Source organism: Paenibacillus sp. FSL E2-0151, assembly GCF_037993015.1.
Taxonomy (GTDB): Bacteria; Bacillota; Bacilli; order Paenibacillales; family Paenibacillaceae; genus Paenibacillus; species Paenibacillus amylolyticus.
Genome location: NZ_CP150308.1, coordinates 7,030,924 through 7,079,420 on the forward strand (window position 1 = coordinate 7,030,924; position 48,497 = coordinate 7,079,420).

Sequence of the window (48,497 nt, forward strand, 5' to 3'; positions counted from 1 at the left end):
TACCCGCCATCCATCAGCGTATATGGCGTCCAGTTCGTACCGAAGTCAACATGCTGCTGCACGTCTTGTACTGTAAGGTCCGCCTGCGTTGCTTCGTATACCACGTCTCCCTTGGCGCTGAAGAACAGCGCATGGGCCTTCGTTTCATTTTTGGACGTATAGATCGAGATTCGGTTAATGGTCTCCCCTTGGAACAAGGAATCCGTCCCAAGCCTCATCACCCGCTGTAACAATGCTACGGGAATACCTTCTTTGAACGATAGCTCAAACCCAGGGTTCTCCTTGCGAATCTGATCCCAGTTCACCGATTGCACACTGCGGCGCTGAAAATCATCGAACGCCCGCCCCTGTAACCGCGAATAGATTAACTGATAGAATGTATTGCCAGGGTAAAACACCGTATGTTTATCCTCACCCAGATGAATAATCATCTGATCAGGGAAGATCAATTCTTCAATATTTCGTTCCTGACCCATATTTTCCGTCTTCACATAGTTCGTTTCTGACGTCACAATGGAATCCCCGCCTCCGGGCAAACGGTAGATCAGAAAATAACTCTGAACCAGACTGGCTACAACAAGGGCAGCAAGCACCAAGGATTTAATCCGTTCCTTCACGGTGCTCACCCCCTTTCTCACGCATCGGCAGTGTGAACGTTACTGTCGTTCCCACATCTACTTCAGACTCCAAAGAGATGCTTCCATCATGTGCCTTCACAATTTCCCGGGCAATGGACAGTCCTAGCCCTGTGCCTCCCATACTGCGGGAACGAGCCTTGTCCACCCGATAAAACCGCTCAAAAATGCGATCCAGATCGCGCTGTGGGATACCCATTCCGGTATCCGATACCGAGATGGCAAGTGCGTGTTCATCACTGCGTCTAGCCGCAATCGTAATGGTGCCGCCTTCCAATGTATATTTCAGCGCATTGGATACGACATTATCCAGCACCTGATCAATCTGGTCACGATCCAACGGAACAGCCGGAATATCATTCTCTACAGACAGCACAGGCTGAATATCCTTCTGATGCATCTGAAACGAGAATCGATCCGTCACTTCCTCCAGCATTTCCAGGATATCGGTTGGCTGTTTACGTAGCAAAGCCTCTTTGGAATCCAGCCGAGATAGATGCAGCAGATCCGTAACCAGTCGTATCATTCGCTCCGTCTCGTTCTGAATAACACCAACGAAACGACCGGCAAGCTGCGGATCTTCCAGTGCACCGTCATCCAGTGCTTCCGCGTAACTCTTGATCGTGGTCAGTGGTGTACGCAGTTCATGGGATACATTGGCTACGAATTCACGCCGGGATGCCTCAAGCTCTTCCTGCTCCGTAACATCCTGAAGTACGGCAATCGTTCCCGTGATCCCCCGTTCACGTCGATGAACTGGTGTAAACGTCATCCGAATGACCACAGGTTCTTCTTGTCCTGCGGGTGCAATCTGCAACAACGTTGAACCTGTGAAACCACTCGCCAGAGCTTCCGCATCCTCCGGATCAATACCGAGTAATATAGCGAAGTGTCTTCCTTCAATATCCGCAGGATGCATACCCAGAATGCTGCTGGCACGACGGTTTACGAGAATGACTTTACCGTACTCATCCGTAGCCACCACACCATCACTCATATTCGTCAGAATGGAAGTCAACTTCTCCTTCTCCTCTTCATTCAGTGAAAGTGCGTCCCGAAGCCTACTGGTCATATAGTTAAAAGCCCGACTGAGCTGACCAATCTCATCCGTGCCAAATACAGGTGTCTGCTGATCGAAGTTACCTTCTGCGACCGCTGTCGCTCTCCGAGTCACTTCCTTAATCGGCTGCGTTATCGTATGAGACAAGATCACGCCAAGTACCGCCGTTAGCACCAAGGCAATCAAAATGCCGGAGATAAAGATTTTGTTGATTCCCTCCATCGTGGAATACAGCTCGTTCATGGATGCCGCGATGTAGACCGCACCAATGATCTTGCCGCCGGACAGCACCGGCTTGGCGACGACCTTTTTGCGAACATTATCCTCGTCCACGATATATTCCTCATTATCCCGAATGCCTTGCAGCGCACGGCTGACGACGGTCTGGGTGTTTTTGCGACCCACATAGTCCGAATGTGAACTTAGCGAGGTCGTGAGTACCTTGCCGCTGGCATCCAGCACCTGAATCTCGGCACCGTTAATGTTGAACAGGTTGTTCACCAGCACACGCAGATTTTCCGTTTTGTCCTCGCCAGCCTCTGCTTCTCCACCAGCCATCGTCTCCCCCACGAGAACCGACAGCATCTCCGCACGCGCCTGCAAGTCTTCCGTAAAGTTGCTCGTTAGTGAGTTCTTCATCGCGCTCACAAAATAAACCCCGATCAATTGCATCGCAATCAGAATCAGCAGTACATAGATAATTATCAATTTCGCCTGAATCGTTCGGAAGAACGAAAATCGCGCGAATCGGCCCATTATATCCCCACGCTTTTGGCACTGCGCACGAGATAACCGAGCCCGCGGCGAGTCAGAATCGTTTCCGGTTTGCTCGGATTCTCCTCAATCTTCTCACGCAAACGACGGATCGTGACATCCACGGTACGTACATCACCGAAATATTCATATCCCCATACCGCTTGCAGCAGATGTTCCCGTGTCATAACCTTGCCGGAATGCTTCGCCATATAATAGAGAAGTTCGTATTCACGGTGGGTTAGATCAAGCGGTTCTCCGCCTTTATAAGCCGTATACATGTCCATATCAAAAGCCAGATCAAATAGCCGCATGACCTGCTTCTCTTCGTCTTCATGCGCTTCTGCCGTAATCGCAAGCTTTTGCCGTCTGCGCATCTGTGCCTTCACCCGTGCAAGCAGCTCACGCGTACTGAATGGCTTCGTCACGTAATCATCCGCACCCAGCTCCAGACCAAGCACCTTGTCGATCTCGCCATCCTTGGCGGTAAGCATAATGATTGGCATCTCCAGATGAGCGCGCACCTCACGACAGACATCCATACCGTCCTTGCCCGGGAGCATCAGATCCAGCAGCATCAGATCCGGTTTCTCGGATAACGCCAACTCAACCGCACGAATGCCATCGAATGCACAGATGACCTCGTACCCCTCTTTTTCCAAATTAAACTTCAGAATGTCCGCGATGGGCTGTTCATCGTCCACCACCAAAATCTTCCCCTGCATCGGCTAAGTTCACCCCTATATCCAGCTTAATCCGCGTTAGCGTTTATATCTCTCTTCTATGTTTAGCTTGTACCAAGCCTGCTTGAATTGTTTCTCTAGTTTGTTGTTTATACTTTCTAGTTTAACATACCTGAAGCACCGTCACATCCCGATCAGGGGCTTGGAAGGTCTTTCATCTGAAAATTTTTTACAGCAGCAAAAAACAAGGCCAGCATTATAGCCAACCTTGCTCTACTTAAGCTCTATATTAGTTCAGATACGTTAACGGATTTTCTACCGTTCCATTCTTAATAATCTCAAAATGCAGATGTGTTCCAGTCGAACGACCCGTGTTGCCCATAACGCCGATACTCTCGCCTTTTTCAACCACTTGTCCAACCTTAACGCCAATGCTGTTCAAATGTCCATACAGTGTTTCGTATCCGTTACGGTGGTTAATAATGATGACATTACCATAACCGCTCTTCTGACCTGCAAAAGTAATTACACCCTCATCAGACGCTTTCACATCGCGGTTACCTACCAGATCGACACCTTTGTGCTGGCGACCCCAACGTTGTCCAAAGCTGCTACTCATCGTTGCATTTGATACCGGCCAAGCAAATTCACCTGTGCCCTCACCAACAACTTTTGTTCCGCTAAGGACTACTTCAGTTACAGCTGCTTTAATCACTTCCTGACCAAGCCACTCTTCCTGAACCACTTCACCATTTTCTTTGGTTATACGGTACTGCATGCTTTTCAAGCCGCTTTGTCCTGGGCGCACGACTTTTGTAGTACCTGCTTTCAACTCGTCACTTTTGCGCACTTCCACTTGCGGTTTGATCTCAATCTGTTCAACAACCTGCTCAACCGACTTAACGGTTACTGCTGGTTTAGGCACGGTCAGGGTCAGTTCGTCTCCAATTTGAAGCGACGTTTCCTTGATGCCCGGATTATGCTTACGAATCTCGCTTTGTGTAATTTCATACTTGGCAGCGATCGAAGAGATCGTATCTCCTTCACGAACCACATAAGTTACAGGCGCGTCTTTACCAACGGTTAAAGCTTTAACCGCCTCGGACACATCCCATATTTTATTTGGATCAGCCTTCACCACATCTGTCGCTACATCTTCCTTGATGCCTACCGACTTCAGGGTTGTGCTTGGTCCCTCGTCTTTCTTCGAGGAGTTAGCCGATACCGACTTCGTCTTAAGCGAACTTCGCACAGCCGATGCCGATATGTATTTGCTCTGCACTTGTTCCAGGATTGCATCCGCTGTTGCCTGATCCTTCACAATGCCGATGACTTCACCATCTACCTTGAGCTCCACACCTTTGGCGTAGGCTGTCAGCATGTCACCCAGTTTGTCTAGCGTCTCGTCACTGTTCACTTCAGGTTTGTACGCTCTTACCGTTTCGGTTGTGATGCCAACCGTGTTCAGCACCATCTCTGCATCCGGATATTTATGTTGATATTCCTCAGTTTTGTCTGTAAATAGTTGTTGTAATTGTGCCTCATCTGCAATGGTACCAATCTCGCTACCTTTAACCATTACTTTATAGTACGGTACGGTGTTTGCAGTAACATATTGTTTGCCTGCGAACCCGAGCGATGCTGCGATGAATACACCACATGCTGCTGTAATGATCCATTTGCGCGAGGCCAGAACGCGCTTCTTATTCACACTGAAGGTGGACATGCTCATGTTGTTTTTGTCTTCGGCCGTCCGGTGTTCCCCGGATTGTTCGTGTACCCGGTCTTTGCCCGGTTGGCGTATGCCTCTGAAACCTTTCATGATTCTCTCCTTTTCAGCACTTCTCAGTTCGCATTTCTGTCAAGACATCACCCATCGTGTCTGTCCCATGCTCGTTGATACTTGTATTGGTTGTCCGCAAAATCGGACTTTAGCTGCGCTCTCAAAAGTGTCAAAATTTTAACCTTTTATCACACCCGTATACTTTAACACAGGTTTTACACTCATTTCAACTCTACACGTCACACGGCAAAGCCACGCCCCGCTTGGTTTCCCTGAATTATCCATAAGATAGTATGGCTGTTCCATCACCCATTATGCCTCAACATCCGCTGTACTATGTACTTTTGTTCGCAAATTAAGACTAGGTTCTAAGACCCAGTGAAATATGCTTTATTTTTCATAAAAATACATATAAAATCCCTCACCAGATCAACTCTGGTAAGGGATTACGTAAACAACCTGATTGTGGTTTATCTTAAACTGGATTTCATCTCATGCCACAATAGAAATTAACTTTTATGTCTCTATTCTTTGACTGCAAGAATTACAAATCGCTTCTGCTGTACTTCCCAGAATCCATTGTGCTCCATCTCCATATGAATATCCATTAACGGCTCACGGAAATGTTCCACTTTGAAATCAGGTACTTGCCACGGTATGGTCTTTAGATAATATACCAGTGCCCCTATATCATAGAAACGCTGCGCGGGAGTTGCTTCCCGTTGCTCCAGAATACGGAATCCACACTGTTCCAGCTGAAGAACAGCACGATCCAGCTCCCATCCAGCGTAATCCGCTGGCATAGGAATGCCGAGCCGATCATTGATCTCCCTGCAATCTGACCAACCTACCTGTTGAGTTAGAAACATTCCCCCTACCGATAGAATCCGCCTAACTTCCCGCTCATCATACGACTCATGCCGATTAAGAATCAGATCGAATTCCCCATCTGTGAAAGGAAGTTGCGAATCATCAGTCACTGGAAGCACCTTCACACCGAGCGGCTGTAAACGTTCCTCTGCAATCGGTATATTGGGGAGATAGCCCTCGGTCGCACATGTGTATGGAGGAAGGGGACGGAGTCTGGACAGCATCTCTCCTCCACCAGTCCCCATGTCGAGCATTCGTTCTGTTTGATTCAATAATCGGCGCGCCATTGATCCATATGACCAAGGCAACATTCCGCTCTGGAGTCGCCCACTCCCTGTTACATAGCTAAAATCCCAGCCACTAAACGGCTGGTCCGCCTCTTGCAGCCCTTGCTCGTATCGCTCTTTCGCCGCCTCTGCAAACTTTTTTACTGATGGTTCTGAATTAGAATGATATAAGTTCATGGTCAATACAACCTCCAATTCGTGTATTCATAAACACAAGTCCATCGGTTCTCTTGAAAGCCCCTATGAACGGAGGTCCACGAATTGGACTGGAGGTTTCTGCAATGTTGCCTGAACGTTTTTATATGTTGTGTTCTTTACCTTTAAATTTCATAGACGGTTCCTCCTATAGGAATTTCCAGTATTTTTTAAATAAATTATATTCAATCACCATCGACAAGTCCATTACATTATGAATCAGGCGATACCCGTCTATGAGCACGCCTGCTTTATCTTCCAATCTTATTCTGTTTGCAGTACTTCCATCAGGTTGTCGTACTCTTCACTGGTCAGGTACTTCGAGATCACCTGTTCAATCTCACGTAATTCCTGTTCCGTTAGGCCACCTTCCATGGCACCTGAGATCTGCTGCATTTCCTTCTGTGGAAGCTTATTCATGAGCAGGCTGAAGATTTTTTCTTTCTCCTCTGCTGGCAGCTTGTCCTTCGCTCCTGTAATGTCATCCGGTGATACAACAATGGCATCATTGCCTGAAGAAGCACCGCCGCTGGCCGCTCCGGTTCCATTGCCTGAAGCCGAACCACTACCCTGATCTGTTCCTGAGTCATTACCCGTGCCCGTATCCGTCCCATTGCCTGCACTTGTGCCTGAGTTTGATCCTACGGTCGTATCTGTACCTGAACCTTCCCCTGTGCCCTCGCCTGAGCCACTTCCTTGGGACGCATTGTTGCCCGCATCTATGCCAGATTGACCGTTCTCTGTCCCATTCCCCATAACTGAAACAGCATCTTCCGGAACCTGCTCTTCGTCCGCTCCTGTCGGCTGATCTGTCGTCCCATTTCCTGATTTATTCCCCTCGCTGGTTTTACCGCCCAAGGCACCTTGGAACATAGCGGTTAACCCCATGGGTTGACCCTCCCACTGAATATTGAAACTCGCGAGTAGCGACTTCGCATATGACTGTACAATTAATCCGGTCGTGAGCAGTGTCAGTGAACTGACCAGCAACACGGTTAGCACGATTTTAACAAACCACACAAGCAACTTCATTCCGTTCTCTCCCTCCGATTATCCCACCCGTCTAGCATGCGCATGCTGGGGTCTGTGACTCTACTGTTAACCAGTATTGACGGAAATCTCGGGATTATATCCGAAAAACATACAAAAAACCTCCAGTCATCGCTATAAAAGCAACAACTGGAGGCTTAACATGCCTAAGTCGGCAGAGGATCCTATTTTATAATTCAAGAAACAATCTCTCTATTTCTTCGATTACTCGTAGATTGGAAGAACTTGATTCGTTTGCTCACGGTTACGACCAACGGAGAAGATGGCAATTGGAATGCCTGTCAGTTCGGAAACACGTTTTACATAATTCTGTGTGTTCACTGGCAGGTCTTCAAGTTTCTTCGCTCCAGTGATATCTTCGCTCCAACCTGGCATCTCTTCGTATACCGCTTCACATTCTGCCAGCATTTTGAGGCTTGCCGGATAGTGTGTGATGACCTCGCCGCGGAATTTGTATCCTGTGCAGATTTTTACGGTTTCCAGACCTGACATTACGTCCAGAGAGTTCAGGGACAGACCTGTAATTCCACTGACACGACGCGCGTGGCGAACAACAACACTATCGAACCAACCTACACGACGTGGACGTCCAGTTACCGTACCGTACTCATGCCCAGTCTCACGGATTTGGTCACCGATTGCATCATGCAATTCCGTAGGGAATGGGCCATCTCCTACACGGGTTGTGTAAGCTTTCGCTACCCCAATGACTTGCTGAATACGAGCCGGGCCTACGCCAGAACCGATACATACGCCACCTGCGGACGGATTGGATGATGTAACAAATGGATAAGTTCCTTGATCAAGGTCCAACATAACGCCTTGTGCGCCTTCAAACAATACTTTTTTGTCCTCATCAATATATTCGTTCAGAACAACCGATGTATCACGTACGTAAGGACGCAGAATTTCGGCATATCCGAGGTAATCTTGCAGAATCTCTTCCACATCAACAGGCTGGCCGCCGTAGACTTGCTCGATGACGCGGTTTTTTTCTTTGACCAGATGACGCAGTTTCAGTTCGAAATCTTCAGCATCCAGCAGGTCAACCATCCGAATACCAATACGAGCTGATTTGTCCATGTAAGATGGGCCAATTCCTTTGCCAGTTGTACCGATTTTGTTCGGGCCTTTGCTCTCTTCTTCGAGTGCATCCAGTACCATGTGATATGGCAGGATGATATGTGCGCGCTCACTGATGGACAGGTTCTTCGTTGTAAAATCATTGTCATGAATATAGTTAATTTCTTCGATGAGTGCCTTCGGGTTGATAACCATTCCGTTACCAATAACACACGCTTTATCCGTGTAGAAAATCCCTGATGGAATCATCGTCAGTTTATATTTTTTGTTATCAATCAGAATTGTATGACCCGCATTGTTACCACCTTGATAACGAGCCACCACATCAGCGCTCTCCGCCAGATAATCCGTGATTTTACCTTTTCCTTCGTCTCCCCATTGCGTTCCCACTACAACTACCGTTGACATAGTTAACATTCCTCCGTGGGTGCCTTGCGCACCTTTGTATTGGTCTGTCCGTCCTCTATCCCGGCAGGCGTGTTACGCAATAAACCGACTGAGAAGCGTGCTAACGGACAGTAAAAATGTCCTTCCGTTACATTCAAGGGAAGGTTTGCGCTGCTTTAACGCAGCAGTATTAGTGTACCAGTACCCTTTTTCAAAGTCAAATCAAATGGCGAACAATTAGATATAGTACAACCGTAATGTTCGGGATTTACCCATTATTTCAACACAAAAAACCGGAGACTTCAGTCCAAGCTTGCTTGACTGCTATCACCGGTTCAAGGATACCCATTTCAATATGAATCTATATCTGGTATTTATAACACATGTTTGAGTTCAGTTGCTCTAATGGTTGATCTTCGGGACAGACGATTCTGGCTTCTTGATCGAAGCCTTCAGCACCTGCCCATTACATCGCGAAGGCATCATTGTGTGCCCTCTCGTAATTGACGAATTTATTAAAGTTTTTCAGGAAGACCAGTTCAACCGTACCTACCGGACCATTACGCTGTTTGGCGATAATGATCTCAATAATATTTTTCTTCTCGGTCTCCTGGTTATAGTAGTCATCCCGGTACAGGAACGCTACGATGTCGGCATCTTGCTCGATTGAACCCGATTCCCGCAAGTCACTCATCATCGGACGTTTGTCCTGACGTTGCTCTACACCCCGGCTCAGCTGGGACAAGGCAATAACCGGAACTTCCAGTTCCCGGCCAATCTGTTTCAGTGTACGTGAGATCTCGGATACCTCTTGTTGACGGTTCTCCCCTGCTTTACCACGTCCACTAATCAGTTGAAGATAGTCAATCAGGATCATGCCAAGGCCTTTCTCTTTCTTCAGACGACGGCATTTGGCACGAATATCCGCTACGGTAATCCCTGGCGTATCATCTATGAAGATGTTGGCTTCTGACAAAGCTGCAATACCCATCGTCAGCTTCTGCCAGTCTTCATCACCCTTGAAATCACCCATACGCATCACGCTGGCATCCAGGTTGGCTTCCGCACAGATCATACGTTGCACCAGCTGGGCGGCTGACATCTCCAGACTGAAGATGGCTACCGTCTCCTGGGCCCGAATGGCTACGTTCTGAGCGATATTCAGGGCGAAGGCCGTCTTACCTACGGAAGGACGGGCCGCTACAATGATCAAGTCACTGCGCTGGAATCCGGCAGTCATCTTGTCCAGATCGATAAACCCGGACGGAATACCTGTCGTTGTACCCTTATTCTGATGAAGTGTTTCCACACGATCGAATACTTCCATCAATACGTCCTGAATGGCTATAAAACCACTACTGGAGCGACGGTTGGAGATCTCCAGAATGCGACGTTCAGCTTCTCCGAGCATCGCTGCAACATCTTCGCCGCCTGTATATCCTTCGCTCACGATCTGTGTTGCCGTACGAATCAGGCGACGCAGCATCGATTTCTCTTCGATAATCTGAGCGTAATAGTCTACGTTCGCGGCTGTAGGTACACCATGGGCTAGCTTAGCCAGATAACTAACGCCCCCGATGTCCTCCAACTCACCTTTATCCTTCAGAAGCGAAGTCAGTGTAACAAGGTCAATCGGTTGATTTCCCTCACCAAGCTGGATCATCGCTTCAAAGATTAATTGATGGGGTTTATCATAGAAATCCTCGGTTTGCACCCGTTCCATCGCTGTAATCAGGGCCTCGCCCTGCAACAGGATTGCACCCAGCACGGCCTGTTCGGCTTCCAGGTTCTGCGGGGGAATCCGGTCGAATAACATTTCTCCGCCCATCTTACTCTTCCGTTACCTGTACCTTCAAGGTTGCCTTCACTTCAGGGTGAACCTTGACAGTTACTTGTGTTACGCCGAGTGTACGAATAGGCTCGTCCAGCTCAATTTTGCGTTTGTCTACTTTCAGACCCTTTTTAGACAAAGCTTCTGCGATCTGTTTGCTCGTAATGGCGCCGAACAGACGACCACCTTCGCCGGACTTGGCTTTCAGTTCAGTCACTTCTGCTTCCAGCTTTTTCGCAAGTGCTTCCGCTTCTGCTTTCTCTTCCTGTTTGAGTCTTTCTTCAGCCGCCTTCTGGTTGTCCAGTGTCTTCATGTTGCCGTCTGTTGCCAGACGTGCGATTCCCCGTGGCAATAGGAAGTTCTGTGCGTAACCCTCAGATACTTCTTTCACTTGCCCTTTCTTGCCTTGACCCTTCATATCTTTTATAAAAATGACTTTCATTCGAACAGCCCCTCTTCCTTTTCGATTTCAGCCAGTACGTTCGTCAGCCGTTTTTCTGCCTCTCCAAGCGTTCCTTCAAGCTGCACGGCAGCATTTGTCAAATGTCCGCCACCGCCCAGTCGTTCCATGACAACCTGAACATTCATGCGCCCCAGCGATCTCGCGCTGATGCCAATCAGTCCATCCGGACGCTCACTAATTACAAATGAAGCGACCACGTCAGTCATGTTCAGCAATGTGTCCGCCACCTGGGCGATCATCATCTGTGAAATCTTGCTGCCAGGGTCTGTGACCGCCAGCGCAATGTTTCCATATACCATTTTAGCATGCTTTATGATTTCTGCCTTAGCAATATATTCTGACAGATCCTCTTTCATCAACCGCTGGATCATAATGGTGTCCGCACCGCTACGGCGCAAGAAGCCTGCCGCTTCGAACGTTCTGGACCCCGTGTGCAGTGCAAAATGCTTCGTATCCACCGTAATCCCGGCAAGTAGAGCCGTAGCTTCTAGCGGAGTGAATTGTACCTTATCATGAATGTATTGCAAGAGTTCGGTTACCAATTCGGCAGCAGAGGACGCATAAGGCTCCAGATAGATCAACACTGCGTCATTGATGAACTCTTCGCCCCGGCGATGGTGATCCACAACGACGACACGGGTAGCAGACTGTACCAGTTTCGGCTCCATGGTCATGGAAGCCTTATGAGTATCCACCACCACCAACAACGTGTGCTCGGTCATCATCTGGGTTGCCTGTTCCGGTGATACAAATGCTTTGGACAACTTCTCGTCCTTGTTCACTTGCTCCATCATGCGTTCAATCGATGGATTAATTCCATCCAGAACAATCCGTGCTTCCACATTGTACAGACTGGCCGCTTTCCACACTCCGATGGATGCGCCGATCGCGTCCATATCCGGAATTTTGTGCCCCATGATGAGCACCCGATCGCTCTCCTGCATCAGATCACGTAGCGCGTGCGCAATAACGCGGGCTCTTACCCGTGTCCGTTTCTCCACTGCATTAGACTTACCGCCATAGAAAGACAGGCGTTGTCCGGACTTCACGGCAGCCTGATCACCACCACGTCCAAGTGCCATGTCCAGACTGGACTGTGCCAGTTCTCCCATCTCGCTGATGCTATCCGATCCAAACGCCAGTCCAACACTGAGTGTCATTGGCACTTTGAGGTCAGCAGTCATCTCCCGAACTTCATCCAAAATGACAAATCGGCTCTGCTCCAGTTCCTGCAAAGACTTATGATTCAGCATCAACAGATAACGATCAGAAGACAGACGGCGCAGGTACACTTCGTACCGCTTGGCCCAAGACGTAATTTCGCTGGTCACACGGGCAATCAGCGCTGTACGCTGTTGATCGTCCATGCCTTGGGCAGCTTCGTCCAGATTATCCAGAACGAGAATTCCCAATGCAAGGCGTTCATTTTCATATTTATCACGAAGAATGGCTAGCTCCGTAATCTCGTATACATATACATACCGCTCCTGCGGGTTATGAATAACTCCATAATGCCGATCATCCAACTGGAATTCGTCATGCAACTCCTTGGATGAATGTTCCTTCGTCCCATCCTTCTTCTCTTTAGGCTGAGGAAGTTTGGGAAACATATTAAGTAGCGGATTACCCACCATTGTCTTCTCCTGGAACATCTCCGCGACAAAGCGGTTATGCCACTCTACCGTACGATCTTCGCTGTACAGCACAATTCCGAATGGAAGCATGCTGACCGCTTCCCCCTCCATCCGTTTGATCCGAATAGATAGGCCATTAATGTAGTCGTTAAGCTCACGGCGGAACGCGAGCTCCGCCTTAATCATGACGATTCCCAGCGCCGAAGCCAGTATCAGACTAATCAAACCAAGCGTCCAGTTATAAATGGTAACGAACATAACGAGCAACAGCAGCAGTATGAACGCCCATACGGTATAGTAGCCGTGCCAGCGTTTCTTCAGAAATTTAGGCATGACTCATCACCCTATCGTTTTGATTTCGATATTGCCTCACGAAGCGGGAACGCCAGATCGATAATTCCGATAATCCGAAGCGGACCAATGAAGAAGACCGCAGCCGCCAGGAAATATGGTATAACCGGATTCCATTTCTTTGTATGTGAGAGAAAGAAGAAGAAACCGATCGCTTGAATCATGAAGCCCAGATTAATTAACGGGGACAGATTCATGGCAATCATAGTCCAGTATGTTCCATCACTTTGTCTGGAGATCACTTCGATCAACAGAGCAAGGAAATAATACCAGATCAATGCACGCGGCATACGCCACTCTCTCGCTGGTGGAAGCTTCGATACCACCACACCCATCACGTTCAGAATCGGACGAGCAATGGCGTGTGTAATAAAGGCCATTACCATCGATGTGACAACGAGAGCAAACGGAATCATAAGCTGTGTTTGTTTGGCAACATCCTCGGTCATCTCAGGTGTCCATGCAAACCCGTTGATCATCTGATTCGATGTATTGGTTAACGGTTCAATGGTCAATTTGACCACATCTTCAATATAACTGGACAGGTCGAATTGGAAAATGACACTGCCGACCAAGAGCAACAACAAGTATTCTGCCAACATCATGCCACTTCCCGCCATCAGGGCGAACAGGGCCGATTTGCGTGTTTTATACGCGTGACCCATAACGATTGCAGGCAGGGTGAAGATGAGCAGTAGTAACAGATAGATGGGGTGGAATACGACCAAAATAACGGCTACTGGAACGAGATGCCATATAAATGATTTTAAAGATAATGAAGCATACAAAATAACTCCCGGAATCATCATAAAAAATATGGCAAGTACCGATAAAGGAGTTAACAGCGAAAGTAGCAAGAGCAGATAGACTGCGCTCCAAACAGCTGATTTAAAGCTAAATTTCAACAAATTCACCTCTTACGCATATGATCTTCTAGCGCGGAAATATCCTGGTACCAGTCTTCAAGCTGGTGACCTTCCTGTTTATGCTTTTTCAACTTCTCAACTAGCAGTGCATCCAGATCCTTGAAAGGAATACCGAGCCTGCGGCCCAATATGTAACTACTCATAATCAAACTGGCAAGACTGTCCCCGATTCGAGTTGTACTGCCTTCCCATAACGCCTTGAATAATCGGGATACCTGATCAAGCACTTCGGTTTTCAGCCATTCAATCACTTTAGCGCGTTTGGCTACATCCAGTTCTTTAGGCATATTGGCGAAAGTCACTCTCCCCCGAAAAAGCTTTATTCTCGATTATAGCATAAAAAGAGGGCCCGCAAAATTACCCCAAAAAACGGAGAAGTTCTCCGAAACTGATGTCAGGTACTTATGCGGAGTCCTCCGTACATCCTATCGACCTATATATTTGTAAAAAACTTCGAATGCGGCCCTGATTCAGGACTTCTTAAGTTTAACATGATACCGGACGGCTGTGATTATCCATCATGACACAATAATGTTTAAATTCGTAACAGCCTTACTTAGCCTTGATCGATTCTTTGGCTACAATGCCCTCGCAGTACTCAATTATCTGACTCCGTCTGACAATACCAATGAACCGATCCATATCATCGACCACAGGAACAAAGTTCTGAACTTTAGCCAGATTAATCAGGTCCTCCATGTTGGCGTTAATGGATACAGGTTTAATATCCAAGCGAAGGGGAACATCCTTGAGCAAGAACTTTGAAGCGTTTTCAAATGAAATCTTTCCCTCGGCATTCTTCATATACCACAGTAAGTCGCCTTCGGTAACCGTACCAATATATTTGCCCTCTTTATTCAAAATGGGTACCGCCGTAAAACGATGATATTCCATCCGTTCCAACGTTTGCCGCAGCGTAGAATCCGACGTCACGCACGTAACCTCTTGTTTGGGTAGCAAAAAAAATGCGATGTTCATACCCTTGTGTATCCTCCTTGTGAATTTCTTCGTTCAACTTATCTCGCTCAACTTATATTATACGGATCAGAACGCAGGATGTTCCAAAAGGATAATAGTTCTCAATACAAAGAAAAAAAACAGCAGCCCGCGAATAAACGTACTGCTGATTGTGGTCTACAACACATCATTGGTATGGAATTGGTTATTCAATCTTTTGCCGGTCAGGGATCATGACTTCACCGGCTGGGGTCGATTGATCCATCCAGTTGTTAATCAGCTCTTTGGCATATTGGACATCTTTCTCGTCAGCCTGACCATAATAGATACCGTCTTTTTTCATCCCCTCACCCAGAATGGTGAAGCTTGAAATCTGCGGTTTCTCCTGAGTAAGCACTTGTTTGGCCAGATCAATAATGAAAGATGCTCGCATATCCGTCTGGAAGCTGTCTCCCATGATCTGAATCAATTCCGGAATTTTGGCGATTTGATTCAAATTCAGCATCTCATTCGCCATCGCGTTCAGGAAAATCTGCTGCCGCTTGGTACGATTAAAATCGCTATCCTCACGGTATCTTACATAATACAGTGCTTCCTGCCCGTCATAGATCGGCTTACCACCTTCAATCGTGAATTGCACGTGATCCGGATTCTTGTTCACAATGTCCTCATCGATTGGCAGTTTTACACCACCAAGCGCATCAACCACTTTTTTGATTCCGTCGAAGTTGATTGTTGCATAATAACCCACATCAGCATCAAGGAATTTCTCCACCGTATTGATGGACATATTCTCCCCACCAAAAGCGTAGGCATGCGCCAGCTTATCATAATCATCTTCGCCGTCCTTGTTGGCATCCCGTCCTACAATCTGCACATACGTATCACGTGGAATGGATACCAACAGCACACGGGATTCCTTCGGACGTACTACAGCATAGATGACGGTATCGGAACGTCCACGCGTTTTCTCATAGGCGCGTTTATCCGAACCGAGCAGTAACACGGAGAATGGTTCCTTACGGTATACCGTTGGATCAGGCGTGTTGTTGCCTTCTTGCGGTACATAAGAGCGGGATAACTGATCTTCTACTGAACCGGCGAGAAACAGATCAAATGCCGCTACAGCCAGCTGCTGACGGAACAAATAACCTCCGATTAACAAAACAACAAGTGAAACGAGCGTTATATATAGGCCTTTTCTTCTTTTTTTCTTCTTATCCTTAGTTCTGCTTTTCATCCATCGATTCCTTCTTCACTATCGAAATGATACTGCCTACTATATAAGTTTCATCTAATATTTACACTAATAACGGAGAGGTCAGAAAAAACCTGAAGAAGCGTAGCTAAAAGCTTTCTGAAAGAAAGCTGCATCGAAAGCACACGCTTCGCCTTTATCAACGGATTTTTACCTTTTGAATAAGGTAATTTTAAAAAAATCTGGGGATAACAGCGATCGGAAGGTTATTCTGAACTCGCAGTGATGAAGTGTAACGATTCGTTCAACTTATATAATACCAATTAAACGTCTGGGATGTCTTGTGACTCGGTGTTCTCTGAAGTTTTCTCTCTCTGGAATCAAGACACCGCTTACGCTCGTTCTATTGTAATCATTGCGAGAGCAAGAAAAGTTACAATCCGGTTAAATTGAAAAGAACAGCGGCTCCTTTTTAGCTACAAAAGGTACACTGTTCTCTTCATTTCTAACGTTATTGAATCAGTTTGTGGATATACTTTCCACATGTTGGCTCTTCTCTTTTTGACGCAGACGTCCCGTTATAAGCGCAGCTACCAGCGTAAGCACACTGAATACCACCGCAGACCAGAAAAGGCCATTATAACCCTGCCCTGTCGTTTGATGCACTGCCTGGAGCAACACATCACGGATGCCTTCATCAGGAATCTGGGACAGGCCCTCTGTCAGACTGGAGACATCACTCCCTGCTGCTCCACCCGATGCATATTGCTCCAGCATCTCCGGAGGCACCTGAATTCCTTTGTCAGCGAATCCTGCCTGAATGTTGGACCCCAGATTAATGAACGAACGTGCCAGGAATCCAGCGAAAATCGTAGGTGCAATAGCCATCGCCATCTGGCGGAATAACGAACTGGTCGCTACCGCGATGCCCTTGTTGTTCTCCCCCGCCTGTTCCGTGACAAGTACGTTAACTGGCGCACCAAGCATCATACCGAAACCGATACCTACGAATGTACTCGCGATGACAAATTGCCAGATATGCTCCACCCATAGCGGGAACAGCAGGAATCCAATGGCAGATAGCAGCCCCGCAACCGATAACGTCCAGATCGGCCCTTTGCGGTCAACGAGGTATCCACCTCCACCTGCCCCGATGCCGGATGCCAGCGCGAGTGGAGTAAACCAGTACCCGGAAGCCGTATTGGATACGCCGAGATATTGCTCAACAAATCCGGGAATAAAGATCACCGAGGCCAGAATGGCTCCCGAGAAAAAGGCAATTAGCAGCGTCCAGCGAAAGGACGCAATGCCCAGAAGCTGTGTCGATACAACAGGTTCACGTTCAGATCCTTCCAGCCTTTTTTCCATGAAATAAAAGAGCACCAGAAGGATTACACCTGCCATGAAAAAGCCGTAGAACATCGGTGATCCCAGGCTTTGAAGCATGTTCACACCGTCCAGATTGCTGAAGCTATACATTAAACTGAGTACACCCAACGTTAGGACAGCAATACCGCTCCAGTCCACTGCTGCACGATTCAGTTCCTGCTCTTCCTGAATAAATCGAATACCTGCTATGAATAGCAGAATGGCGATAGGCACGTTAATCAGGAATAACCAATGCCAGTTGCCAGTCAGATCCAGTATAAAAGCACCGACATTGGGTCCCAAGATAGCGGCAACACCATTCATCCCTCCCAGCAGACCCAAGGCTGTACCTTGTCGCTCCGCCGGGAACTTGCTTAATACGTATGAGCTGGCAATGATAAAAATCCCACCACCGCCCAAAGCTTGAATGACACGAGCAATCAGGAAAAAGGTAAACGATGTGCTCAACGCGACAAGCAGGGACCCGATCCCAAACAACGCCACTTCAATCAAAAATAGTTTCTTGCGACCATAACGGTCCGACAGTTTGCCCGCAATAGGTACACTCACCGCAAGCCCAAGCGTGTAAAGCGTAATCGTCCATGCTCCCCATGTTGGCGACACACCAAATGATGCATTTAAGGTGGTCAGTGAAGAGGTGATGATCCCGTTATCCAGCGCAGCCATAAATACCCCTATGGCGAACAGGATTAGCGGCCATTTCATTTGTTTTTTCATCACAAGTTACCTCCCGATCAGATCGTAAATTCAGTATCGTACAGTTGGTTTGGTACATATATATTAAACCGAGTTGAATAATAATGACTCACTGGTCATTTTAAAACAAAAGAAAACCATATGTCAATTTAATAATATGGTTATATGGATCAATTTACCTCAGATTCGATAAAATAGAGCTACCACATGTTCAGTCGAACCTGCGGACAGCCCTCATATCTTATCTAACGTACTAACGCTTGCGTAATGCTTCAATAATCTGGTCTGACTCGGTTTCCCGAAAACCCATAGTTGAATAACTTCCGAGTCTCCACAAAACGCCCTTCACGAGTATCTGTTCCAAATACAACTGATATCAGTCTTTTGCCATCACGTTCAGCTGTCCCCACAAAATGATATCCGGAATCTTCATCATACCCGGTCTTTAATCCGTCATTCCCATCATAAGCATACGGCCCACCAATAGAGGACAACATCCAGTTCGTATTACTCATGTACATCCCTTTTTGGTGCATTGATACTTGCATTTGACTAGAGATTCTTAAAATCTCGGGATGGTTATTCAGCAGATATCGCGCAAGCTTGCATGCATCTATAGCCGTCATTAAGGTCTGCCCTTGTATATCCATCGGACGGTTAGGACCAAGCAGCTTTTCACTGAGGCCCGTTGAATTCGTGAATTGTGTATCCTCAGACAGCCCAATCTGAGTTGCTTTCTGATTCATCTGTTGCACAAACTTCTGCTCTGTACCACTGATATGTTCAGCCAGAGCAACCGCTGCATCATTGGCTGAATAGACAGCTACGATCTCGAACAACTCCTGAACGGTGAATTGCTCTCCCTGTTTCAGGGTCAGTTGACTGCCCCCCACGGAGCTGGCATACAGACTCACATTAACAAGATCATTCCAGCTTATATCACCATTGATCACGGCCTCCATTACTAACAGTTCTGTCATCAACTTACTGACGCCTGCCGGAGCAATCTCTTCGGAGCCGTTAAAATCCATTAAGATCTGTTCAGAGTTCATATCCATTAATACCGCAGATTCAGCTTTAATTCCCGGTTTGCCTACCAGCATGTCCGGTTTCACACCCAAATATATAATAAGCAAGAGAGCTAGCAGCATACCTGCCCGTTTCCACCATTTTTTCATAAGATGATCACCTCTTACCTATATAGACGAAGTAAAGAGGCATTTTGTCTGCACTTTTTTGAAAAAAAGTTAAATTTTTTTTATTTTTTGGTTACAAAAAAAACATGAACCCCATACACCCATGCCAGAGTGTACAGAATCCATGTCTTAAAGACACTTTTTATTCATTTTCCCAGGAGAATTCTTCATTAATAATCTAGCAACCGGCTTCTTAAAGGACCCCAATCCTTACAGCTGCTAATTTAAGAATGTTTTACTGAGCTACAACTGCTTTGTCTGCATTAACTTGCAGGTCGCTCAGGTAAACGCCTGTTCCATCACCAATCGCATAGTTCATTACACGTTTGTTAACTGGTGCTACAACTGCACGATACAGTGTAGGGAATACAGGAACTTCATCTACCATGTATTGTTGCCATTGATTGTAGATCTCTTTACGCTTGTCTACATCAAATGCTTCAGCAGAGATACCTTGTGCCAGCAATTTGTCATTCTCTTCGCTGGAGAATCTGGAGAAGTTGTAGAGTGCATCGCGGCCATACAGACCAGATGGATCTACGTCAATACCAACGCCCCATGCTGCTTGATACACATCAATGTTTGGATCATCTTTACCTGTGTTACCTACACGGTCATAGAAGCTGTTGAACTCAACCATTTCCAGGTTTACTTTCAAACCAATAGCAGCCCATGATTGAACATAATAACGAGCCAAAGGTTCAGCTGTGTCGCCACCAGTCATGGATACAAAGTTGATTTCGAGTGGTGTTCCATCCGGGTTCGTACGGAATTCACCATCCAGTTTGTAACCAGCTTCGTCGAGCAATGCTTTCGCTGCTTCTGGATCATATGCTACACCCGGATTGTTGGAATCATGGAATTCTGGGTGAGACGGTGGAATCAGGGTTGTTGCATTCCAACGCAGACCATTATAGAAACGTTTACCAACTTGATCGTTATCTACAGCCATCCACATGGCTTTACGCAAATTTTTGTCGCCCATTTTTGCTTCGGCATTGCTTACAACTTTTCCGTTCTCTTCATCCCACGTACCCAGTTTGAAACCGATGTACGTATAAGCACGATCGATTGCGCCCAGGAATTCTACGTTGGACAGGTTAGCATTGTCTTTGTATTGATCTGTCGGGAATGCATCCACAAGATCTACCCCGCCAGATTTCAGTTCTTGAACAACCGTTGTCGGGTTGATAACTTTCAGAGTTACACCATCCAGTTTTGGAGCTCCACGCCAGTAGTCATCGTTTTTAACAAAAGTTACAGACTCACCTGGAGTGATAACATCCACTTTAAATGGACCAAAACCAATTGGTTTTTCACGTACTTCTTTGGAAGAAGACATTTTGGCTACATCCATATCGCCGAAGATATGTTTAGCCAGTGGATACGTCCATACGCCACCTGTCAGCAGGGACGGAGTAGATTCTTTATACGTAATGCTGATTTGTTTGTCGCTCAGCACTTTAATACCAGAGATTGTTTTTGCTTTTCCAGCATGATACTCGTCCATACCTACTATACTAGTGAAGTTGGAGTCATAACGTGGACCATCATACGCTTTGTTACCAATCACTTCATAAGCAAACTGCAGATCTTCAGCCGTTACCGGTTTGCCATCATGCCAGTTCACATTATCACGAATGGTCAGTGTGAACGTTTTGCCATCTTCGGAAGTCTCATATGTTGCAGCACCATCATTGGTGTACACATAGTCTTTATCCCAAGTCAGCAAACCTTCATCAAACCATTGAAGAACCTGTGCATCCGGGTTACCGGAATAGAAGTTAAAGTTCAGTGTACCTTCAAAAGCAGTATCCGATACAAGTCCGAATGTAACTGATCCACCCTCGATCGCAGTACCCTCATTCGTTTTGACATTGTTGAAGTCATCAATGGAGTAAACGCCCTCTTCATTAGCAGGTTTTTCCTCCGTTTTTCCCTCTTCTGTGTTGGAAGCTGGAGCTGGAGTAGCTGCTTCTTTCTCAGAGCAAGCTGCGAGCACCAATACAAAGACCAACATCATCGTGAAAAATAGTCCCCGTGAAAATAATCCCTTTTTCATGAACCTTTCCTCCCTTTTTTTAACCTCTTCTTTGTCTTGCATCAGTCGCACGCTTTAGGGCTTGACCGACATTATTTATACTCAACATCAATACCAGAATCAGTACCGATGCGGGTAGCCATATCCACCATCTGGACTCCAGGGTTTGCGGATTACGTGCATAACTTACGAGTGTTCCAAGACTAGGTGTACTTTCGGGAAAACCAAATCCCAGGAAAGATAACCCTGATTCGAGGCCAATGTTGGCAGCGAGATTCAATGTCATCGTTACGATGATAATGGAACTCAGATTCGGAAGAACCTGTGAGAAAATGATCTTGAGATGGGATGATCCCAACGTTTTTGAAGCTTTTACATATTCAAGTTCTCTCTCCTGCAGTGCCTTAGACCGAATTAATCTAGCAATTCCCATCCATAGGAAGGCAGTCATGATTAGCGAGAACGAAACAATATTATATTTGGGTACTGCTGTAACAAACGCGATAACAATCATCATGAACGGGAGAATCATGAAGAAATCCACGATACGCATGAATATATTGTCAATCAGTCCTCCGAAATAACCAGAAAGTATACCGATTACGATCCCCAAGAAACCTGTCATTACCGTAACTAGAATGGCAATGGATAACGAGTTCCGAGTTCCGATGATTAGTTGTCCAAATACATCACGACCTCCGTAATCTGTTCCTAACCAGTATTGTGCAGAAGGCGGCTCATATAAAGCGAATAGATCCACTTTAACAATTTCATCTTGATCCAGGATCAGAGCAGTTCCATAGACTATTAATAAAACCAGTCCCAAAAATATGAGCGAGATTAGTGCCACCTTATCCCGGACAAGCTCTCTCCATAAGATACTCAAGCTGGAGGGGCTCTTATCAACCTTTTGTGAAGTTACAACGACATCATTGGCCTTGCTCATCTTATTCACCCCGAAATCTTCAAGTTCTTACTTGATCCGTATACGCGGATCTACTAATCCCAGAATAATGTCAGATAACAGCGAACCCAGGATTGTAGCTATACCAAATAGCAGGACAAGTGCGGTTACAACACTGAAATCACGAAGAGAGATTGAGTTAAGGAACAGCTGCCCCATGCCTGGGTAACTGAATATACTCTCAATGAAAATAGTACCTCCGATAAGTCCTGTAATCTCATAACCGAAGAATGCGGCAATCGGCAGTAGAGAGTTCCTTAAAATATGCCTGTTGTAAACTCGTGACTCCGAAGCGCCCTTGGCTCGCGCAGTAAGAACGAATTCTTTATGCTTGATATCGATAATTTCGCTACGCAAGTATTGAACGGTTGATACCGTAGTAATCAGTGCCATGGATAATGCCGGTAATAACAGATGATAGAATTTGCTTGTAATGTAACTGAATGTTCCTGGTGTAAGTCCAGGTGCCACGCTGCCCCCCGTTGGGAATAACCCAAAGTGGAAACCAAAAATCCATAACATAACCAGTGCAAAAATGAACAACGGTGCTGCGAACCCCAGATAGGTGTAACCCGTAATTAACCGGTCAGACCATGTATCATTATAACGACCACTGATAATACCAAGTGGGATCGCGATTAAATATGTGAAGACAAGTGTTGCAAAAGCCAGCCAAAATGTATTTGCAATTCTTTGACCAATCAGATCAGAAACTGGCATCTTGAATCGGAAAGATTGTCCGAAGTCGCCCTGCGCGGCATTTCTAATCCAGTCCCAATACTGTACATACCATGGATTGTTAAGTCCAAGTCGTTCCCTCTGTTCATCCAAAGCTTTAGGATCAATACTTGGATCGAGCAATCCGGTTAGTGCATCTCCTGGCATGGCTTTGGCCATCAAAAATACCAAAAGACTTAGTAAAAAGATTTGAGGGATCATAATCATGATTCTTCGTACTATTATTTTCCACATATGGCCTTCAACCTTTCTGAGGTAGAGCTACTCGGTGAGTATCGGAAATGGATTTGAGCGAGTATGCAAGCCCTTCCTCATCAAAGAAATTTCGGTATGAATGTTCATACTCGGATTTGACCTGTTGACGGAAGGCTACCATTTCCTCTCGTTTGGTTGGGTCCATATCCGGAATGGCTGCAATGAGACGTTTGGTATAGATGTGTTGCGGATTCTCAAAAATATCATTTGTTGTGCCCTGTTCCACATATCGACCTTTATACATAATTCCAATCTGATCACACATATGACGGATGATGCCCAGATCGTGACTGATGAACAGATAGGTCAGATTTAATTCTTTTTGAATTTCCTGCATGAAGTTGAGTACCTGAGCCTGTACCGATACATCGAGTGCAGATACAGGTTCATCCGCGATAATTAACTTCGGCTTCAGTGCAATAGCCCGTGCAATGCCGATCCGTTGACGCTGCCCCCCTGAGAATTCATGCGGATATTTGTAGATTGATTCCGGACTCAGGCCAACCTTTTCAAGTAATTCTCTTACTTGTCTTTTTTCCTCGGTAGCTGTCAGACGCTCATAGTTACGAAACGGCTCAGCGATAATATCGATAACCCGCTTCTTTGGATTCAGTGATGAATATGGGTCTTGAAAAATCATTTGAACATCCCGCTGGAGCTGCCTGTTCTTACGTCGCTCCGTAGCCAGATTTTTGCCGTTAAACAGGATCTTTCCGTCAGTGACATGGTTTAGCCCAATAATGGCTCTGCCTGTTGTTGTTTTTCCTGAACCTGATTCGCCAACCAGACCATAAGTCTGTCCTTCTTCAATGGAGAAGCTAACATCATCAACAGCCTTTACACTGCCAATTTCCCGTTTAAGCAATCCACCGCGAATCGGAAAGTGTATCTTGAGCCCTTCTACTTCGAGTAATGCCATTATGTTATTCCTCCTCAGCTTTGGTCAGGGAAATGAAAGTGCTGGTAACAGGTACACCGTACAAAGTGACCTGGTGCAATTTCATGCATCTGTGGGTTCTCTTCATGAGCCGATTCACTAATCCATGGAATTCGGGCTTTGAATCTGCACCCTTTGCGAGGAAGATTTTTGAGTGATGGTACGATGCCTTGGATGACATGTAATTTGGATCTTTCTTCAGACAGGGTGGGAATAGAGTTCAACAATGAGCGGGTATATGGATGCTTCGCATCGTTCATCAATGTGAAGATATCTGCGATTTCAACAATTTCGCCTGCATACATAACTGCTACGCGATCAGCCATCTCAGCTACGACACCCAGATCATGTGTAATCAGAATAATGCCTGCGTTAATTTCACTCTTCAGATCACGGATTAGCTCCAGAATCTGTAGTTGAATCGTAACGTCAAGCGCCGTCGTTGGTTCATCGGCTATGAGTAGTTCCGGTTTGTTGGCAATCGCAATGGCAATAACAATTCTCTGTCTCATACCACCAGATAGTTCGTGGGGATACTGCTTGTATATTTGTTCGGGACGTGGAATCCCTACCTGATTCAATAAGTGAATGACCTTTTCTCTCTTCTCTCTGGAAGACAGCTTGGACTGATGAAGTGTGAGAATCTCTTCAATCTGTTCACCAATAATCATTAGAGGATTTAGTGCGGACAATGGGTCCTGAAAAATCATGCCCATTTCTTTGCCGCGTAGCTTGTTTAATTTGCTTGGGGAGATGTTGGCAATATCTTGTCCTTTATAAAGAATCTGGCCTTCTATTTTTGCTTTGTTATGCAAACCCATAAGAGAGAATGCAAAAGCACTTTTACCTGACCCGGATTCACCTACAATCGCCAACACTTCATTTTTCTTCACCGTAAGGTTAACGTGATCCACTGCTGCATAATAGTCATCTTCAATTCTGAATGATGTTGTTAGATTTCTGACTTCCAATAGCTCTGTATTCAAATCAATCACCCTAACCCCATAATTTCCGTAGATTGTATTCGTGTGTAGAAATGCATCCACTGTATATTTCCAAGTTCTTGAAGATAACGAACAATAGCTTATACAAAATACCAAATTGTTAGGAGAAACAAGTTTAAGAGACTTATATTTAGACCATTGGTCAATTAATGTTGATAATTCCTAGCGGAATTATATATCAAAATAATTAATGTAATCATACGTGTAATTTTAGCTAACGTCAATGCTTATTTTGAGATTTTTGGTATAAATGTTTTTTATACTACAGATTTGGATATTAGTAATACTATAAAGGCTTATAGCAGGGAATTTGAGAGGCGTTATCTTGTTTTTGGCTGTGAGGTATACATAGGCAATTGGTCAAAATAACATATACATAACATAATAGTTACATCTAGTGTATGTGTATGCTTTAAATTAAGTAGACAATCTTAATTTTGCGTGAGGTAAATGTTACATATATGAGTGATGATTATATCTCGATCTATAGCCAAATTTTATTGAACCGGAGCCGTTATGCTTACAATTGAAATAATATGTGCGATCAGAGTAAAAAATCTAGTTAATCTAGTATAGTTTTATTTATTTGCTAATGTAAAGACCAAATTGTCATCTTTTATCATTTATTTTACAAAAGAAAGAAAAAAGCCCTGCAAAATGCAGAGCTTATCTAATAATTATTCATTTAAGTGTATATATAACACCTTTTACTGAGAGTCAGGAGGTCTTTTACCACGTTTTAACTCATTAATACTCAAACCAAAATCCATCTGCAAGTGAGGATAGTCCGGAAAGTTTGCCCAATCTCCACCCCAAGTGAAACCTAACTCTTTGGCGAGGTCCACAACTTCCATCCAGTCTGCCTTGCCATTGCCGTTATCATCCCGTTCCATATCCCACACCACATCACCCTCAGGCGTCCTCAATGCAAAATCAATTGCTAATCCGTAGTTATGATATGACTCACCACCACGCGCATTAGTAACGATATTGCCTGCGCTTGAGCGTCCTTGGTTGAATAGTGCATCTTGCTCCTCAGAACTTCGGTAACCGTGGGTGATAACAATCTCTATTCCACGTCTCGCTGCCTTACGTACCAATAATTTCTCATTCTCTGCAACCACAGGATGTAGGCCGGTGATTGGCAGAGCTTCTTGGATTGTTGTCCCGGGCCACATATTATCTATATCACCTTTTTGCTGTAACCACACATATATAATGGAAAGTAAAAGAGTAGCTATAATCCAGGTTTTTAGACTTCTCTTTTTTCTCTGTTTGCCTTTACGTTTTGATGTATTCATATCCACTCCTAGTGTTTATTCTGAAATAAACAGCTATTCCTGCTGCCTGTACCTTTTCAGTAGATTAGACTCTATTATAATTCATTTGAGCCTTGAATGCTTCTATCACCACAGTATTGAATTCTTCCATTTGTTAGAGTGGATCTGTTATTTCTATTACTTCTATTGATATATACAAAAAAGCAGCCGGCTATAAGCCGACTGCTTCGTATGCAAGCTGAGTAAAAACTACTCAGTTGTGTATGGCAATAATGCGATTTGACGGGAGCGTTTGATTGCAATCGTCAGCATGCGTTGATATTTAGCGCTAGTACCTGTTACACGGCGTGGCAAAATTTTTCCACGTTCGCTGATAAATTTACGAAGCAAGTCCGTATCTTTATAATCGATGTGAGTAATTTTGTTAGCTGTGAAGAAGCACACTTTACGACGTTTATTACGGCCGCCACGACGTGCCGGTCTTTTATCGTTGTCTCCGCCTTCTCTTTGCTTGAAGCCCATGCTTTTCAGTCCTTTCCTATCATGTAACCCATATCTCCTAGGAGTATCAGTTCATGTTAAAATGGCAAATCATCATCCGATATATCAATCGGTTTTCCGTCATCGGAAAAAGGATCCTGATTGTTGCTACGCGAATTATTGTTATTGTTCGCGCGTCCGCCGCCTCCATAAGAAGGCTCTTCACGCATTGGTTGCCCACCGCCGCCACCGCTATTATCACGGTTAGCTGACTCCAAGAAACGGACATTATCGGCAATGACTTCGGTCACGTATACACGTTTTCCTTCGTTATTCTCGTAGTTCCGTACTTGAATGCGTCCTTCGACTGCAGCCAGGCGTCCTTTGCGCAAGTAGTTCGCACAGGTCTCGGCAAGCTGTCTCCAGGTTACGACCGGAATGAAATCGGCTTCCTTTTCTCCCCCTTGGCTTGTAAACGGTCTGTCCACTGCCAAAGTAAATTGCGTAACTGCTACTCCTGCTGGAGTGTAACGCAACTCAGGATCCCGGGTTAACCGTCCGATCAGAATGACACGGTTCAACAATGTAATCCCCTCCTTCAGAGCGTATTGGTGCGTTAATCACGAGTAGTCTTAAGCAGACTTAACGTCGTTGGTAATGAGATAACGAATTACTTCGTCAGAAATCTTCATGAGACGCTCAAGTTCAGTTACAACTGCTGGTTCAGCAGTGAAATGTACCAGAACATAAAAACCATCACGGAATTTCTTGATCTCATACGCAAGACGGCGTTTACCCATAACGTCGTGAGCTGTAACTTCACCACCGCCGTTGGAGATGATGCCTTGGAATTTATCGACTGTAGCTTGAACAACTTCTTGCTCAATGTCAGGACGAATAATGTACATCACTTCATATTTGCGCATAATTTTCACCTCCTTATGGACTCTGGCCCTCAATCTAGGTTGAGAGCAAGGAACGAGCACAAACTCGAACTATATTAATATAACAAATACCGAGTCAAAGTGCAAGCAAACGTTCCCTGTACATATTGGCACATGATCAGCCCGGCTATGGAGCACACTACAGAAGTAACAAAGTAACATAATTTGCAGAGGAGGTTTTATCATGGGTGAAAAAACCGAGTTTGAACCAGGAGACAAAGCACCAAACGATGGAGAATACACAGAAGTTGGGGAAAAAAGCTTTGTCACGGAAATTCAGAACCCAAAGCGTGTTACGCTGCAAAAAGGTGAAGCTTTCCCCGAAACAAGCAATCATAATCGCAAGTGGAAGAAGCTGACCAAAGCCCGCGTCCATTAATCGCAATACTTTTTTACGATCCATGTATATAAAACGGAATAAAGCACATAATACAATCAGGCGGTGCACGAGAGAGGTGTGGTTCCGTTGGACAACGAAGCCGATCATTCGCTGTTGGAGATTCATCACGTAATTTAAGAAGCAAGTGGTTATGTGTAGTAAGGCCCTTCGTCTGAAGCACGCGTATTGCTACGTGCAGTACACCAAGTGTCTGATTGTTACGACCGATTGTTTCCTAACAAACAAATGCACCGCCGGATAAAGAGCCCTTCGGGGCTCTTTGTTTTTCGTTCGAGTCATTAATGATGCATCTGATATGGATACATTTCAATACATATTCAATAAAACGTTATACCAAAAAAGACTTTCCTAATGGAAAGTCTTCTTATCGATCTTTTTATTAAACTCAATGTGTATTGAGTAAGTTACATTTGAAGTGGCGGAAAGGGTGGGATTCGAACCCACGCACGCTGTGACACGCCTAACTGATTTCGAGTCAGCCCCCTTGGGCCTCTTGGGTACCTTTCCGCAGCAATATTGATTATAGCATGATCATTTACAGAACGCAACACTCCTACGGAGCCTGCATGTAAACGTTATTACGCATACTGCATACCGAATTATTGCAAGATCAGGATTCAGTGGAATCTTCGGCTGAACGCAGTACCTTCTTCATGTTTTTCTCGAATTTCGCTCTTGGAATCAACACGCTGTGTTTACATCCGACACACTTAATCCGAATATCCATACCCATACGAATGATCTCCATCTCATTGCTGCCACAGGGATGCTGCTTCTTCATCTGCACGATATCCCCAAGCTGGAAACTTTTACGCTCCACCTGTGCCATCCCCCTCATCTTTCTCCAAAGCTACTGCCTGTTCCAATACAGCTTGATTGCTCATCTCATGATACTCCAGCGTTTTCTTCACATCGCCCTGAATCTGACGTTCCACCGAAGCACGAGAGTTAGGCATACATTCAGCCACAATTCGCACCACATACTCAGATGTAGACATCGACTGTATACCGAGCACATCCGGCACCTTCACAATATTTAGGTCACGCTCTTCAATCCCAACCAAAGACTTTTTCACCAGATGTACTGACTCATCGAGACTTAAGTCCGCCTTCATCGGAATATCCACTACAGCCAGCGAATTCGACATGGAGTAGTTCGTTACACTTGCAATCGCCCCGTTTGGGATAATGTGCACTTCGCCTTGCCAGCTGACCAGTTTCGTTGTTCTAAGTCCGATCACTTCAACCGTTCCCTTGTAGGTTCCCGTCTGAATAACATCCCCCACAGCGAACTGGTCCTCCAATATAATGAAGAAACCGGTAATAACATCCTTGACCAGACCCTGTGCACCAAAACCAATGGCAAGCCCGAGCACACCGGCACTCGCGAGTAGAGGTCCAACTTGGATATTGATCTCAGATAACAGTAGCAGAATCATAATAAAATTACATGTTATGGAGGTCGCATTTTTCAACAGTTCCCCTACGGTTACGAACCTGCGCGGATTCACGCGAATCTTGCCTTCCTGCTTGCGTTCCATGGAACGATCTATAATCCGATAGACTACCTTAATGACAATACGGGTGATGATAAAAATAATGATGATCCGGATTGAGCTGAACATAATGTTAAGCCACATATCGGGATCTGCAATTTTGTTCCAGACTTTATCCGTCCAACGAAGGGCTTCACCAACGGCGGTTGCGGCATCACTAGCTGTAGTCCCTTGAGCAAACTGAAATGGCAGCATCCATCATGCCTCCTCTACATCGGTATGTTATCATAGCTGTCTTCTGTTTTGAAATAGAGGCCTCGGATCTCTACGAACTCATTACGAATGATCTTTTGCACTCGCTCCAGATCCTCTTTTGGAAACTGAATACATAGCGCACACCCTGCTGTAATTTCTTTTGGTGTAGGGAACAAATCAATCTCTATCTCAGCAAACTCCAGCAGCATTTCAGCACGCAGTGCCTGCTGGGTTGAATCAAATGCAATCAGCATCCAATCGTTAATCCATTCGTCCATGTCCGGCTCCTTTCGCTATACGTCCAACCCTAGAGAAAAAGCTTGTCCTCGTGAAGTATAAAACGCTCTACCTTTCCATATACTGTTACTACTATTCCAAGGGAAAGGATAGATCCTATGAATCCTACTTCGCGTTCCTTTTCATCACATGACATGACCAGTTTGAAAATCCCCCATACCGATCCAGGTATTCACTCAGCCATTACCCATCGCTTAATGTTCCATCTCTATAAAGCCCATTCTCTGCAAAATGTAGTGATTGTCTGCATCGGCACAGATCGCTCAACAGGCGACTGCCTTGGTCCTCTGGTCGGATCAGCCCTTTCCAAGTGGGACAGCCCTTTATTCCATTTATATGGTACCTTGGATGAACCAGTCCATGCGATGAACCTGCAAGATACACTCCACAACATACAGAAAACACACCATAACCCTTATGTGATTGGCATTGACGCCTGTCTCGGACAATCATCCAGTGTGGGATGCATTCAAGTTGTGAATGGTCCACTCAAGCCGGGTGCGGGGGTAAATAAAGAATTACCGCCGGTCGGCGATATCCATCTGACAGGTATCGTTAACGTCGGCGGCTTTATGGAATACTTTGTTCTACAGAACACACGGCTCAGTCTTGTTATGCGCATGTCCGAGATTATATCCAGCAGTCTGTACTCGGCCATTCGGGAATGGCATACACGTTCTACTCTGCTTGCTGTGCCAGAGTAATAGCTTCCTTTTCCTCTGGGGACAGAGTATACGTGGACTCTCCCCCTTTAAGAGGTTTGGCATATACATAAGAACCGTCGCGGTTATATATCCCCGTAAGAATCATGCCATCCTGGCTATCGTTAATCATGGCCATTGAGAAGCTCAGATCACTGCCACGCTCTCCATATGCATTGTACCTTTTCACGCCAACTTTACCTTGAATGCGGGTCAGCTTTTGCATGACAACTTGCAGCTGATTCGTTTGCAGTTTGTGTTCATCCTCAATGCTGTCCATCTGAAGTTTCAGATTAATCAGCAATGATTCCAGGTCCTCTACTCCACTGCCAGCCATCATGGCTTCATATTTACGTTTAAACTTTCGTAACTTTGCCCCTTGAACAATACTCACAATCAGCAAGATCACCGTAAGTAATGCCATTCCGCCAATAATCCATAACAGCTGTTCCAGAATCAGCTCGTTTAATTCAGCCATGTAATTGCAACTACCCCTCTATATTTTTGATCAGATTAACGTCTGTCCTGTAATATTATCATTCATTATAAATCAACCCGATATCCATAAGCTTAATCAAGCAACCCTGTATCAAATGAGTTCATCATTTCAACTCTAATCTAGTCTGCTCCAGTCAATTCCAACACTGCCTTAACGAGTGCTTCCACATGTTCTCTAGTTGAATTGTATCCCACACTGGCCCTTACTGCTCCGGTAGCGGTTGTACCAGCAGATTCGTGTGCAAGGGGTGTGCAATGAAAACCGGAGCGAACCGCAATCCCATAATTCCGATCTAAACGGAAGGCGAGTTGTGCTGAATCATACCCATCTACAGTAAAAGATACTAATCCAGTGCGTGGCTGTCCAATCTCTGGACCAAGCATTCGTATACCCTTAACGGATGACAGCCCATCCATTATATGTTGGGTCAGTTCCCACTCATGTTGGTAGATGAACGCGGGTGTCATCTCAAGTACATGTTTCACACCCGCATTCAGCCCTGCGATCCCGACTGTATTCGGCGTCCCCGCTTCATACCGATCAGGACGCACCTTTGGCTGCTCCAGAGCTTCTGACTGACTTCCTGTCCCTCCATGAAGTAAAGGCTCTATATCGAGCTCTGGAGCAATGTACAAGCCCCCTGTACCCTGAGGACCAAGCAGTCCCTTATGCCCTGGAAAAGCCAACATATCCATGCCCAATTGTTGTACATTGACAGGCATAACCCCAGCACTCTGAGCTGCATCTACCAATAAGATCGCCTGATGTTTACGACATAGGAGCGAAATCTCTCCAATAGGAAGAATACTGCCAAGCAGATTCGAACTATGTGTACATACCACCAATCTGGTATTGGAACGAAACATACGTTCCATTTGCATCAGATCAATGGCTCCCGCAGCATCAACAGGTACATAATCAATCTCTACATTTCGGAGTCTTCGCATGTACTCCAGTGGTCGTCTGACTGAGTTATGTTCCGCCATGGTGGCAATCACATGGTCGCCCTCACTAAGCGAGCCTTGAATAGCTAGATTTAGCGCTTCTGTCGTATTTGATCCGAATGCAATATCATTCGCATTTTTGATTCCAAAGATATTGGATATGGATTTTCTCGCCTCGAACAATACACGACTTGCCTGAACAGCCATACGGTGACTTCCTCTGCCAGGATTGGCTCCGGCAATCTCCAATGCACTCAACATCGCATCACCGACAGCAGGTGGTTTGGGCCAAGATGTTGCTGCATGATCTAGATAGATAACTCCCTCCACCTCACAACCACCTCTGTCCTATAAATTAATAATTCGCCTGCACATATTGCACATATAACCCTATAAACAAAGAATGACATATCGTTTCTCCATGATACAGAGGCGATATGTCATGACATGAGTAAGCCCCGCATGTTGTTAATGAATCATAGAGCCGACTGTTATTGTAACAATTCCAATAGCCGTTCCAGATCCTGTTGACTGTAGTAGTTGAGCTCAATTTTACCTTTATCTTTATTGTGCTTGATTTTCACTGTGGTTTTGAAACGTTCACGAAGAGATTCTTCCAATGTATCAATGAATGGATCTTTCTTTTTTAACTTCGATTTGGCTTTAGCCTCACCTGTTTTGGAGCGATCCAGTTGTTGAACAGCTTCCTCCAACTCACGTACACTCCATTGCTGATCAATGGTCTGTTTGGCAAGTTGCTTCACTATAACCTCGTCTTTAACACCCACGATCGCACGTGCATGTCCCATAGATAATGTTCCACGTGAAACATGGTCTTTTACTTCTTCGGGCAATGATAACAGACGCAAGAAGTTAGCAATGTGAGAACGTGATTTACCTACTTTTACAGACAACTCTTCCTGAGTCAACGCGAATTGATCCATTAACCCCTGATAAGCAACTGCAACTTCCATGGCGTTCAGATTCTCCCGTTGCAGGTTCTCGATCAACGCAATCTCCATTACCTGCTGATCACTGAAGTTGCGGACTACAGCCGGTACCGTGGCATTACCACAATATTGCGAAGCTCTGAACCGTCGTTCTCCGGCGATAATCTCATAACCTCGTAATACAGGACGAACAATAATGGGTTGTATGACACCATGCTGACGAATGGACTCAGCCAGTTCATGTATTGCGCCCTCATCAAATACTTTACGTGGTTGATAGGGGTTAGCCCGCAGTTGACTAATCGGGATTTCTACGACTTTATCATCGTCATTAATTGAAAGCGAAGGAATGAGGGCATCAAGGCCTTTTCCAAGCCGCTTACTCATAAGAAATCACTTCCTTTGCGAGCTCTAAATACACTTCCGCCCCTCTTGAACGAGGGTCATACGTAATAATGGATTGACCATGAGATGGTGCTTCACTAAGCCGTACGTTACGCGGAATAATCGTTTGATATACTTTTTGTTGAAAATACTTTTTCACTTCTTCAATAACCTGAATCCCCAGATTGGTCCGCGCATCAAACATCGTCAGCAATACCCCTTCAATCTGCAGGGATGTATTCAGATGTTTCTGTACCAGACGAACTGTATTGAGCAACTGACTCAATCCTTCAAGTGCATAATACTCACACTGAATCGGAATGATCACCGAATCGGAAGCAGTCAACGAATTGATCGTTAACATACCAAGAGATGGTGGACAATCGATCAGTATGTAATCATAGTTTTTTTTCACCATGGCGAGTGATTTTTTCAGGCGAACTTCCCGTGATATCGTGGACACCAATTCGATCTCGGCTCCGGCAAGCTGAATCGTTGCAGGTATGATATGAAGGCCTTCAATCTGAGTCTCCAAAATTGCTTCTTGAGGAGGAACCTCATTAATAATGACATCATATATACAATTAGCCACATCTGCTTTATTGATTCCGACTCCGCTGGTTGTATTCCCCTGAGGGTCAATATCGACAAGCAATACTCTTTTCCCGAGTGAAGCCAGTCCTGCACCCAAGTTAACAGATGTCGTCGTTTTCCCCACACCGCCCTTTTGATTTGCTACGGCCATAATCTTAGACAATTACTTCACCTCAAATAAAATAGGAGTCTTTTCTGTAGGTTGTGAGATATTGTTAACAAAAAGCAGGCGGCTATCGTCCACACAAACAACAACTACCGTTCCATCAATATACCGTTCTTTAAAAATGTCTGACCTAACTTGCTTTATAGACATAAAAAGCGGCCCATTGCCGCCATAAGCTTCAATTATTTGCGTTTTGGAATATGGATAACGATCTCATAATGATCCTCATGGTCTGCTTCTTTTGTTTTGATGTCCAGACCAGAGCCAGTTACCATATCAATGGATTGGCGAATTGTATTAAGTGCAAGCCTTACATCCTTGGTAAAGGAAACACGTCTAGATTTTTTAATCTTGGAAGATTCCTTGTAGAAGGCAACACGTGCCTCTGTCTGTTTCACATTCAATTCTTTTTCGATAATCTCACCGAGCAACTTCATCTGCAGTTCTTCCGTATCCAGAGAAAGTAATGCTCTTGCATGCCGTTCAGAAATTTTGCGTTCCATCAATGCGGCCTTAATGCCGTCCGGGAGCTGTAACAACCGAATTTTGTTCGCGATGGTTGACTGGCTTTTGCCGAGTCGTTGTGCCAGACTTTCTTGTGTCAATTGATGCAAGTCGATCAGCTTCTGATAAGCGACAGCTTCCTCAATGGAAGTCAATCCTTCACGCTGCAAGTTCTCAATCAGTGCAATGGATGCGGCCTGAGAGTCGTTGAATTCACGCACAATAGCCGGAATCGTATCCAAACCCAATTTTCGAACTGCACGCCAGCGACGTTCCCCGGCAATAATCTCATATGATCCATTTCGCACGCGAACGACAATAGGCTGAATTACACCATGTGTTTTGATCGTCTGCAACAACTCATCAATTTTATCATCATCAAAAATAGTACGGGGTTGATATGGGCTGCTCACAATTTCATTAACCGGAATCTGTTTGATCTCATCTCCGTTATTGCGCTCCGCCAAACCAAACAACTTCGAAAATTGTTCTTTCATTCCGCAGATTACCACCTAGTTTCGTAATAGCTCCCACAGTCTTTGCAGGTGCTTCTTATTCAATAAGCGACCTTTCACATGCATCGTTCTTGGAATAAGTTTTGCCTTTCATAACGCTTTCTGTCATGCAACATCGAACGCATATCCATCTATCTATACATATAATCTATGATCGCTGTGACCCAGGATCGGATACTTCTATTCTATCATCTTTTCTATCATAATCCTATGCTTACCTATTCTTTAAACTCTACTAATTATCCTGCTTTTTCTTTGTGAATATTGGAAATATGACGACTTGCACACATTCAATTAATGAAATTGTTCATGAGTTACTGTGCGTAAAATTCATCAATACAGGTTCTTTAAAAGATATGTAATACGAAGTATCTGTAATGTTGATCCAGTCCTCCATTTTAGAAAACAAAAAAAAGAGAATGTTTCACGTGAAACATCCTCTTCATCCATGTCTAAAATTGTATTTTGTTTTGACTTACTTCAAAACCATCACGCAACTATATCAGCGGAGTCTTCATTGGAGTACCTGGTTTACGCGGATACTTATATGGTGTCTTATCAAATTTCTGAATCAGAATGATGTGACGCTCTGATTCTTCAACCGGCAGCTGGAAAGGATGAACGGCCTTAACCCGTCCTTTCAGCTGATTGAAGCTGAACTCCGCTTCCTTCATTTCTTCACGCGGGTCTCCGCCCTTCATTGCAGCGAATATTCCACTTTTACGAACAAACGGAAGGCAGAATTCATTCAGCACAGCCAGCTTGGCTACTGCACGCGCCGTAACGAGATCGTAGCTGTCACGATACCCTTCTTTGCGTCCAATCTCTTCAGCACGTCCATGGACCAATTCCACATCAGTCAGACCAAGGATATCTACCACATGCTGTAGAAAGCCAATACGTTTATTTAATGAATCAATGATCGTAAGCTTAATATGCGGGAAACAGATCTTCAGTGGCAATCCCGGAAAACCCGCTCCTGATCCAATGTCAGCAAGCTTATTCACTTTGGTTATGTCAGTATAAAAAGCCAGCGATACCGAATCATAGAAATGTTTTGTATACACTTGCTCCCGATCCGTAATTCCAGTCAGATTCATCTTTTCATTCCAGGATACCAGTTCCTGATAATACAATTCGAATTGCTCCAACTGGAGTTCGCCCAGTTCTAATCCATGTTTCTTTAAGCGCCGCTGCAGTTGCTGTTGAATATCGTCCATTATTGTCCCCTTGCTGCGGTTACACGGTTATAATGCTCCAGGTAGACCAGCAGAATGGAGATGTCGGCAGGAGTAACTCCAGCAATACGAGAAGCCTGACCAATCGAGATTGGACGAATCGTAGCGAGCTTCTGTTTGGCTTCCATAGCAAGACCATGAATCTCATCATATACGATGGTGTCCGGAATTTTCTTTTTCTCCATCTTTTGCAAACGTTCCACGTGGATCAATTGTTTCTCAATATAACCCGCATATTTAATTTGTATTTCCACTTGTTCTTTCATATCTGCTGTCAGTTCTACCTCAGATGGTGAGAGCTGTTCAATCAGTTCATACCCCAGCTCCGGGCGACGCAGCAAAGTAAGCAACGTACTGCCATCCTGAATAGGTGTAGATCCGTACTCTTCCAGCTTGGCATTCACTTCAACCGGGCGAGCTTTAGCCACTTTCAGACGTGCAACTTCCTGCTCGACTTTCGCCTTTTTATCTAGGAATTTCGCATAACGCTCTTCAGGGATCAGGCCAATGTCATGTCCGATTTCCGTCAAACGCATATCTGCATTATCATGGCGAAGCAACAGACGATACTCAGCGCGTGAAGTCAACAGACGATACGGTTCATTTGTACCCTTTGTCACCAGATCATCAATCAGCACGCCAATATAACCTTGGGAACGATCCAGTATTACCGGCTCTTTCCCCTGTACTTTGAGTGCAGCGTTGATTCCAGCCATAACACCTTGTCCTGCTGCTTCTTCATAGCCGGAGGTACCATTAATCTGACCCGCCGTAAACAGACCTGGTAGACGTTTAGTTTCCAGTGATGGCCACAATTGTGTAGGAACCATCGCATCGTATTCAATCGCATAACCATTACGCATCATTTCCACTTTTTCCATACCTGGAATGGAACGCAGCATAGCCAGTTGAACGTCTTCTGGCATACTCGTAGACAACCCCTGTACGTAATACTCGGATGTGTTCTTGCCTTCCGGCTCAAGGAATATCTGATGTTTCGGCTTGTCGCTGAAACGAACAATTTTATCTTCAATGGAAGGGCAATAACGTGGTCCGGTTCCTTCAATAAGCCCCGAGAACATCGGAGCACGATGCAGATTATCATTAATAATCTGATGTGTATCCACAGATGTATACGTCAACCAGCAAGGCAACTGCTCATTATCAGAAGATTCTGTTTCATAGGAGAAGAACTTCGGCTTGTCATCACCAGGCTGAATTTCGGTTTTGCTAAAATCAATCGTATCCTTATGCACACGTGGTGGTGTACCCGTTTTGAAACGAACCAGATCAAAGCCCAGTTCACGCAGATTCTCTGACAATTTAAGAGAGGGTTGTTGATTGTTCGGTCCACTCTCATACATCAACTCGCCCATAATCACTTTGCCGCGCAAGTATGTGCCTGTCGTTAGAACGACTGCTTTAGCCCGATACTCTGTTCCGGTCTGAGTCACAACGCCTACACATTTTCCGTCTTCAACGATCAGTGAATCAACCATACCCTGACGCATCGTCAGATTACGTTCATTCTCCATTGTTTCCTTCATTTTATGCTGGTAGGAGAATTTATCTGCCTGAGCACGAAGCGCGTGAACAGCAGGCCCTTTACCCGTGTTAAGCATCCGCATCTGAATAAAGGTTTTATCGATATTCCGTCCCATTTCTCCACCAAGTGCATCAATCTCACGGACAACATGTCCTTTAGCCGGTCCCCCAATAGATGGGTTACAAGGCATAAAGGCCACCATATCCAGATTGATCGTAATCATTAGTGTTTTGGACCCCATACGAGCTGCGGCCAGCGCGGATTCCACACCAGCATGCCCTGCACCAACGACGATTACATCATAACTGCCGCCATCAAAAGCCATTCCCGTTTACCTCCTTATTCCGCTGCATTTGGTATAACTCATGCAGACGGATCATGTTCTACAATAATGAAACTACTTCTAACCGTTCATCGGAACTTGCATTCCTATCTATATGAAACCAACACGTAATGGCTACAATATCATTCTATCCTTTGACAACAGGCAGAAATTGTACCTCTCCATCATACACTACGATTTAACTCAATCGGCAGTATATTATTTTTACTTTCCTAGACAGAACTGGGAGAAAATCTGATCAATTAATGCATCATGTGCTGTATCTCCAACAATCTCGCCCAAATGCTCCCACGCCAAACGAACATCAATCTGAATCATATCGATCGGAATGAACTGCTCTGCTGCTTCATAGGCATCCACCAGGGACTGCTTCGCTTTTTTGAGCAAAGCAATATGACGCACATTACTGACATAGGTCAGATCTGCGGACTCCAGTTTACCACTGAAAAATAGCGTAGAGATGGCATCTTCCAGTCGATCCACACCCAGATCATCTTTAACCGACATTGGTACAAGCCGTTCTTCCGGAATGTAACGAAGCAACACGTCACGTTCTACCTGTGGCGTTAAGTCCATTTTATTCATAATGATTATCGATTGTCTACCGCGGATTTGTTCCAATAATTTAATCTCATCGGGATGAAGTGGCTCCGCAGCATTCACAACCATCAAGATCAGATCAGCTTCACTTACCGCAGTACGAGAACGTTCTACCCCGATCTTCTCAACAACGTCCATCGTTTCCCGTATTCCTGCCGTATCAAGCAACTTGAGCGGGATATTATTGATCGTAATGAACTCCTCGATTACATCACGAGTTGTTCCTGGAATGTCCGTGACGATGGCCCGGTTGTCTTGCGCAAGTGTATTCATCAATGAGGATTTACCTACGTTAGGTCGTCCAACGATAGCCGTCGTGATACCTTCTCGCAGGATCTTTCCTTGCTCTGCTGTAGTCAGCAATTTATCAATTTCAGTCATAACCTGACTGGACTTTTCTTTAATAAAATCAGACGTTAACGATTCCACATCATGCTCGGGATAATCGATATTCACTTCAATATGTGCCAGTGTTTCCACCAGTGTATATCGTAGATCACGCAATTTGGAGGACAGCTTGCCTTCAACCTGTTTCAGCGCAACCGAGAAAGCTCGGTCCGACTTGGAACGAATAAGATCCATGACACCTTCCGCCTGAGACAGGTCAATCCGCCCATTAAGGAAAGCACGCTTCGTGAACTCACCGGGTTCAGCCAGACGAATATCAAGCTGCAATAGGAGGTCCATGACCCGTTTTACGGACACCACACCACCATGCGCACTGATCTCCACCACATCTTCTGTTGTGAACGAGCGTGGTGCTCGCATGACCGTAACCAATACTTCCTCAATCTTTTCCCCATTAACGGGATCTATGATATGACCATAATGAACCGTGTGAGATGCTGCCTGAGTTAAAGGGGTTTTGCTGCGAAAAATCTTTTCCGTCTCCGACACTGCTTCCGGGCCGCTGACCCGGATCACGGCGATACCCGCCTCTCCGACAGCCGTTGATATCGCTGTGATCGTATCACTGATCATGGTTATCTCTCCTTGCTCTATTTTAAAATTGCCGTCCCTTGGAGGACGCCATATCCATTTTCAAATCTATTAATGATATATCTTATGGCATGTCAATTATCGTATTAAGTTCACTCTTTACTTGTTCTAAACACCTTATCAAATTGCTTCTGTACGAAAAAAGCAATGGCTTCTGCACCGGGCAGGAAGCCATTGCGTCTTCAATTTCGTGTTATTTCGTCGTAATAACCACACGCCGATTAGGCTCCTCGCCCTTACTTAACGTCTTAATCTGCGGGTGATTTTGCAGTTTTGCATGGATGACTTTTCGTTCGAGCGGAGGCATTGGTTCCAGTACAACTTCCTTACCGGTACGGATAGCTTGTCCAGCCAACCGTTCAGCCAGATCCTCCAGCGTCTTCCGCCGACGTTGACGGAAATTCTCCGCGTCGAGCACAATTCGAACGAAGCTTTCCGAATATCGGTTCGCTACAATGTTCGTTAGATACTGAAGCGCATCCAGTGTCTGTCCACGTCTACCAATAATCATGCCCAGATCTTCCCCGGCAATATTGAAGATATGTCCATCCCGTTGTTTTTTGATATGCACTTCAACATCCAGTCCCATACCTGCTGCGACCTCTTTCAAGAAAGCAGCCGCTTCTTCATAGGGATTTTTAGCTGCAACATCCTCGAGTAATGCATCTACTTCAGACTTGTATGCAGCTGGCTTGATCGGCTGTGGAACAACTTCCGGTACAGGCAATAATTTCACTTCAACTTTGGCCGCCCTCACCCCGAACAAACCCAGGAATCCTTTTGACGGCTGCTCTAACACTTGTATCTCAACCTTGTCCCGACTTACGCCAAGCTCGGTCAATCCTTGGTTTACAGCATCTTCAACGGTTTTTCCTGACGTAATGACTTTGGTCATTTCGATTTTTTGGCCCCTTTCGACCCTTTTCCAGAGACGGTCGCTTTGCCACCGTTTTTGCGTTTAGCTCCATTTTTGGAAGAGCTATTCTGCTTCACGTTGACCTCAGCTACGATTTTATCATTATTCCGGTAAAGGAAATAGTTTTGCACGATCGTGTAGATGTTACTGTAGAACCAGTACAGCGGAAGTGCTGACGGGAACTGATAAGACATCACGAAGATCAAAATCGGGTACACCCACAGCATAAACTGCATCGGACCAATTTGCTGTGCAGGGTTCATACGCATCATCATCCAAGTTTGAATGAATGTTGTGATGGCAGCCAGCACTGGCAAAATAAACAGGTGATCGGGTGATCCGAGCTGGAGCCACAAGAAATCATGCGTTCTCAGACTGGAGTTTCCGTAAATTGAGTTATAAAGTGCGATGTAAATCGGCATCTGAATGATAAGTGGCAGACAACCGGCCATCGGATTAACTTTGTTCTCCTGGAACAACTTCATTGTTTCTTGCTGAACTTTCTCAGGTGTATCTTTAAACTTGGCTTGAATCTCCTTCAGCTGCGGCTGAATCGCCTGCATAGCTTTGGAGCTACGGACTTGTTTCATTGTTAGTGGTAAAATCAGAGTCCGTACAATAAGCACCATCACGAGGACGGCCAGTCCATATTCACCTTTGAACCAGTTGGCGAATGTATCCAGCGCCAGTGAGAACCAGTACACAACATTGGCTTGCCAAAAAGAATCACTATTCTTTAGATCTTCCGTAGTAACCCCGGCTCCTTGTGGAGTACATCCGGCGAGTACAGTGACCATTGCAATGACTGCAATGAGGAGAATCCACTTCCCCTTTGATGTCTTCAATCGCGACACTTCATAACCCCTCTCTTAACCAATCCATTCCATCGTAAAATCATACCATAATTAGGAGGACAAATAAACCGAAGCTTACCGCTTGCTCGACTTCAAAAGAGAGCCCTTTCGCATCGCATGTAGCAGGCTTTTTTCCATTTCCTTATAGGGCATGTCCAGTGCACCTTTTCTGACGATAAAAATCAGATCCATCTGCGTGACGATTTCATGCTCATGATGGCGAACAATTTCCTTGATCATGCGTCTCATCCGGTTGCGTACGACAGCGTTTCCGATTTTCTTGCTGCATGATACGCCGACCCGAAATTGTTCCGTATCTTTACGGCGACAACCATACACCACGAATTGATGATTGGCAAACGATTTCCCATACCGGTATACACGGCTAAAGTCCGCCCGGTTTCGTAGACGCAGTCTTTTATACACGGCGCTTCTCCTTGCTGTTCTCCACCAATGTTATTGACGGAGGCCTCATTACTGATTTAGTATAGGCTTTCTTGAATGACGGTAAACCGCCTTGGCGACAACTTCATTTGGGATGATTGTTAATCAGCTACTTGAACTGATCCGCATTCATCCGGGATGAATGTTGATTGGCCATTTTAACCTATCAACGATTCATCATTATATAATGTAAGTTTTCGAAAAATGGAAAACTCACTCAACATACATTCGTGTGTGTTCAGCACTTTTTCGCAGACCATTCAGACCTGATCTGTAGCAGCATCCAGTCTGATTTGAGCTAATTAAGAAAAAAAAGACCACCTCGGTGGTCTTCAATGCATTAAGCACTCAGGTTTTTACGGCCTTTAAGGCGACGTGCGGCCAAAATTTTACGGCCGTTGCTCGTGCTCATTCTTTTCCGGAAACCATGAACTTTTTTACGTTTGCTAACGTTCGGTTTGAATGTAGGTCTCAATGTATTGCACCTCCTCACAAGGAAATACTTATGTGATGAATCACTTTCATCTTCACAGAAAACACCTTTATATATTTAACCATGATCACCTGGAAAAGTCAACTGCAAGGCGCAAGGCTTCTCCCTCTTTTATATACACTCTTCATCCCACCAATAGTAATGACCACAGTCCGTTCACTTTATTACCAATTTCAAGCCCCGAAGAGAGTCCTGAAAGTTATCCCCAGACCCTGATAAGATCACCCTATTTCAGCGTTTATAGTTATCCACACCCTCCAATACCTGTTATCTCCTTCATTTCATCCTGTTTGAAGTTATTCACATGTGGATAATGATTATAGGCTATTAATATCGTCATATTCTAATCCCGTTGTATCCGCTTCAATTAAGGTTTACAAGCTTTTGAGAAAGGTGTAGGATAAAAATCACATCTTGTATACAAGTAGTCCTTTGAAAAAACAATTAGCCGTTAGCTTGTAGCTACAGACTATGGATTGAACTGAATGTCCAGTCCGCAAAATAGTTATGATATGATCAGTAATGAACTGATTACTTATTAATAGGAGCGTTAGCCATATGTTATTTCCTTCTTCCTGGCTCCAAGGGGCTTCCCGTGGTGAAGCCATTGCCTGCGAATTAAGGCTGCGGATCATCAGCGGTACCCTTCGACCTGGAGAGATTTTGTCGGAAAACCGAATTGCGGCTGATTTTGACAGCAGTCGTTCACCTGTCCGTGAAGCGTTGCGAACATTGTCCAATGAAGGACTTATTCGACTTGAACGTATGGGTGTCGTTGTCATTGGACTACGAATCAAGGATGTCGAAGAATTGTATGATGTCCGTTTCCTGATTGAAAGTTTTGTGCAGCAGCGACTTGCTGGTGATGTCCCAGAATCATTAATCACCCAGCTGCGTAACGTGATCGACAAAATGCAACTTGCTGGACGGCATCAGGACGCCGTCGAATTCGCCTATCAGGATCTCGTTTTCCATGAAACGATCATTGAAGCTGCTCAGCATTCCCGTATTTCACATCTATGGAAGAGTATTCGATATGTTGTGATGACCGTTATGCTGCTCACAACGCGCAGAGTATTTGTTCAAGGTGAGCAGAAAGTAAGCGCTGTAATTGAGAAACACCGTTTGCTCGTTGAAGCACTTGAATCAGGTGACAAGGTACTCATTCAGGCTGGAGTCCGCACATATTTCCAAGATTCTGGCAAAACTCTGCACCAAAGCTTTGATTCCTAATGGGTGCAAGGCGTTTGCAATCATATCCGTCGTGAATGATTGCGGCTTAACTTGTCGACAAGTATACAAAATGCGATTTTGTTTTAAATTTGGGCATGATAAAACTACATTTTTCGCCAACACCTTCTGCGGTACTGGTACACATTTAATTGTTGACGATAATTTCACTTGTAAGCGTTCTATATCAGAAATAAAGGAGCACACAACATCATGAGCACTCTTTTTGGACTATCCCACAACGCAACATTATTGGTTTGGACGTTAATTGCGATCGTTTTTCTGATCGTTTTGATCTCCAAGTATAAATGGAATCCCTTTATCACTCTGCTGTTGTCCGCATTAATGCTCGGTTTGCTTACAGGCATGAAACCTGCCGATGTGATCTCTTCCATTACCGGGGGACTTGGCGGCACACTTGGAACCATCGCAATTGTTATTGCGCTCGGTACAATGCTTGGTAAGATGATGGCCGAATCTGGCGGTGCCGAGCGCATTGCAACTACATTGGTTGATCGGTTTGGTGTGAAACGTGTGCACTGGGCCATGATGATTGTTGGATTTATCGTTGGTATTCCTGTTTTCTTCGAAGTCGGGGTTATTTTGATGATCCCCATCATTTTTACCGTTGCACGTAAAACCAACATGTCTTTGCTGCAGATTGGTATTCCCATTTTGGCAGGTCTGTCGACCGTACACGGTTTGGTTCCACCCCATCCAGCGCCAATGATAGCGATTGAAGCCTTCAGCGCGGATCTGGGTAAAACCATTTTGTACTCTCTTATTGTTGGTATTCCTACAGCGATTATTGCAGGTCCTTTGTTTGGTAAATTTATTGGAAAAAGAATACACACCGAACCGCCAGCAGAACTGGCTGAACAATTCGCAACCAAAACAAACAGCAACATGCCTGGGTTTGGTATTACCCTGTTTACCATATTGCTGCCGGTTATTTTGATGCTGATTGGTTCCATAGCAAGCATCATTGACCCAAATGCCACGAGCGGTTTCACCGTTTTCAGTGAATTTATCGGCCATGAGATCATTGCTTTGCTCATTTCAGTTGTATTTGCCCTCTTTTCACTCGGCTTTGCACGTGGATTCACCAAACATGATATTTCCCGTTTCACCAGTGAATGTCTGGCGCCTACGGCGACCATCATTCTCATTATTGGTGGAGGCGGTGCCTTCAAACAGGTATTGATCAATAGTGGTGTGGGTAACGCGATTGCTGAAGTCGCTACCCATGCCAACATCAACGTGATCCTGTTTGCCTGGCTTGTCGCTGGGCTCATTCGTGTAGCTACCGGTTCAGCAACCGTAGCCATGACAACAGCCGCCGGTATTGTCGCTCCAGTGCTTGCACTCACACCAGGGGCCAATATTGAGCTGGTTGTACTCGCCACAGGTGCGGGGTCACTCATCTTGTCTCATGTAAACGATGCAGGATTCTGGATGATCAAAGAATTCTTCAATATGAGCGTTTCCCAGACATTGAAAACGTGGACCGTTATGGAAACACTATTATCCGTGGTCGGACTGATCTTTATTTTGCTCCTGAGTACAGTGGTATAAATGGAGTATCTATAGTAGAAAGAAATTAAAATCTCATCGCTTTTTGGAGAAAGAAGGATTAAATACATGAACAACTATATGATTGGGATCGATATTGGTACCACCAGTACCAAATCCGTATTATTTACCGAGCAAGGCTCTGTCGTCAGTACCTCAACGCAGGAATATCCTTTGTATACCCCAGCACCCGATGTTGCCGAGCAGGACCCTGAAGAGATTGTGCAAGCAGCCCTCCGCTCTGTGCGAGGAGTCATGGATCAGAGTGGTGTTGCTGCCGAGCAGATCCTGTTTGTATCTTGCAGCTCGGCTATGCATAGTGTCATTGCCATGGGACAGGATAATAAACCCTTAACCCGTTGCATCACCTGGGCGGATAATCGAAGTGCAGCTTGGTCTGCCAAGCTGCAAGAGAATGGATTGGGCCATCGCATCTATCTGCGCACAGGTACACCGATCCATCCCATGTCACCGCTGACCAAATTAATGTGGCTGCGCCACGATGAACCTGAACTTTTTGAGAGTACCGCCAAATTTATTTCGATTAAAGAATATCTGTTCTTCCGTCTATTCGGACAATATGTCGTCGACCATTCCATCGCTTCCTGCACAGGTTTGCTCAATCTGGAACAACTGGACTGGGACGCAGAGGCCCTTGAGGTTGCAGGCATTACACCCGACCATCTCTCGAAGCTTGTACCTACAACACATATATTAGAAGGAATGAATCACGAATCGGCTGAAAAAATGGCTCTCTCCCCCTCTACGCCCTTTGTTATTGGCGCAAGTGATGGGGTTTTATCCAATCTCGGCGTAAATGCCATTGAACCTGGTGTTGTCGCAGCAACCATCGGAACCAGCGGGGCCATTCGCACTGTCGTGGACCGTCCAGTTACCGATCCCAAAGGTCGAACCTTCTGTTATGCCCTCACAGAGAATCTTTGGGTCATTGGTGGACCTGTGAATAACGGTGGCATGCTGTTTCGTTGGGTGCGGGATGAATTCGCCGCGTCTGAAGTGGAGACAGCGAAACGACTTGGCATCAATTCCTATGATGTACTGACCAAAATTGCCGAACGTGTCCGGCCGGGATCGGAAGGGCTTCTGTTCCATCCGTACCTTTCGGGCGAACGTGCCCCTTTATGGAATCCGGATGCCCGTGGCTCCTTTTTTGGCTTAACACTCCATCACCAGAAAGAGCATATGATTCGTGCTGTCCTGGAAGGGGTTATTTTCAACCTATATACGGTACTGCTCGCCATGGAAGAACAGATTGGGCAACCTACCTCCATTCAAGCCACCGGTGGGTTTGCACGCTCTCCTCTCTGGCGCCAGATGATGTCTGATATCTTCAATCAGGAAGTGGTTGTACCCGAGAGCTTCGAAAGTTCCTGTCTGGGTGCCGTCGTGCTTGGTTTGTACGCTACAGGGCGGATCCAATCGCTTCATGCCGTTTCTTCCATGGTCGGTACAACGCATCGGCATACCCCTGTCAAAGAGAATGCTGTACTCTACCAAGAGCTGCTGCCCATCTTTATTCGGATCTCTCGCAAACTGGAAGAGGAATACGCAGATATCGCTGAATTCCAGCGTAAGATGTCCCTTCCCCGTCTCTAAATCATCAATCCATACTTCGTCCCTACACCAAAAAAAGAGGGTGTCCTCTAAAACCAAAAATCGGTTTTAGAGGACACCCTCTTTTGCTATACACGCATAATCTATCCTTTGATTTCATATTATACATTCATACAATTCAACCTCCATATTCGAGCATCAGCTTACCTCTTGATCCTGATAATTCTCATTACATATGTCTCAAAATGAAGTCATCTATGTCCATTATTCTTATACATTGCCATCACAGAATTACCATCTGCTCAGAAAATACACCACTGATCTTGTTCAATTAAAAGCATGAGTTTACTCCCCTCTCCATATCCATCCAGACACTGAATTCGTCGCTTTCATCATCGCCCCATTGGCAAGAAAAACGCGAGGGTGAGAGGTCACTCTTTTTCTGATCTCAATCATGCTTTGTTTTCACTTCACGGTTATCCACAGACAGGTTATTCACAAACGAAGAATACTTTTACACACAATTTGGCATCATTTGACGGATAACCTGTGTATAAGACATTTTTGGTTTTTGGGTCATTCTGTCGAAAATTAAACAGTTTATAAACAATATATTGTGTTGTGACTAAAAATTATACACAAGTTATTGAATTTGTGGATAAAATCACGCGATACGTTGAAATGCGGGGTTTCTTTTGCTATGATTGTATTACTTTTGGATGTGAATATGTGATCTGACCCATAATATTATCAACAGCCTGTGGATAAAGTTGTGAACAATTTTCCGTTGTTCATACTTTTTTTGTTTTCGACCTGCGGGGGTTTGGGGATAAATTCAACAATATATCTCGTATTTCGACACTGCATCATGGCTTAAGCCACACTTGGAACATGTAAAAGGAGTGACAGTCT

Annotated in this window: 45 protein-coding genes and 1 tRNA gene (1 of these 46 running past the window's edge); 5 read left to right on the top strand and 41 right to left on the bottom strand. The window is 45.2% G+C overall.

Going from position 1 to position 48,497, the window contains the following annotated elements; genetic code table 11:
- The 25 genes from yycH to rpsF all read right to left on the bottom strand — a co-directional run.
- A protein-coding gene (gene yycH, locus MHI55_RS31030; protein ID WP_076252171.1) for a two-component system activity regulator YycH crosses the window boundary here: on the bottom strand, positions 1–617 show its 5' end (the start). It extends 664 nt beyond the left edge of the window; only the first 617 of its 1,281 coding nucleotides appear in the window; the start codon lies at positions 615–617; its stop codon lies beyond the left edge, outside the window.
- Entirely contained in the window at positions 601–2,451 is a 1,851-nt protein-coding gene (gene walK, locus MHI55_RS31035; RefSeq protein WP_036671863.1) for a cell wall metabolism sensor histidine kinase WalK, read from the bottom strand. The genes yycH and walK overlap by 17 nt, the downstream gene beginning before the upstream one ends.
- Positions 2,451–3,173 (bottom strand): response regulator YycF, encoded by a 723-nt coding sequence (gene yycF, locus MHI55_RS31040; RefSeq protein WP_017691453.1) that lies wholly within the window; start codon positions 3,171–3,173, stop codon positions 2,451–2,453. The genes walK and yycF overlap by 1 nt, the downstream gene beginning before the upstream one ends.
- 247 nt (positions 3,174–3,420) lie before the next feature.
- Positions 3,421–4,953 carry a peptidoglycan DD-metalloendopeptidase family protein gene (locus MHI55_RS31045; protein ID WP_340388230.1) on the bottom strand — a complete coding sequence of 511 codons (1,533 nt, stop codon included), beginning with the start codon at positions 4,951–4,953 and terminating at the stop codon, positions 3,421–3,423.
- A gap of 485 nt (positions 4,954–5,438) precedes the next feature.
- The gene (locus MHI55_RS31050; protein ID WP_340388232.1) at positions 5,439–6,248 is read right to left on the bottom strand and encodes a class I SAM-dependent methyltransferase; all 810 of its coding nucleotides are present in this window, start codon (positions 6,246–6,248) and stop codon (positions 5,439–5,441) included.
- A gap of 282 nt (positions 6,249–6,530) precedes the next feature.
- Positions 6,531–7,298 carry a hypothetical protein gene (locus MHI55_RS31055; RefSeq protein ID WP_340388234.1) on the bottom strand — a complete coding sequence of 256 codons (768 nt, stop codon included), beginning with the start codon at positions 7,296–7,298 and terminating at the stop codon, positions 6,531–6,533.
- Positions 7,299–7,520: 222 nt separating this feature from the next.
- Positions 7,521–8,807, bottom strand: a complete 1,287-nt coding sequence (locus MHI55_RS31060) for an adenylosuccinate synthase (RefSeq protein WP_340388236.1) — start codon at positions 8,805–8,807, stop codon at positions 7,521–7,523.
- 445 nt (positions 8,808–9,252) lie between these two features.
- A complete protein-coding gene (gene dnaB, locus MHI55_RS31065; RefSeq protein WP_036611922.1) occupies positions 9,253–10,614 on the bottom strand; it encodes a replicative DNA helicase in 1,362 nt (453 codons plus the stop codon).
- A gap of 1 nt (position 10,615) precedes the next feature.
- Positions 10,616–11,059 carry a 50S ribosomal protein L9 gene (gene rplI, locus MHI55_RS31070; RefSeq protein ID WP_036611925.1) on the bottom strand — a complete coding sequence of 148 codons (444 nt, stop codon included), beginning with the start codon at positions 11,057–11,059 and terminating at the stop codon, positions 10,616–10,618.
- Positions 11,056–13,047: a DHH family phosphoesterase gene (locus MHI55_RS31075; RefSeq protein WP_076216655.1), complete on the bottom strand. Its 1,992-nt coding sequence runs from the start codon at positions 13,045–13,047 to the stop codon at positions 11,056–11,058. Before MHI55_RS31075 ends, rplI begins: the two co-directional genes overlap by 4 nt.
- Before the next feature lie 11 nt (positions 13,048–13,058).
- Complete coding sequence (locus MHI55_RS31080) at positions 13,059–13,970, bottom strand: DUF2232 domain-containing protein (protein WP_036612044.1); 912 nt, start codon at positions 13,968–13,970, stop codon at positions 13,059–13,061.
- Positions 13,971–13,975: 5 nt separating this feature from the next.
- Positions 13,976–14,278, bottom strand: coding sequence for a MazG-like family protein (locus MHI55_RS31085; RefSeq protein ID WP_017691445.1), 303 nt, complete (start codon positions 14,276–14,278; stop codon positions 13,976–13,978).
- A 265-nt stretch (positions 14,279–14,543) separates the two neighbouring features.
- Complete coding sequence (locus MHI55_RS31090) at positions 14,544–14,969, bottom strand: CBS domain-containing protein (protein ID WP_017691444.1); 426 nt, start codon at positions 14,967–14,969, stop codon at positions 14,544–14,546.
- A gap of 184 nt (positions 14,970–15,153) precedes the next feature.
- Positions 15,154–16,188, bottom strand: coding sequence for an LCP family protein (locus tag MHI55_RS31095; protein ID WP_036671869.1), 1,035 nt, complete (start codon positions 16,186–16,188; stop codon positions 15,154–15,156).
- Positions 16,189–16,665: 477 nt separating this feature from the next.
- Positions 16,666–18,252 (bottom strand): MFS transporter, encoded by a 1,587-nt coding sequence (locus tag MHI55_RS31100; protein ID WP_340388238.1) that lies wholly within the window; start codon positions 18,250–18,252, stop codon positions 16,666–16,668.
- 251 nt (positions 18,253–18,503) lie between these two features.
- Complete coding sequence (locus MHI55_RS31105; RefSeq protein ID WP_340388240.1) at positions 18,504–19,409, bottom strand: D-alanyl-D-alanine carboxypeptidase family protein; 906 nt, start codon at positions 19,407–19,409, stop codon at positions 18,504–18,506.
- A gap of 253 nt (positions 19,410–19,662) precedes the next feature.
- Positions 19,663–21,489 (bottom strand): oligopeptide ABC transporter substrate-binding protein, encoded by a 1,827-nt coding sequence (locus MHI55_RS31110; RefSeq protein ID WP_340388242.1) that lies wholly within the window; start codon positions 21,487–21,489, stop codon positions 19,663–19,665.
- A gap of 19 nt (positions 21,490–21,508) precedes the next feature.
- Positions 21,509–22,414 (bottom strand): ABC transporter permease, encoded by a 906-nt coding sequence (locus tag MHI55_RS31115; protein WP_340388244.1) that lies wholly within the window; start codon positions 22,412–22,414, stop codon positions 21,509–21,511.
- A gap of 27 nt (positions 22,415–22,441) precedes the next feature.
- The gene (gene opp4B / locus MHI55_RS31120; RefSeq protein WP_074092893.1) at positions 22,442–23,404 is read right to left on the bottom strand and encodes an oligopeptide ABC transporter permease; all 963 of its coding nucleotides are present in this window, start codon (positions 23,402–23,404) and stop codon (positions 22,442–22,444) included.
- A 7-nt stretch (positions 23,405–23,411) separates the two neighbouring features.
- On the bottom strand, positions 23,412–24,344 hold the full coding sequence (locus tag MHI55_RS31125; protein WP_047841027.1) for an ATP-binding cassette domain-containing protein: 933 nt from the start codon (positions 24,342–24,344) through the stop codon (positions 23,412–23,414).
- Between the two features lie 14 nt (positions 24,345–24,358).
- A complete protein-coding gene (locus MHI55_RS31130) occupies positions 24,359–25,348 on the bottom strand; it encodes an ABC transporter ATP-binding protein (RefSeq protein ID WP_036612047.1) in 990 nt (329 codons plus the stop codon).
- A gap of 725 nt (positions 25,349–26,073) precedes the next feature.
- A complete protein-coding gene (locus MHI55_RS31135) occupies positions 26,074–26,667 on the bottom strand; it encodes a M15 family metallopeptidase (RefSeq protein ID WP_047841028.1) in 594 nt (197 codons plus the stop codon).
- 228 nt (positions 26,668–26,895) lie between these two features.
- Entirely contained in the window at positions 26,896–27,168 is a 273-nt protein-coding gene (rpsR, locus tag MHI55_RS31140; protein WP_017691433.1) for a 30S ribosomal protein S18, read from the bottom strand.
- A 56-nt stretch (positions 27,169–27,224) separates the two neighbouring features.
- Positions 27,225–27,710 carry a single-stranded DNA-binding protein gene (gene ssb, locus MHI55_RS31145; protein ID WP_017691432.1) on the bottom strand — a complete coding sequence of 162 codons (486 nt, stop codon included), beginning with the start codon at positions 27,708–27,710 and terminating at the stop codon, positions 27,225–27,227.
- Between the two features lie 48 nt (positions 27,711–27,758).
- A complete protein-coding gene (gene rpsF / locus MHI55_RS31150; RefSeq protein WP_036611944.1) occupies positions 27,759–28,052 on the bottom strand; it encodes a 30S ribosomal protein S6 in 294 nt (97 codons plus the stop codon).
- A 202-nt stretch (positions 28,053–28,254) separates the two neighbouring features.
- Here rpsF and MHI55_RS31155 point away from each other — a divergent pair, with 202 nt between their 5' ends.
- Complete coding sequence (locus tag MHI55_RS31155; RefSeq protein WP_036671877.1) at positions 28,255–28,449, top strand: YjzC family protein; 195 nt, start codon at positions 28,255–28,257, stop codon at positions 28,447–28,449.
- Between the two features lie 437 nt (positions 28,450–28,886).
- Here the strand turns inward: MHI55_RS31155 and MHI55_RS31160 are convergent.
- The 4 genes from MHI55_RS31160 to MHI55_RS31175 all read right to left on the bottom strand — a co-directional run bounded on the left by MHI55_RS31160 (position 28,887) and on the right by MHI55_RS31175 (position 30,499).
- Positions 28,887–28,977, bottom strand: a tRNA-Ser gene (locus tag MHI55_RS31160).
- Between the two features lie 103 nt (positions 28,978–29,080).
- A complete protein-coding gene (locus MHI55_RS31165) occupies positions 29,081–29,290 on the bottom strand; it encodes a DUF951 domain-containing protein (RefSeq protein WP_036611950.1) in 210 nt (69 codons plus the stop codon).
- Positions 29,280–30,110: a mechanosensitive ion channel family protein gene (locus tag MHI55_RS31170; RefSeq protein ID WP_223200026.1), complete on the bottom strand. Its 831-nt coding sequence runs from the start codon at positions 30,108–30,110 to the stop codon at positions 29,280–29,282. The genes MHI55_RS31165 and MHI55_RS31170 overlap by 11 nt, the downstream gene beginning before the upstream one ends.
- 125 nt (positions 30,111–30,235) lie before the next feature.
- On the bottom strand, positions 30,236–30,499 hold the full coding sequence (locus tag MHI55_RS31175) for a DUF3343 domain-containing protein (protein ID WP_017691427.1): 264 nt from the start codon (positions 30,497–30,499) through the stop codon (positions 30,236–30,238).
- 117 nt (positions 30,500–30,616) lie between these two features.
- Between MHI55_RS31175 and yyaC the strand changes: the two genes are divergently transcribed.
- Positions 30,617–31,222 carry a spore protease YyaC gene (gene yyaC, locus MHI55_RS31180; protein ID WP_340388246.1) on the top strand — a complete coding sequence of 202 codons (606 nt, stop codon included), beginning with the start codon at positions 30,617–30,619 and terminating at the stop codon, positions 31,220–31,222.
- Here yyaC and MHI55_RS31185 read toward each other — a convergent pair.
- The 12 genes from MHI55_RS31185 to rpmH all read right to left on the bottom strand — a co-directional run bounded on the left by MHI55_RS31185 (position 31,197) and on the right by rpmH (position 43,190).
- The gene (locus tag MHI55_RS31185; RefSeq protein WP_047841029.1) at positions 31,197–31,697 is read right to left on the bottom strand and encodes a DUF4446 family protein; all 501 of its coding nucleotides are present in this window, start codon (positions 31,695–31,697) and stop codon (positions 31,197–31,199) included. The two genes, yyaC and MHI55_RS31185, sit on opposite strands and share 26 nt — an antisense overlap.
- Before the next feature lie 140 nt (positions 31,698–31,837).
- A complete protein-coding gene (locus tag MHI55_RS31190) occupies positions 31,838–32,992 on the bottom strand; it encodes an aminotransferase class V-fold PLP-dependent enzyme (protein WP_340388248.1) in 1,155 nt (384 codons plus the stop codon).
- Positions 32,993–33,153: 161 nt separating this feature from the next.
- Complete coding sequence (locus MHI55_RS31195) at positions 33,154–33,999, bottom strand: ParB/RepB/Spo0J family partition protein (RefSeq protein ID WP_036611964.1); 846 nt, start codon at positions 33,997–33,999, stop codon at positions 33,154–33,156.
- Positions 33,992–34,753, bottom strand: a complete 762-nt coding sequence (locus MHI55_RS31200; protein WP_036611966.1) for an AAA family ATPase — start codon at positions 34,751–34,753, stop codon at positions 33,992–33,994. Before MHI55_RS31200 ends, MHI55_RS31195 begins: the two co-directional genes overlap by 8 nt.
- Before the next feature lie 185 nt (positions 34,754–34,938).
- Positions 34,939–35,757: a nucleoid occlusion protein gene (gene noc / locus MHI55_RS31205; protein WP_036611968.1), complete on the bottom strand. Its 819-nt coding sequence runs from the start codon at positions 35,755–35,757 to the stop codon at positions 34,939–34,941.
- Positions 35,758–36,272: 515 nt separating this feature from the next.
- The gene (gene rsmG, locus MHI55_RS31210) at positions 36,273–36,995 is read right to left on the bottom strand and encodes a 16S rRNA (guanine(527)-N(7))-methyltransferase RsmG (protein ID WP_340388250.1); all 723 of its coding nucleotides are present in this window, start codon (positions 36,993–36,995) and stop codon (positions 36,273–36,275) included.
- Positions 36,995–38,884, bottom strand: coding sequence for a tRNA uridine-5-carboxymethylaminomethyl(34) synthesis enzyme MnmG (gene mnmG / locus MHI55_RS31215; RefSeq protein ID WP_036611972.1), 1,890 nt, complete (start codon positions 38,882–38,884; stop codon positions 36,995–36,997). The genes rsmG and mnmG overlap by 1 nt, the downstream gene beginning before the upstream one ends.
- Before the next feature lie 222 nt (positions 38,885–39,106).
- Entirely contained in the window at positions 39,107–40,483 is a 1,377-nt protein-coding gene (mnmE, locus tag MHI55_RS31220; RefSeq protein ID WP_340388252.1) for a tRNA uridine-5-carboxymethylaminomethyl(34) synthesis GTPase MnmE, read from the bottom strand.
- A gap of 211 nt (positions 40,484–40,694) precedes the next feature.
- A complete protein-coding gene (gene jag / locus MHI55_RS31225) occupies positions 40,695–41,396 on the bottom strand; it encodes an RNA-binding cell elongation regulator Jag/EloR (protein ID WP_036611977.1) in 702 nt (233 codons plus the stop codon).
- A complete protein-coding gene (locus MHI55_RS31230) occupies positions 41,393–42,271 on the bottom strand; it encodes a YidC/Oxa1 family membrane protein insertase (RefSeq protein WP_076252192.1) in 879 nt (292 codons plus the stop codon). The genes jag and MHI55_RS31230 overlap by 4 nt, the downstream gene beginning before the upstream one ends.
- A 75-nt stretch (positions 42,272–42,346) precedes the next feature.
- The gene (rnpA, locus tag MHI55_RS31235; RefSeq protein ID WP_036611981.1) at positions 42,347–42,697 is read right to left on the bottom strand and encodes a ribonuclease P protein component; all 351 of its coding nucleotides are present in this window, start codon (positions 42,695–42,697) and stop codon (positions 42,347–42,349) included.
- A gap of 358 nt (positions 42,698–43,055) precedes the next feature.
- A complete protein-coding gene (gene rpmH, locus MHI55_RS31240) occupies positions 43,056–43,190 on the bottom strand; it encodes a 50S ribosomal protein L34 (RefSeq protein ID WP_017691413.1) in 135 nt (44 codons plus the stop codon).
- A 576-nt stretch (positions 43,191–43,766) separates the two neighbouring features.
- Between rpmH and MHI55_RS31245 the strand changes: the two genes are divergently transcribed.
- The 3 genes from MHI55_RS31245 to gntK all read left to right on the top strand — a co-directional run bounded on the left by MHI55_RS31245 (position 43,767) and on the right by gntK (position 47,627).
- On the top strand, positions 43,767–44,441 hold the full coding sequence (locus MHI55_RS31245; protein ID WP_338707441.1) for a GntR family transcriptional regulator: 675 nt from the start codon (positions 43,767–43,769) through the stop codon (positions 44,439–44,441).
- A 210-nt stretch (positions 44,442–44,651) separates the two neighbouring features.
- Entirely contained in the window at positions 44,652–46,013 is a 1,362-nt protein-coding gene (locus MHI55_RS31250; RefSeq protein WP_036671886.1) for a gluconate:H+ symporter, read from the top strand.
- Between the two features lie 66 nt (positions 46,014–46,079).
- A complete protein-coding gene (gntK, locus tag MHI55_RS31255) occupies positions 46,080–47,627 on the top strand; it encodes a gluconokinase (protein ID WP_074092902.1) in 1,548 nt (515 codons plus the stop codon).
- The last annotated feature ends 870 nt before the right edge of the window (positions 47,628–48,497 follow it).

Bases quoted from the DNA above. Each gene is read 5' to 3' on its own strand.
- walK (WP_036671863.1), bottom strand. From the start codon at position 2,451: ATGGGCCGATTCGCGCGATTTTCGTTCTTCCGAACGATTCAGGCGAAA.
- MHI55_RS31135 (WP_047841028.1), bottom strand. From the start codon at position 26,667: ATGAATACATCAAAACGTAAAGGCAAACAGAGAAAAAAGAGAAGTCTA.
- jag (WP_036611977.1), bottom strand. From the start codon at position 41,396: ATGACCAAAGTCATTACGTCAGGAAAAACCGTTGAAGATGCTGTAAAC.
- noc (WP_036611968.1), bottom strand. From the start codon at position 35,757: ATGAAAGAACAATTTTCGAAGTTGTTTGGTTTGGCGGAGCGCAATAAC.
- MHI55_RS31105 (WP_340388240.1), bottom strand. From the start codon at position 19,409: ATGAAAAAATGGTGGAAACGGGCAGGTATGCTGCTAGCTCTCTTGCTT.
- MHI55_RS31095 (WP_036671869.1), bottom strand. From the start codon at position 16,188: ATGAAAAGCAGAACTAAGGATAAGAAGAAAAAAAGAAGAAAAGGCCTA.
- rpsR (WP_017691433.1), bottom strand. From the start codon at position 27,168: ATGGGCTTCAAGCAAAGAGAAGGCGGAGACAACGATAAAAGACCGGCA.
- MHI55_RS31155 (WP_036671877.1), top strand. From the start codon at position 28,255: ATGGGTGAAAAAACCGAGTTTGAACCAGGAGACAAAGCACCAAACGAT.
- MHI55_RS31085 (WP_017691445.1), bottom strand. From the start codon at position 14,278: ATGCCTAAAGAACTGGATGTAGCCAAACGCGCTAAAGTGATTGAATGG.
- MHI55_RS31090 (WP_017691444.1), bottom strand. From the start codon at position 14,969: ATGAACATCGCATTTTTTTTGCTACCCAAACAAGAGGTTACGTGCGTG.
- MHI55_RS31175 (WP_017691427.1), bottom strand. From the start codon at position 30,499: ATGGACGAATGGATTAACGATTGGATGCTGATTGCATTTGATTCAACC.
- yyaC (WP_340388246.1), top strand. From the start codon at position 30,617: ATGAATCCTACTTCGCGTTCCTTTTCATCACATGACATGACCAGTTTG.
- rsmG (WP_340388250.1), bottom strand. From the start codon at position 36,995: ATGGACGATATTCAACAGCAACTGCAGCGGCGCTTAAAGAAACATGGA.
- MHI55_RS31110 (WP_340388242.1), bottom strand. From the start codon at position 21,489: ATGAAAAAGGGATTATTTTCACGGGGACTATTTTTCACGATGATGTTG.
- MHI55_RS31050 (WP_340388232.1), bottom strand. From the start codon at position 6,248: ATGAACTTATATCATTCTAATTCAGAACCATCAGTAAAAAAGTTTGCA.
- rplI (WP_036611925.1), bottom strand. From the start codon at position 11,059: ATGAAAGTCATTTTTATAAAAGATATGAAGGGTCAAGGCAAGAAAGGG.
- MHI55_RS31115 (WP_340388244.1), bottom strand. From the start codon at position 22,414: ATGAGCAAGGCCAATGATGTCGTTGTAACTTCACAAAAGGTTGATAAG.
- rpsF (WP_036611944.1), bottom strand. From the start codon at position 28,052: ATGCGCAAATATGAAGTGATGTACATTATTCGTCCTGACATTGAGCAA.
- MHI55_RS31055 (WP_340388234.1), bottom strand. From the start codon at position 7,298: ATGAAGTTGCTTGTGTGGTTTGTTAAAATCGTGCTAACCGTGTTGCTG.
- MHI55_RS31125 (WP_047841027.1), bottom strand. From the start codon at position 24,344: ATGGCATTACTCGAAGTAGAAGGGCTCAAGATACACTTTCCGATTCGC.
- mnmG (WP_036611972.1), bottom strand. From the start codon at position 38,884: ATGGCTTTTGATGGCGGCAGTTATGATGTAATCGTCGTTGGTGCAGGG.
- MHI55_RS31045 (WP_340388230.1), bottom strand. From the start codon at position 4,953: ATGAAAGGTTTCAGAGGCATACGCCAACCGGGCAAAGACCGGGTACAC.
- mnmE (WP_340388252.1), bottom strand. From the start codon at position 40,483: ATGATCAGTGATACGATCACAGCGATATCAACGGCTGTCGGAGAGGCG.
- MHI55_RS31060 (WP_340388236.1), bottom strand. From the start codon at position 8,807: ATGTCAACGGTAGTTGTAGTGGGAACGCAATGGGGAGACGAAGGAAAA.
- MHI55_RS31245 (WP_338707441.1), top strand. From the start codon at position 43,767: ATGTTATTTCCTTCTTCCTGGCTCCAAGGGGCTTCCCGTGGTGAAGCC.
- MHI55_RS31250 (WP_036671886.1), top strand. From the start codon at position 44,652: ATGAGCACTCTTTTTGGACTATCCCACAACGCAACATTATTGGTTTGG.
- MHI55_RS31185 (WP_047841029.1), bottom strand. From the start codon at position 31,697: ATGGCTGAATTAAACGAGCTGATTCTGGAACAGCTGTTATGGATTATT.
- MHI55_RS31195 (WP_036611964.1), bottom strand. From the start codon at position 33,999: ATGAGTAAGCGGCTTGGAAAAGGCCTTGATGCCCTCATTCCTTCGCTT.
- MHI55_RS31075 (WP_076216655.1), bottom strand. From the start codon at position 13,047: ATGCCTAAATTTCTGAAGAAACGCTGGCACGGCTACTATACCGTATGG.
- dnaB (WP_036611922.1), bottom strand. From the start codon at position 10,614: ATGGGCGGAGAAATGTTATTCGACCGGATTCCCCCGCAGAACCTGGAA.
- yycF (WP_017691453.1), bottom strand. From the start codon at position 3,173: ATGCAGGGGAAGATTTTGGTGGTGGACGATGAACAGCCCATCGCGGAC.
- opp4B (WP_074092893.1), bottom strand. From the start codon at position 23,404: ATGTGGAAAATAATAGTACGAAGAATCATGATTATGATCCCTCAAATC.
- MHI55_RS31100 (WP_340388238.1), bottom strand. From the start codon at position 18,252: ATGAAAAAACAAATGAAATGGCCGCTAATCCTGTTCGCCATAGGGGTA.
- gntK (WP_074092902.1), top strand. From the start codon at position 46,080: ATGAACAACTATATGATTGGGATCGATATTGGTACCACCAGTACCAAA.
- MHI55_RS31170 (WP_223200026.1), bottom strand. From the start codon at position 30,110: ATGTGGCTTAACATTATGTTCAGCTCAATCCGGATCATCATTATTTTT.